This is a genomic window from Streptomyces sp. NPDC050549 (assembly GCF_040655035.1).
GTDB lineage: Bacteria > Actinomycetota > Actinomycetes > Streptomycetales > Streptomycetaceae > Streptomyces.
The window spans coordinates 1-57671 of record NZ_JBFAJD010000036.1 but is presented as its reverse complement, the minus strand read 5'-3'; the positions used below and the strand labels follow the sequence as shown (position 1 = coordinate 57671).

The following is a 57671-nucleotide window of genomic DNA, read 5'->3' as shown; positions in this document are numbered from 1 at the left end:
GCCGCCGGATCCGCGGGCTGGCGTGTGCCCTTCTGGGTCTACGCCGTGAGCCTGGCGCTCGCCCCGCTGATGGCCACCGTCCTGACCAACCCGCCGCCCCACACGGCCGCGGAGAAGACCTCCGCCGGAGTCGCACTCCAACATGGCTTCCCCTGGCGGCAGTTGGCGGGTATCTGCGCCCTCACCTTCTTCGGAGCGATGGTCTTCTACACCGTCCCGGTCGAGATGTCGTATCTGCTCGACGACCTGGGAGTGGAGAACTCCGGCGTGATCGGCCTGGCCACCGCGCTCGCGAGTGCCGCCACCGTGGGCGGTGCGGTCACCTTCGCCCGCCTCAAGCGCTCTCCCGACCCGATGCTGCCCGCCGTTCTCGCGGTCTGCGCGGCCGGCTTCGGGATGATGTTCCTGGCGGGGAACGCCCCGCTGCTGGTCCTCGGGGCCGTCGTCAACTGCGTGGGCACCGGCATGCTGCTGCCCGCCCTCCTGACCAGTGCCATGTCCCGGCTGGCGTTCGAGGACCGGGGCCGCGGCACGGGTTTGTGGATGACGGCCTTCTTCGGCGGCGAGTTCGTCTGCCCGCTCGTGCTGCTCGCCGGGGAGTCGGCGGTCGGCAGCCTCGCAGGTGCGGTCGGTGTGCTGGGGCTGTTCGCCGTCCTCGTCGCGGCAGGGCTGTGGGCGTCCCGGCGCCGGGCGGGCACGGTCGATCCCCGACCTCTGCCGGAGCAACTGGCCTGACCTCATACAGATACGGCAGAGCAACCGTCGCAGGGGCGCGGGGAACCGCGCGACCAGCCACGAGCAGGCCGCAGCCGCGTCCCCAACGGGTTGCGAATGGGCGGGTGCTTCTTGTTCGTGGACGCCCACCCGGCGGGGCCGGACATCGACGGGGCTCGACACCCCTTACGGCGCCGCTCGGCTACCGCTCCATGAGCGTCGCCCCGACCTCCCCGGCCTTCCGGCGGAGCCAGATGTGGGCGGCGTCCTGGGCGTGAACCGGGTGCCACCACATCGCTTCCTGCACGGGCACCGCTTCGAAGGGACAGGGCAGGACCCGTACCGCGGCCGAGTTGACCGCCCGGCGGGCGAGACGCTCCTGGATCATCGCGACCCTGCGGGTGCCCTCGACCATGTGGGGCAGCAACTGGAAGGTCTGCACCGAGACCTCCACCCGGGGGCTGATGCCGATCATGCTGAGCTGGCGGGCGGCCGGGGCGTCGTAGGGGCGCTGGTAGACGGCCCAGGGCAGGCGGGCGAGCTGGTCGAGGGTAAGTCCGTCGCCGACATCGGGGTGGTCGTCGGCGACCATGCACAGCCAGCGGTCCTGGTGGAGGTCGACGGCCGGGAAGCCGTCGATGATGCCGTGCGGCAGCAGCAGACCGTCGACTGTGCTCAGCACCGTGGCCGTGTTCTCCACCGCGGCGGGCGTCGAGTGCTGGAACGCGAGCCGGATGCCGGGCGCTTCCCGGTGCAGGGCGCGGGCGAGCGCGGAGCCGAACACTGCGGCGCCGTAGTCGGAGGCGAGCAGGGTGAACTCGCGGCTCTCGGCGGCCGGATCGAAGTCGGCCTGGCTGGCGAAGACCCGCTCCAGCAGGTCGCAGGCGGTGGCACTGCGCTCCCTCAGGGCCACTCCGAGCGGTGTCAGTTCGTAGGCGTTGCCGGTGCGGGCGAGCAGTTCGTCGTCGAAGTGGCGGCGCAGCCGGGACAGCGCGGCGCTCATCGCGGGCTGGCTGAGCCCGACGCGCTCGCCGGCCCGGGTGACGTTGCGCTCCTCCAGCAGCGCACGCAGCGCGAGGACCAGGTTGAGGTCGAGTCGGGACAGGTTCACCAGGCACCACCAATGCGAGACCTTTTCGAGCAGGAACCATCCACGTCATGGATGTGCCACATCCACAGGATCTATTTCCGTGATTGGTCGATCGAGGCCACAGTAGACCGCAACCCAGCAGGAGGAAATCTGATGGCAACGCTCACGCAACCTGCCGGCCCGTTCGCGCTCGGCACGTTCTCCGCCCAGGACCGTGACCCGTTTCCCGGCCTCCTGGCGAAGGAACGCGTACTTGACCTGAGCAGCACCCTGGACTGGGCACCGTCCAGCCTGCGCGACGTGGTGGAACGGTGGGAGGAAGCCCTCCCCGCCCTGCACTCCTTCGCGGACGACGACACCCTCGACTGGCGGCCCCTGGTGGAACTGCGGGTACACGCCCCGATCGAGCCCCGCCAGATCTTCCAGTCCGGCGCCAACTACCGGCAGCACGTGATCGACCTGGAGGTCGCCCATCGCTCCCCCGACGACCCACGCACGGTCGAGGAGGCGCGCGCGGAGATCGCCGCGGTCATGGACCACCGGGCCGCCGAGGACCTCCCGTACGTCTTCATCGGCCTGCCGAGCGCCGTCACAGGCCCGTACGACGATGTCGTCCTGCCCTCCTGGGCCCAACAGCCAGACTGGGAACTGGAGTTGGCAGCCGTCATCGCCAAGCCCGCCCACCGGGTGTCCGTGGAGGAAGCCCTCGACCACGTCGCGGGGTACACGATCGCCAACGACCTCACCGACCGCGCCACCGTCTTCCGCCGGGACATGAAGGCCATCGGCACCGACTGGCTGCGCAGCAAGAACGCTCCCGGTTTCACCCCGCTGGGCCCATGGCTCGTCCCGGCCGGGTCGGTCGCGGACCCCGGTGACCTGCGGGTCACTCTCAGGCTGAACGGCGAGACCATGCAGGACGAGTCCACCAAGGACATGCTGTTCGGCGTGGCGCGACTGGTGTCGTACGTCTCCCAGAGCGCTCAACTCCTCCCGGGGGACCTGGTGTTGACCGGCAGCCCGGCAGGCAATGGCATCCACTGGGGTCGGCTGCTGCGCGACGGCGACGTCATGGAGGGGTCCATCACCGGCCTGGGCGTGCAGCGCACCCGTTGTGTGGCGGAGGTGCCGGCGTGAGCCCGGACCGCCACGACCCGGAGAGCGCTATCGCCGAGGCCGCCAAGTCGTACTCGAACTGGGGGCGTTGGGGCGATGACGACGTGCTCGGCACCCTCAACTTCCTCGACGGGGCCAAGCGCCGAGAGGGGGCCGCACTGGTCCGCCGGGGCGTGAGCTTCTCGCTCTCGCAGTCCTTCGACATGGACGGCCCACAGAAGGGCTGGCGCCGGCGCACCAACCCGGTGCACACCATGCTCGACACCGGCACCGACGCCGCCCTAGGCAACCAGGGCTTCCCGCACGGCATCGGCGGCGCCGACGACGTGATCACGATGCCGTTGCAGTGCTCCACACAGTGGGACGGGCTCGGGCACATCTTCGACCACGGCAAGGCGTGGAACGGCCGGGCGGCCGAGAAGGTCGTCACCTCCGACGGCGACCTCGTCACCGGGATCGAGCACATGGCGCCCTACGTCGCCGGGCGCGGGGTCCTCCTGGACGTGGGCCAAGTCATCGGCGTCGACGGCGAGTTGACCGACGGGTTCGCGATCACGGAGGAACATCTGACCGCGACCACCGAAGCCCACGGCGTGAGTGTCGGCCGCGGTGACATCGTGCTCGTCCGCACCGGACGGCTCGCCCGCGCCCGTCGGGAAGGCTGGGGCGAGTACGCGGGCGGACCCGCACCCGGGCTGTCGTTCACCACCGCCGGCTGGCTGCACTCCACCGAGATCGCCGCGATCGCCACCGACACCTGGGGCTTCGAGGTACGGCCCAACGAGTTCGACCACGCCTTCCAGCCGCTGCACCAGGTCGCCATCCCCAACATCGGCCTGCTGATCGGCGAGATGTGGGATCTCGACGCGCTCGCCGCCGACTGCGCCTCCGACGGTCTCTACGAGTTCTGGCTGACCGCCGCTCCTCTCCCCATCACCGGAGCGGTCGGCTCCCCCGTGAACCCCATCGCCGTCAAGTAACCCATTCCGCATCGCCGTCAGGTGACCCGTTCAGCCGCCGGATGCGCCCTTCCCCAGCAAGCGGCGTATCCGGCCCGCACCCCCGTCCCCACTCCTGGCCCGCACTCTCCTGCGGGCGAGCCGCAATCCCGCCGCCCGAAGCCGCGCGGCCCAACCCGGGAGGTATCCCCCGACATGGCTGACAGCCCCACCCTCCCCCGGCCTCCGGCTGGAAAGGCGCCCACCGTCCTGGTCATCGGCGGGGGCGCGTCAGGAAACGCCATCACCATCCTGCTGCGCCGCGCCGGCATCGACGTGGACCTGATCGAGGCCAGGCCCGACTGGAACGCCACCACCGGCTCGGGCATCACCCTCCAGGGCAACGCCCTGCGCGTCCTGCGCGAACTCGGCGTGTGGGAACAGGTGGAAGCGTCCGGGTACGCCTTCGGCTCGCTGGGCGTGACCGCCCCCGACGGCACCGTCCTGTTCGTGGCCGAGGACATCCAGACCGGCGGGAAGGACCTGCCCGCCACCCTCGGCATGCAGCGCCCCCAACTCCAGCAGATCCTCATCGAGGCGGTCCGCGCCTCCGGCGCCGGCATTCGCCTGGGAACCACCGCCGAGATCCTCGGCCAGGACGCCGACGGCGTCTCCGTACGCCTCAGCGACGGCACGACCGGCCGCTACGCCCTCGTGATCGCCGCCGACGGCGTGAACTCGACCACTCGCACCGCGATCGGTGTCACCGACAAACCCGAACCGACCGGCATGGCCATCTGGCGCATCGCCACCCCACGGCCCGCGAGCGTGACCCGCACCGACCTCGCCTACGGGGGCCCCGCCTACATCGCCGGCTACTGCCCCACCAGCGAGAACACCATCTACGCCTACCTCGTCGAGGCGTGCCGCGACCGCGCCGCCGTCGATCCGGCCGCGTACGCCGACGAGATGCGCCGCCTGGCACAGGGCTACGGCGGTGCCTGGCCCGAGATCACCGCGCACATCACCGACCCGAAGAAGGTCAACTACACCTGGTTCGAGCGCCTGCTGGTCGAGGGCTCCTGGCACCGGGGCCGGGTGGTGCTGATCGGCGACGCCGCCCACTGCTGCCCGCCCACCATGGCCCAGGGCGCGGCCATGTCGTTGGAGGACGCCCTCGTCCTCGCCGAGCTGCTCGGCAGTGGACAGGACTGGGGCGACGAGCTGTTCCAGGCGTACTACGACCGCCGTATTCCTCGGGTGCGCACCGTCGTCGAGGCATCCGTGCAGATCGGCCAGTGGCAGCTGGACGGCGTGCGTGATGCCGACATGCCCGGGCTGATCGGCCGCACCCTGACCCCCCTCGAGGAGCGCCCGTGACCGCCACCGCATCCTCCGCACCGACGATCGACGTGCACGCCCACCTCCTGCTCCCGGAGGTCGAGGAGACCGTCGCCGGTCGTCCCGGCCTCGCCGAGGCCCGCACCCTCGACGCCCGACGCAACGGCCCGGCCGCCCTGGCCGTGAACGGCCCGATGGTCGGCACGCGCGTACCGAAGCTGACAGACGCCGCCGTGCGCCTCGCGGCCATGGACGCGCAGGGCGTGGACATCCAGCTGGTCAGCCCGTCCCCGTCGCACTACCACTTCTGGGCCGAGCCCCAACTGGCTTCAACGGTCTGCCGGTTGGCCAACGAGGGCACGGCCGCGCACTGCGCGAAGGCACCCGACCGGCTGCACGGTCTGGGCCTGGTACCGCTCCAACACCCGAGCCTCGCGGTCGAGTTGCTCGACCACGCACTGGAACAGGGACTGAAAGGGGTGGAGATCTCCTCGCACGCACCCGGCCGCGAACTGTCGGATACGGCGTACGAACCCCTCTGGTCGCGGGCCGAGGAGACGGGAGCCATCCTCTTTCTGCACCCCTTCGGGTGCACGCTCGACGAGCGCCTGGACCAGTGGTATCTGTCCAACACCGTCGGCCAGCCCACCGAGAACGCCGTCGCCCTCTCCCATCTGATCTTCTCCGGTGTCCTGGACCGCCATCCGGGCCTGAGGCTGATCGCGGCGCACGGCGGCGGATACCTCCCCACCCACATCGGCCGCTCCGACCACGCCTGGCGGGCCCGCCCCGACACGCACGGCTGCGCACGGGAGCCGAGCAGCTATCTGCGGCAGCTCTACTACGACTCGCTCGTACACGACCCTTACGTACTGAGGGAGTTGGTCCGAGCCGCGGGCGCCGACCGGGTCCTGCTCGGCTCCGACTTCCCCTTCGACATGGGCACGGAAGACCCGCTGGCCGCACTGCGCGCGGCGGATCTGAGCGACCACGACTTCCACTCCGTCCGCGGCGCGAACGCCGCCGCCCTGCTCAACCTCGTCTGAGGAGACCTCCATGAACAACCGTCTGCTCACCCACCTCCGGCACGTCGACCTCGCCGTGCCCGACTACGACAAGCAGCTCGACTTCTACGCCGGTGTCTGGGGTCTGACCCAGGTGGCCGAGGACTCCGGCATCTCCTTCCTGGCCGCGGAAGGCTCTCCCGAGCAGTACGTCGTACGGCTGCGCAAGGCCGACGAGAAGCGTCTCGACCTGGTTTCCTACGGCGCCGCCTCAGCGGCCGACGTGGACACGCTGGCCGAGCAACTCCTCGCCGGTGGCGTCCAGTTGATTTCGCAGCCGGGCAAGGTGGACACCCCGGGCGGTGGTTACGGCTTCCGCTTCTTCGACGTGGACGGCCGCACGGTCGAGGTCTCGGCCGACGTGGCGGTCCGGCAGCACCGCAGGATCGAGGAGAAGGAGTCGATCCCGGTCAAGCTGTCGCACGTCGTCCTCAACTCGCCGGACCTGGACAGGACGCGCGCCTGGTACGAGCAGCACCTCGGCTTCCGCCTCTCCGACACACTCGGCCATCCCCACATCGGCGACGTGATGCACTTCATGCGTATCAGCAACCAGCACCACTCCATGGCCATCGCCAAGGGTCCGCACACCTCCCTGCACCACGTCTCCTTCGAGATGCGCGGTATCGACGAGTACATGCGCGGCTCCGGCCGGGTGATGCGGGCCGGCTTCCAGAAGATCTGGGGCCCGGGCCGGCACATGGCGGGCGACAACACCTTCACCTACTTCCTCGACCCGCACGGCAACACCGTCGAGTACACGACGGAGTTGGAGGAACTGGACGAGGACACCTGGCACCCTCACGTCTACGACTTCTCCCGGCCCGAGGTCACCGACCAGTGGGGCACCGCCAACCCCATGAATGAACTGGTCACCAAGGAGTCCTTCAACGACCCCGATCACGGCGTGTTCGTCGCCCCGCCGGTCTGATCCTTCTCCGGAGCGAGGCTCACCATGCGATTCGCCACGTACGAACACAGAGACCGGCGCCAGGTGGCCGTCGTCGATCAGGACGGCGCGCTCCACCCGCTGCCCGGTGTCAGCTCACTGACCGGCCTGCTCACCGAGGCAGGCGGTCTGCCCGAACTGCTGGACGCGGCCTCCGCGTTGCTCCACGTCCCGGCCGGCCCGCACGTCTCCGACGTACGGCTGCTGCCGCCGCTCCAGCCGCCCACCGTGCGGGACTTCGTCACCTTCGAGGAGCATGTCGAAGGCGTACGACGGTCCGTGGACGGAGCCGCCGGGGTGCCCGAGCAGTGGTACGCGGCCCCCACGTTCTACTTCACCAACCCCTATGCGGTGTACGGCCCGCACGACGACATCCCCGTACCCCCGGGTTCGAGCGTGCTCGACTTCGAACTCGAAGTCGCCGCCGTCATCGGCAGGGAGGGCCGCGACCTCACCCCCGAGCAGGCCCGCGACCACATCGTCGGCTACACCGTCTTCAACGACTGGTCCGCCCGCGACCTGCAGTCCGCCGAGATGAAGGTCGGCCTCGGCCCGTGCAAGGGCAAGGACACCGCCACCACGCTCGGCCCGTATCTGGTCACCGCCGACGAGTTGGAGAAGTACCGCGACGCGGACGGCTTCCTGCGCCTCGCACTGACCGCCGAGATCAACGGCCAAGTGGTCGGCAAGGACCTTCTCTCCAACATGAGTTGGACCTTCGAGGAGATGGTGGCCTACGCCTCACGGGGCACCGTCGTCCGCCCGGGCGACGTCCTCGGTTCCGGGACCTGCGGAAACGGCGGCTGTCTCGCCGAGCTGTGGGGGGTACGGGGCGAGCAGGACCCGGCCCCGCTCAAGGCCGGCGACACGGTGACGCTCACCGTGGAGGGCATCGGGTCCGTCTCCAACACCGTGGTGAGCGGTGTGGATCCCGTGCCGGTCGCCGCTGCTCGGCGCCGCTCCCGGGAGCGGCCGTGACCAAGCGCCTTGTGGGCAAGGTCGTCGTGGTCACGGGCGCGGCCGGCGGCCAGGGGGCCGCGGAGGCCGAGGCGCTGACCCGCGAAGGCGCCCAGGTGATCGCCACTGACGTGAGCGAGGCACCCGGCTGCCGCCGCCTCGACGTCAGCAGCGAGAGGGCGTGGGCCGAACTCGCGGCCGAGATCAGGGAGTCGTACGGCCGGGTGCACGGTCTGGTCAACAACGCGGGCATCACCTGGCGGGCCCGGATCGACGACGTACACCCCGCGGACATGGCCCGAGTCCACGCTGTCAACGTGACGGGTCCGCTCCTGGGCATCCAGCACCTGACACCGCTGATGGGCCCGGGAGCGTCGATCGTGAACGTCGGTTCGTCGGCGGCGTTGACCGCCCACTATCCCGTCGCGTACACGAGCAGCAAGTGGGCGCTGCGGGGTCTGTCGAGGACGGCCGCCATGGAACTCGGGCCACGCGGGATCCGCGTCAACACCGTCCACCCCGGCTTCATCGACACCATGATGACGGCCTCCGCAGCCCCCGCGTTCCGTGAGGCGAACCTCCGCGAGACACCGCTCGGCCGCACCGGGACCGTCGACGACATCACCCCGCTCGTGGTCTTCCTGCTGTCCGACGACGCGTCCTTCATCACCGGAGCGGAGATCCCGGTCGACGGCGGCCTCACCTCGCACGGCGGCGCCAAGTCGATCTCGGACGCGCTGCGTGCGGACGCCTGAACCAGCAACAACGCACAGCAGAAAGGCCCTTCTTCCATGGACAAGGTCCGCGCAAGCGCCGCGGCGGCGGTCGCCGACATCCCCGACGGCGCCTCACTGGCTGTCGGCGGCTTCGGTCTCAGCGGCATCCCCGGCGTACTCATCCAGGCCCTGCACGCGCAGGGCGCGACCGGCCTGCGGATCGTGTCGAACAACTGCGGAGTCGACGGGCGCGGGCTGGGGGTCCTGCTGTCGGCGCGCCGGATCGCCCGTGTGACGGGCAGCTACGTGGGCGAGAACAAGGAGTTCGCCCGCCAGTACCTGTGCGGCGAACTGGAGGTGGAGCTGGTGCCCCAGGGCACCCTGGCCGAACGGCTGCGCGCCGGTGGCGCGGGCATCCCCGCCTTCTACACCCCCGCAGGCGTGGGCACCCAGGTCGCCCGCGGCGGGCTGCCCTGGCGCCATGCCGCCGACGGCACGGTCGCCCTGGCCTCCCCGCCCAAGGAGACCCGCGACTTCGCCGGCCGTGCGTACGTCCTGGAGCACGGGATCACCACCGACTTCGCCCTCGTGCGGGCCTGGCGCGGCGACCGCCACGGCAACCTCGTCTTCCGCAGGTCGGCCGCCAACTTCAACCCGCTCGCCGCCACGGCCGGACGCGTGACGGTGGCCGAGGTCGAACAGCTCGTGGAACCGGGCGAGTTGAGCCCCGACGAAGTACACCTGCCGGGCATCTTCGTCCAGCGGATCGTGCCCCTCACTCCGGCCCAGGCCGCCGACAAGCACGTGGAGAAGAGGACGGTTCGCGCATGAGCACGCCCACGGGCTGGACCCGCGACCAGATGGCCGCCCGCGCCGCCGCCGAGCTCGTCGACGGTTCCTACGTCAATCTCGGCATCGGCCTGCCCACACTCGTCCCCGGTCACCTCCTACCGCGCGTGCACGTGGTCCTGCACTCGGAGAACGGCATCCTGGGCACCGGCCCGTACCCGCACGCGAACGAGGTCGACCCGGACCTCATCAACGCGGGCAAGGAGACGGTCACCGTCCTGCCCGGCGCCTCCTTCTTCGACTCGGCCCTCTCCTTCGGCATGATCCGGGGCGGCCACATCGACACCGCCGTGCTCGGCGCCATGCAGGTGTCCGCCGTCGGCGACCTGGCGAACTGGATGATCCCCGGCAAGGTGGTCAAGGGCATGGGCGGCGCGATGGATCTCGTCCACGGCGCCCGCCGGGTCGTCGTCCTGATGGAACACACCGCCAAGGACGGCACCCCGAAGATCGTCAAGGAATGCGCCCTCCCGCTCACCGGCGAGCGGTGCGTGCACCGGATCATCACGGACCTCGGCGTCCTCGACGTCACACCGGAGGGCCTCGCACTCGTGGAATGCGCGCCGGGCGTGACCTCGGAGGACGTCGCCGACCGCACGGACGCGCCCGTGATCCGCAGAGCATGAGCCGTGACCCCGTCGGGCGGCCAGGGGCCTCGGTCCCTGGCCGCCCGATGTTTCCGTCCACTGCCGACGTCCCTACGACAAGGACATGACTTTCCGGTAGGCGTACACCGCGGTCGCCGCGACCGCCACGTGCATCAGGAGCGGCACCAGCCACCGCACCAGTGCCTCGGGGTCCTTCGAGACCTTGCGTACGGCGGCCCGGCCGACGGCATCCCCACCACCCCGGCGACGGGCCTGGTTGTGGAGACATCGGAGGTCCAGTCGGTGCAGCCGACGTGCAGAGGGATCGCTCAGCCGGCTCGTGCTCTATTTCCGCTGGTCCACTGAGCGGAACAGTGCACGACAGGAGGAGTCCCAAGGATCACTCTTCAACCAGCAGTCCGACGTGGACCCCGGTCATGTCCGCGCGAACGAGTTCCGTTGATGAACCAGATATTGGGGGACAAATGGAGCAAGGGACGGCCGATCTGCAGCCGCGCGGCGTCCGGTTCACAATTTTGGGCCCGCTTTCCGTTACCGGCGGGGGCGGGCATGGACCGGTCCCACTCGGACCCCCCAAACAGCGCATGCTTCTTGCCGTCCTGCTGTGCCGTCCCAATGGCTTGGTGCCCGTCGAGCTGATGATGGATGCGCTGTGGGACGGCGGACCGCCGAAGACCGCACGGAAGAACGTCCATGTGTACATTTCGGCGCTGCGCAAGCTCCTGGAAGACGTTGGAGCGGGCGGGCGGCTGGTCCGCCGGGGAAGCGGTTATCTGCTGCTGGTCGGCGACGGGGAGTTGGATGCGCTGCGGTTCCGCAGCCTCGCCCGTGCCGGAAGGGAGGCGTCAGGCCACGGCGCGCTCGCTTCTGCGGCCAGGCTGCTGAAGGAGGCGCTGAAACTGTGGAGGGGGCCGTCGCTGCCGGAACTGCGCAACTCGCGGACGATATCAGCCGAGGCGGAACGTCTCGGCACCCGTTTTCTACAGGTATATGAGGAATGGGCGGAGGTTGAGCTGCAGCTGGGCAACGCCAAGGAGGTCGCCGAGACCATCGATGATCTGGTGGAACTGCATCCACAGCGCGAACGCCTACGGGCCGCTCATATGAATGCCCTGTTCCACCTGGGGCGGCAGACGGAGGCTTTCGCCGTATACGAGGAGTACCGGCAATTCCTGGCAGCTGAGTTCGGTCTGGGCCCCAGCCCGGTACTCGAAGCCCAGTATCGCTCGATGCTGGCCTGAGTCCGGTCCGGACCGGACGGATCAGGTCGCCGCCGCTGCGGCCAGGGTCGGCGCTTGACGTCCCGTGAGCATGCGCAGTGTCCGACCGCGTCCGGTGCCGGTGAGGTCGAAGGGGACGAGCATGATCTCGTCGACGTCCAGAGTTTTCGCGACCCGCTCGATGCCCTCCATCACCGTGGACCGGCCGCCGTGGACCACCTGCTGGTCCTCCAGGACCTTGCGGGTGAGGAACTCCTCCCTGGCCTTGTCCGGGGACTCGCCCAGCGCGGTCCACGTGCGGCGCCGCACGGCGTTGCACGCGGTGTGCAGAGCCAGTTGCTCGGCCTCGTCGTCACTCCCCGCGCACAGTACGTTCAGCGAGGCGATGACGTAGGGCCGGGCACCTCGCGGGCCGGGGTCGAAGGTCGCACGGTAGCGCTTCACCGCCGCCGGGCGGCACTTGGACTGGCCCAGGTGGAGCCCGTAGACGAACGGCAGCGACCGCTCGGCCGCCGTTCGGGCGCCGTTCTCGCTGGTCCCCAGGACATACACCTGCGCCGGCGAGGCGATCCGTGGAGACAGGTGCAGGGTCGGGCGCTCCGGCTCGATCGGCGTCTGCGCCCGGGTGGGCGGGTCCAGGAAGCCCATCAGCTCGTCGATCAGGGCGGGGAACTCGAGCGCCGCCCTGGCGTCACGCCTGAGCGCCGCCTCGAGTAACTTGCCATGGGCCCCGGTGCCGCCCGAGGAGCGGCCTACGCCCAGGTCGATTCGGCCGGGGTGCAGTGCGCCCAGCGTGGCGAACTGCTCGGCCACAGCGTAGGGAGCATAGTTGGGCAGCATTACCCCGCCTGCACCCACCCGGATGCGCTCGGTGCAGGCGGCGATGTGCGCGATGAGTACCGCTGGTGCACTGCTGACGGCGTCGAGCGAGGCGTGGTGTTCTGCGACCCAGAAGCGGTGGAACTCGCATTCCTCAGCAGTCTGGGCGACGCCAACCACCTCCCGGATTGCCTGTTCGGCAGGCATCTGCCTGTCCGTTGCACCCAGTTCGAGCACGGACTGCAAGACGGCGGGACGGGCGCTGCCGTCGCCAACGGGCATCTGTGGCGTGATCACGAGGGGCTCCTGGCCGGTGCTGGTGTGCTTGTCTGCGGCGGCTTGGGCAGGGCGACGGGGACGGCTGCCAGCAGGGCGAACGCCATCGCGAAGGCGGCGGCGGTCGTCGGTAGTGACAGCCGGGCCAGCAGCAGCCCGGCAGCCAGCGGCCCGCAGGGCTGGACGATCTGAGCGACCAAGCCGCTCGCGGTGATGACCCGGCCGTAGATCTCCTCCGGCACGGCGACCGCCATGATCGTGCCGAACGTCGCCGAAATCACCGGGATGAGCAGGCACAGCGCGCAGAACCCGGCGACGAACGCGATGGTGCTCCCGCTGGTCCAGGCGACGGCCAGCAGCACGGACCCGGTGGCGGGACCCGCGACAAGGGTCACTTTCAGGGAAACGTGTCGCTGGACGTACGGGGTGAGCAGGGAGCCGGCCAGTCCGGCCACCGCTGCCGCGCTCATGGCCGTTCCCACCGCGACCGCGCTGTCGGGTCTGCTGCCCACGCCGAGGATCAGGGCGAACGTGAGGGCGGAGAAGGCCAGGTTCAGCCCGGCGCCGTACAGCACGCACCAGCGCATGAACCGGTCTCCCGCCAGGTACCGCCACCCTGCGGTGAACCCCGTCAGGAACCGCTCAGCGACCGGCTGCGCACCCGCTGCTTCCGCGTCCCTGCCGCCGGGCGCCCCGTCGGGGCCCAGGCCACGGCGCGGCGCGCGGACCGCCACGGCCACGCACAGCGCGGAGACGCCGAAGGTCAGCGCGTCCACCGCGAGCGGCACGGAGGGTTCGAGCGCCAGAAGCAGCCCGGCCGCCGCCGGCGCGGCGATGTCTGCGCCGTACGCCCGCGCCTGGTTCAGCGACAGCGCCGCACCCAACTGCTCGGTCGGCACGATCCGTCGGATCACCTTGCCCTGGGCCGGGCGGAACACTTCCAGTGCCACGACCGACACGACCACCGCCACCAGAGCCAGCGCGATCGGCAAAGGCCGTAGGAGCACGTACACCGCCAGCGACCCGACGGCGACCAGCCGGGCCAGGTCGGACCCGAGCATCAGCGCACGCTGGTCGCAGCGGTCGCTCAGGTAGCCGGCCGGCAGCCGTGCCACCAGCCCGACGGCCAGGGAGACCGTGCCGACGGTTGCGGCGACCGTGGTGGAGTTGCCCGCCGCAAGCAGCACCAGCGGCAGCACGATGTACGTCATCGAGGAGCCGAAGTCCGACAACGCCTGGCCGATCCAGAGCAGTTGGAAGCCCCGGTTACGGCTGAGCCGTTGCGCGGCGGCTGTGATCGGGGGGACGGTGGCGGTCATCCACGGCTCCCGGAAGCCGTCGGTGACTCTTTCAGCAGGTCGTCCAGCAGGAAGTTCGTGTTGGTGCGCGCCCCGGGGCGCGCCCTGCGGAACCGGTCCAGGAAGAGCGCGACACCGGCCGAGCCGCTCGCCAGGTCGCAGCACTCCCGTACCGACTGCTCGCCGGGGAACACCACACCCTCCGGCCGCCGCACCGTACTGCACAGCACTGCCTCGGCTGCCCGCTGCGCGTCGCCCAGGAGCTCCGGGTCGCCCAGGAACTCGTAGGCGTCCAAGAGGGTGTTGCCGATACCGCTGATCCCGTGGAACAGCTGGGGAAACGTCGTGTACTTGCGCCGCACGTCCGGCAGTAGTTCATCGATGTGCTTCCGCAGGCTTCCGTCCCCGGTCACGTAGTGGTACCGCAGCAGGGTGGTCAAGATGCCCGCGGTGCCCTCGTCCCAGTACTGGCGCAGTACCGGGGACGGTTTGTCGTCGGTGCGTGCGACGGCCGGGAAGGACAGCCGTCCTGTGGGTGAGTACTCGCCGCAGGCCAGATCGAACTCCAGCCCCGCGCGGCCCAGTTCCAGCACATGCACGTCACCGGTGGCCGCGTGCAGGGCCAGCAGGAACATGGCCACGCCGGACGCGCCCTCTCCGTAGCCGACGGGGACGTGCTTGCCGGAGCCGGTCCAGTGGGCCCGCACGCCCTCATGCCGCGCGCTCCGCGCGAAGTGCTCGCCGATCTCGCGGGCGCGGTCCAGGAACTCCGTGCGGCCGGTGTCGCGCCACAGCCGAAGGCAGGCCATGCCATGCCCGGCCGACCCGGTCAGCACGCCCGGCTCCGCGTACAGCAGCCGATGCCCCGCGGCGTCGCGCAGCACCCGGGCCGCCACCTCACGATGGCCCATCGCCGACAGCACCCAGGCGACACCTGCTGAACCGTAGTAAAGGCCCGGTGGCAGCGCCTCATGACCTGTCGGCTTGCGCAGCGCCCAGGTGAGAAAGGTGTCCGGCACCTCGCCACCCACGGTGTGGAGTGCGTACAGGCAGCCGTAGGCACCGTGCGCGACGGACAGCGGGTTGGTCTCGAAGACCAGCGGGTCCGCTGGGAAGAGCCGGTCCTCCCGCTGCAGATCGGCAGTACCGTGCAGAAACTTCACCACGCCGTCCAGGGTGGTCTCGATCCGCCGTCTCAGGTCGGCCGCTGACTCCGGTTCGGGTGTCACCGGGTGTGCCAGCGGCGGGGGCTGCCGCCAGGCGGTGGTGAAGGGCAGGTCGGTGAGACGCCGGCGCAGCGCAACCGGGTCGGGCAGCGGCGCGTTCTCGTCGTACAGGTCCCGGATCAGTGCGACCAGTTCTCCCGGCAGAGCCAGATCGGCTGCTACCTCGTCGAGGAGCCGCAGCGGGATGTCGTGGTCGACCAGGTCGTTCGAGTGGCAGGCCAGGACACAGCACAGCAGCAGCCCGCCCAGCGCGTAGTAGTCGGTGCGCCGGTCGCCGCGCCCGGCGGCCATCGCCCGCCGGGTGACCGCACCCGGGGTGCTGAGCCCCGCGCCGCCGTCGGTCCCCTCGTGGAAGGCGGATTCCAGATCGATTACGCGGATCCGGTCGTCCGCGGTGACCATGATGTTGGTCATCGACAGGTCGCCCAGTACGATGCCGCGCTCATGGCAGGCCGCGATCGCGTCCGCGATCTGCACCCACAGCAGACGGAACCGGTCGTAGTAGTCGGCCAGCCGGGCCGGGGTCAGGTCCAGGCCGTACAGGGGGTTGTGGGCGATGCTCAGGTGGCCCAGATGGCTGCCGTCGATGTGGTCCTCGGCGATGAACGCGTGCTCCCACTGCTCGAAGAACGCGATGGGGCGCACGAACAGACCGGTGTCGGCCAGTTCGGTCAGTAGCTGGTACTCATGGCGCAGCAGGTCCACCGCGTCGATGCCTCTGGGGCCCACCTCGACATGCGGCCGGGCCTCGCGCAGCACCACGTCCGCGCCGGTCTCTGTGTCCACGCCGCGGTAGATGCCGCCGCGGTTGCTGAACGCCAGCGCACTCCCGACCTTGAACCGGCCGGCCAGCAACCCCTTGCCCGCGCTCCCACCCCCCGCGGCTCCATCCTCGCCCGTTTCTGTTCCCCGGTCCGCACCCGCATACGGATCCTGCGCCCAGTCCGGGACGAGCCAGTAGGGGGTGCGCACATCCGGGACCAGCGAGCCGTCGGGGGCCTGGATCATCAGATCCCGCAGGCCCAGCGGCTTGAGCTCGAAGCGGCTGACGAACCCGCCGTAGCGGTAGGACACCACCCGCGACCCGGGACAGCGCCGGTCGGTGAGGACATAGGGTCCGTCCAGCCCCGCCAAGGCCTGGGTCAGCGCTGCCGCGATGGCGCGGAACTGCGTGTCGTCGTCCGGGTAGACGGTGATGAACTTCCCACTCGATGCACGGGGGAAGGACTTTCCGTTGGCCTCACCCACTGCCGGAGGGTCCATCAGGAACTTAAAGCGCACCCCTGCATCCCGCATTACCGGCAATGCCCGCCGTAAGGTCTCGGTGCTTTTGCGTGAGGTCGACGAGACGTGCAGCTTCCAGCCCTGGCCGACTACAGGCGCGCCCGGCGGTTCGGCGATGATCCAGTAGCCACGACGCCAGGTGTGCCAGTCGTCCGGCAGCGCCGCCCGGTATTCGCGCATGTGCTCGCTGCTCGGCATGCGCCGGCTGAAGTTCTCGAACCACCGCGGATGGTGACTCATGTAGGACAGCATTGTTTCCCACGGCCGCTGCATATCAGCCCGCCCCTTTTCGCGCTAGTGGTTGTGGTCCGGAACCTGTTGGCCCGAGGATCTGACGCTGCGAGCGGTCCCGGACGGGACGAGGGAGCTTTGTCCGATGCAGTCCGGGACCGCAAGCGCTGAGTCGGTGTCAGCAGCTCAAGAGGTAGCAGGAGCTGCAACTGTCGACGATGACGCTGGTCTGGCTGTCGTCCTCAAGGTCGAGGCTCTGCAGCGACAGCACGAAATCCGCGTCGGTGAATCCGGTTTGCTCAGTCATGGGATCCCCACTTCCGATCGAAGGTGAATTCTTTCGCCACGACGACGCCCGATAAACTCCCTGGCGGGTTCGGAAACTCCGCCCGGCGATTAAACGGGATTCGCTGACATCCTCGATACTGGGCAGGCCCGCTTCGAAATCGGTATGCCAATGGTATGGATTCAGTACTTTCCCAGGTCCGGAGCCGCGGACCTCGGTGCCATCAGCCTCGATCGTTCATGAGTCCCCGTCAGCTTGCTGATGGGTACTTTGTGTCTGGGGTTGGGGCAGGTTGAGGTCCCGGCTCGCGCGTCGGGTGGGCGCCGGGTTCCACTTCGCCGGTGCGGTCGTGGGGGTTGTCGGGATGGTGGAAGTGGCTGTTCAGCCAGGGTTCGGCAGGATGTGGAGCCTGGCGATCGCGTGGGTGGTGACGTCGGGCCAGGGCCATCGGGCGGGCAGGTGGAGCCAGTGGCGGTGGCCGGTGTTCACGAGCTGGGCGGCTGCGGAGAACAGCCGCAGGCGAAGCCGTTTGGGTTCCCAGCGGCGGGTGGTGCCGGTCAGGGCGAGCATGGGCATCCAGGCGAGGAGGTCGAGTGCGAGCGAGACGATCTCCAGCCAGATCCGGTTCTGTGCGGTGTCGTGCAGGGGCAGGTTGCGCAGTCCGGTTGCGGGTTGACCCTGATTCATCCCGCGCCAGAGCACTGCGTACGGCAGGAGCCGGCCTTGTCGTCGGCGACCTGGACGATCCGACGTCGCTCCGGAAGGCGATGAAGGGCGTACATGGCGTGTTCCTCGTGCTGACCATGATGGTCGGCCCCCGGATCAGCCCCGAGGGCGTGGTGGCCGAAGAACGGCGGGGAAAGGCAGTGGCGGATCCTGCCCGGGAGTTGCGCATCGAGCGCCTGGTCTACAGCTCCCTGCAATGGCGTGGACGCTCACTCCGGAATCCCTTACCACGAAAGCAAGCAGCGGATCGAGGAACGCCTCCCCCAGGCCACCGGCGACTGGCGCTCCTGGGAGTCCGCGAACGGCGCGAAGGCGATGCGGGGCGGCCCCGGGAGCTTCATGTTCGTACCCGCCGAATGCCCTCACGCATTCTCGAACCCCGGCGCCGAACCCGCCCGGATGCTCTTCCTCGTGTCCCCGGCCGGGCACGCGACCTGCCTCCAGGAACTCACCGACCTTCTGAGCGCCTCGGAGCCGCCGGACCAAGCCGAGATCGCGGCCCTACGGCTCCGCCACGACATCCACCAGCTCACTCCGCTCACCTCCCCGGCGCAGGCTGAGGCTGCACGGCGCACCAGACGTCAGCGCGGGTGAACCGTTCGGGAGCCGCAGGTTTCTCCCATGGCCGACGGAGGTCCGGAAAGGCCCCGGGTGACGGCGTACGCCCCTGAGGAGTCCGGTCGTTTCACCAAGATCTCGGTACCCGGCGGAACGGGTACGGCACATCGAACCCGGATACACGCGCAGACGCTACTGGCGCGGAGGTCGGCGCGTACCGAGTGCTGCGGCTCCGCTCCCGTCCGGGGGGATACGGGAACCCGCGGAGTGGAGATGCACATGGGCGCGGCCGGACCGCAGGAAGCACGTGTGCGCGACGGAGATGCGTTCACCCGTGGCTGCCGCCGGTGCCCCGTCAGCGGCCTCACCAGGACGCCCGGGACGGAGCGGCCAGCCTCCGCAGCCGCCCGGCTCGTAGGCTGGCTTCCGTGGAAGCACACAAGCGCACCGGCCTCGTCTCCTCGCCCGCCCCACCTCTGCGGGTGTTCATCCTGGATGACCACGAGGTGGTACGCCGAGGCGTGCGCGACCTCTTGGAGGCCGAGCCGGACATCGTCGTGGCCGGGGAGGCGGCGAGTGCCAGGGAGGCGCTCGCCCGGGTGCCCGCGGTCCGCCCGCATGTCGCGGTGCTGGACGTGCGGCTCGGCGAGGGCGGCGACGGGGACCACGCGGGAGTCGAGGTGTGCCGGGAGCTGCGGGCCCGCATGCCTGGACTGCCCTGTCTGATGCTGACCTCGTTCGACGATGACGAGGCGTTGTTCGACGCCATCATGGCGGGCGCGGCCGGCTATGTGCTCAAGCGGATCGACGGTTCCGACCTGGTGGCCGCCGTCCGCACGGTGGCGGGCGGGCAGTCCATGCTGGATCCCCGGGCCGCCGCGCGGGTGATGGCGCGGCTGCGCGACCCCCGGCCGGAACCCGAAGCCCCGTACGTCTCACCGGAGTTGGAGCGGCTTTCACCGCGCGAGCAGGAGATCCTGGAGCTGGTCGGCGAGGGGCTGACGAATCGTCAGATCGCCGAGCGGCTGTTCCTCGCGGAGAAGACGATCAAGAACCGGGTGTCGTCCATCCTGGCCAAGCTGGGCGTGGGCCGCCGCATCCAGGCGGCGATGCTCGCCGGGAAGCTGAAGGAGCAGCGAGGGCCCGAGCGGTAGCCCGGCGCTCCGTCAGTCGGCGGGCAACGGCACCCGCCACACGAGCCGGGTCCCGCCCCGTGCCGGGGACTCGACGGTCAGCGTCCCGCCGTACTGCACAGCTCGGGAGCGCAGGTTCGCCAGTCCGCCAGTGTGCTGGGCGGCGCCCATCCCGACCCCGTCGTCCATTACCGCGAGGGTGAGGACATCCCCGGCCGCCGGTACGGTCAGGACGACGTCCGCGCGGTGGGCGCGTGCGTGCCGGGCGGTATTGCTGAGGGCTTCGGCGGTCACCGCCAGGACGTGTTCGGCCACCTCGGCGGGGACGGTGGAGTCCACCGGTCCGTCGATCCGGAGAACCGGGCTGAAGCCGAGCGACTGGGCGGCCAGCCGAACGGTTTCAGGCATCCGGCGGCGCAGCCCAGGACCGCCCCGGTCGTCCCCCGCCGAGCGCAGCTCGAAGATGGTGGAGCGGATGATCTGGACGGTGGTGTCCAGGTCCTCCACCGCCCGGGAGACCCGCTCGGCGGCGTCGGGGCTCTCAATCATGCGGGTGGCGCTCTGCAACGTCATGCCGGTGGCGAACAGCCGCTGGATCGCCAGGTCGTGCAGGTCGCGGGCAATGCGATCGCGTTCATGCAGCACGGCCAGTTCCTCGGACTCGGCGCGGCGCCGGGCCAGTTCCAGGGCGATTGCGGCCTGGTCGGCGAACCGGGAGACCAGTGCCACCTCGGTGTCGTCGAAGGCGGGGCGGCCCACGCGCCGGCTGAGACGCAGGGCGCCGCAGACCGAGGCGTCCAGCGGCAGGGGGACGGACACCATCGGGCCGTACCCCTTCGGACCGCCGCCCTCGCCGCCGAGCGCATGCCCCCGCGGGTCGCCACCGGCGTCCGCGGTGGCCGCGGGCTCACCGGCAGGGGCGGCCGGGCGGGTCGGCGACCCGGGTGCGGGAAGAACCGCTCCTTCGACGTGCTCGGCGTCATGGCCGCACGCCACCTCCACCGTGAGCCGGGCACCGTCCGCCTCCACCGGGAGCAGTACGGCGGTCAGGTCGGCGTCGGCCACCTCACACGCCCTACGGGCGATCAGGCGGAGCACCTCGCGGGCGGCGGTTCCGGCCAACAGGGCTCGGGTGATCTCACTGAGTGCCTCCAGCCAGCGTTCCCGGCGGCGGCTGTCGTGGTACAGGCGGGCGTTGTCGACGGCGACCCCGGCCGCGTTGGCAAGCGTCGCCAGCACGGCCTCGTCCTCGGCGTCGAAGCCCGCGCCTCCGCGCTTCTCGGTCAGGTACAGGTTGCCGAAAACCTCGCCACGGACACGGACCGGCACCCCCAGGAACGTCCGCATGGGCGGATGGTGCTCGGGAAAGCCGAAACTGGCCGGGTGGCGGGTCAGATCCGTGAGACGCAGGGCAACCGGATTGCGGATCAGCTCACCGAGGATGCCGCGCCCACAGGGGGCCTGGCCGATACGGGCCGCGAGGTCGTCGGCCATGCCGACCGGCAGGAACTGAGACAGTCGCTGCCCGTCACCGATCACGCCGAGGGCGCCGTACTCGGCGTCGGTGAGGGTGACCGCCGCATCCACGATGCTGCCGAGGACCTGGGGCAGCTCCAGGCCGCGGCCGATGTTCGTGACGGCGTCGAGAAGGCTGCGCATCCGGTCCGGCACGTCGAGTCGCCGCTGTGGCGGCGCGGAGTTCGAGGGTGGCAATTCGGGCATTCCTGGCGCTCCTGAACCGGTCGGTGCTCAGCAGCGTACGACCGCTGCGCGGGGTGAGGAGCGACCGGCCGCTCAACGGTGCGAAGAGGGGACGTTGGACCCTATGCGCGGTCCCCCGCAGGGGCCGTTCGACCCTATCCGGACCCCGTACCCCACCGACGATCATGTGGCAGCGGCTGGGAAGGGCCGGGTCCGTTCCCGCACTCCTGGTGCTTCCCGGCCCGTCGACGACATGAACAGCAGGGGAGGACGCCGTCCGGTGGACGAGATGCAGCAGGTGAGGACAGCGCGGCCGCGTGCCGTGGTCGCCGTGGCGGACGAGGTGTCCGGACCTGCGGTGCGGCCCGGGGCCCGGTCGTCGTGGACGGACTGGCTGACGACCACCGACCACAAGAAGATCGGCACGCTGTACCTGGTCACCGCGTTCGTGTTCTTCGTCGTGGGCGGTGTGACGGCGTTGCTCATGCGGGCCGAACTCGCCCGGCCGGGCCTGGAGATCATGTCGCAGGAGCAGTTCAACCAGGCGTTCACGATGCACGGCTCGATCATGCTGCTGATGTTCGCGATGCCCCTGTTCACGGGTTTCGCCAACTGGATCATGCCGCTGCAGATCGGCGCCCCTGATGTCGCCTTTCCCCGGCTGAACATGCTCGCCTACTGGCTCTTCCTGTTCGGCTCCTCCATCGCGGCCTTCGGCTTCCTCACCCCGGGCGGGGCCGCGGACTTCGGCTGGTTCCTCTACGCCCCCCTGTCGGACGCCGTGCACTCGCCAGGCCTGGGCGCAGATCTGTGGATCATGGGCGTCGCGCTGTCCGGCTTCGGCTCGATCCTGGGCGCCGTCAACTTCATCACCACGATCATCTGCATGCGCGCACCGGGCATGACGATGTTCCGCATGCCGATCTTCGTGTGGAACGTTCTGCTGACCGCGGTACTGGTCCTGATCATCTTTCCGGTCCTGGCGGCCGCGCTGTTCGCGCTGGAGGCGGACCGGAAATTCGGGGCACACGTCTTCGACGCCGCCAACGGCGGGGCACTGCTGTGGCAGCACCTCTTCTGGTTCTTCGGCCATCCAGAGGTGTATGTGCTCGCGCTGCCGTTCTTCGGCATCGTCTCCGAGGTCGTCCCGGTCTTCTCCCGCAAGCCGATGTTCGGCTACATGGGTCTGATCGGCGCCACCATCGCGATCGCCGGCCTGTCCGTGACCGTGTGGGCCCACCACATGTACGTCACCGGCGGAGTCCTCCTCCCGTTCTTCTCCTTCATGACGTTCCTCATCGCCGTACCCACGGGCGTGAAGTTCTTCAACTGGATCGGAACGATGTGGAAGGGGTCCCTGTCCTTCGAGACCCCGATGCTCTGGGCCACCGGCTTCCTCATCACGTTCCTCTTCGGCGGCCTGACCGGCGTGATCCTGGCCTCGCCGCCGATGGACTTCCACCTCTCCGATTCGTACTTCGTCGTGGCCCACTTCCACTACACCGTCTTCGGTACGGTCGTGTACGCGATGTTCGCGGGCTTCCACTTCTGGTGGCCGAAGATGACCGGCAAGATGCTCGACGAGCGCCTCGGCAAGATCACCTTCTGGACGCTCACCATCGGCTTCCACACCACGTTCCTGGTCCAGCACTGGCTGGGCGCCGAGGGCATGCCCCGACGCTACGCCGACTATCTGGCCGCGGACGGCTTCACCGCCCTGAACACGGTCTCGACGATCGGTTCGTTCCTGCTGGGCCTGTCGATCCTGCCGTTCTTCTACAACGTGTGGAAGACCGCCAAGTACGGAAGGAAGGTCGAGACCGACGACCCGTGGGGCTACGGCCGCTCCCTGGAGTGGGCGACCTCCTGCCCGCCGCCGCGCCACAACTTCGTGTCCCTGCCGCGGATCCGGTCCGAGTCCCCGGCGTTCGACCTGCACCATCCGGAGATCGTCGCGCTCGAGACGGCGGAGTAGGCCGTGGCCCAGCACGTCCTGGCCCTGGGCGCCGCGCTGGTGACCGCGTCCGGCTGCGTCTGGTACCTCCCGGCCCTCGCCGACCTGCGCGCGGGCACCGACCGTCCGGTCTCCCGCCGTACCGCGGCGGCGGCCTGCCTCACCGGCTGGACGACGCTTGCGTGCATCGCCGTCCTTCTCTTCGTCGGCATGATCTGGCAGACGGCATGCGTCGTGGCGACGGCGGGTGCGACCGTCACGGCTGCTCTGCGGATCCGTGCCGCCGCACAGCACCACCACGAGGTACGGGAGATCGTCCGTCACTGGGCGGCGCTGGACGCCGGCCTGCCCCAGCACGGCCGGAGACACGACCTCGCCCGGTACGTAGTCGCCGCCCTCCTCGCCTGCGGCCTGGTCTCCGCCGTGGTCACCGCGGCCATCGCGGTGACCACGGCGTCCGGCACCGGCGGGAGCTGGACGCTGGCCGCCGCCCCGGCAGTCGTCGGCCTGGCCCTCGCCACCGCGATCACATACATGCGCTCGGTCCGCCGTCGCACCACAGCCGCCCGAACGCGCCCCTTGCAGTAGGAAGATGCGGACTCCCCGGCAACGGACGGAGGCACCGGTCGGCGGGGGACTCGGCGACCTCCCGTCCGCACGCGGACAGGGGAACCTCACTCCTACGGAAGGGTGGGGTGAGCATGGACACGGAGACGAGCACGGCAAGCAGTACCCCAGGCTCGCAGATGGCCCGTGTCGCGCCCGCCCCGGCCGAACGGACCCGATCCCTGCTCGCCACAGCCCGATCCCGCAGCCGTGGCGGGCCGCCCGGTTCGAATCGGGCGGCCCGCGCGCCGGCGATGTCGGCCGACTCCCGCTGCACGACCTGCCGGAGGGAATCGCGTCGGCCGAGGTGGCCGCCCCTGTGACCACACGGGTTGACGGCCTCCACGCCGTCGCGGAACCGACCGACACCGCCCCGTCCCGCATCCGCTGGTGGGCAGGCTCACCACCGCCGACGGACTGGAGTTCGGCCCTCAACCCCGCCCGGGACGGTCCTGGACGAGAGCGGTCTCACCGACGACATCGCCTCCGAGGATCTGGCGCTCGCGGCCCCCACACCTCTCCCGCCCTTCGGGCGGGAGAGGTACCCGGCCGCGCACGAGGCGGGCAGGCTCGCACGCCTCGACACCGCACACCCCTGCGTCGTCGCACACTTGATCCGGCTGGTGGGCTCCCACCTGCGCCACGCTGCCGCATCCCCTCCTGCGGGGGCCGCTCCACATTGCAGGGGGTTCGCCCTGGTGCAGCCGCGACGTGCTTCGAGGCGGCAGTGACAGACGACAGACCCCCACGTGGTGCGGGTCGGAAACCGCCCGCTGCCCCTGCTGCCACGAGCGCGCAGCACGGTCGGCCTGAGCACACGCGAGATCAGAGCAGCGTCTGCCAGTAGTCCCAGAAGCGTGTGGCGATCAGCATCACGATGCTCAGGCACCAGGTGACCGGCACCACCCAGTGGAACTCCAGCACCCCGTCCACCACCGCGCGCGGCGCACGGACGGTCCCGTGCCGCAGGTTGTGCACGGTTGTGTACCAGAACAAGCCGATGGTCGCCGCCCAGGCCAGGCAGCACCACAGGCACAGCGCGCCGATCTCGTACAGCGCCTGGGGCATCAGCCACATGCAGAAGCCCGCGCCGAGCAACGTGCCGACGTTCAGCCCGAGCCAGAACCATCGGCGGAAGCGGGCCCCGGCCAGCAGCGCACATCCGACCGCGATGACCACCGGTCGGGCGAGCAGGCCCAGCAGCGGATTCGGGAAACCGAACACGGCCGCCTGGTTGCTCTTCATCACGTTCGTGCAGGACAGGATCGGGCCGAGGCTGCACGACGGCGAGAAGTTCGGGTCCCGCAACAGCTGGAACTTGTCGATCGTGATCACGATCGAGGCGAGGACGCCGAAAGCGCCGGAGACGATCAGCAGCCAGGCAAAGGCCCGGGAGGCACCGATCGCGCCCGCCGACGTGATCTCCCGTTCCCGTCCGGCCTTCCGAGCCCTGGCACCGAGGCGGGGCACGGTCGTGGTGGTACTGGTCATCGAGAGGTTCCCGCCTCGGTGGTGTTCCGGGTGGGCTGCGGCCCACGATGGTCGATGGGTGACCGCCCCCGCACGAACCACGACCGCGGTCGGGCTCCGGTACGCCGCGAATCGCCCCGCGGGCGGCCCCGTCCGGCCAGAGCACCTCGAGCCGCTCCCGCGAGATCGTCGAGCGGGAGGGGCTTTTCGAGGTCCATGCCCCCGTCGACCTCGGATGTCCGATACAGAGCCGCCACGTGGTCACGCTTTGCCCTTCCGACTGCGCCCAGCGCACGGATATGAGCAAAATCCGTAGAAGCAGTGCAGGTTTCGAGGGGGCAACATGGTGCAGCTGCGATTACTCGGCCCAGTCGAGATTGCCGTGACCGACGGGAGGGCGGACGCCGGTCCGCCGCAACGACGTACCGTGCTCGCCGCGTTGGCCGTAGACGCGGGGCGTCCGGTGGGGACCGACGTCCTGATCAGCCGGGTCTGGGGGCCCAACCCCCCGGAAGGTGCCCGGCGTTCGGTCCATGCACACATCGCCCGGATTCGTCATGTCTGTGCCCGGCTCGATGACGCGTCGGGCGAAGGACTGCGGCTCGGTCGCCGGTCGGACGGATACGTCCTGGAGGCCGACCGGCATCAGGTCGATGTGCACCACTTCCACCGCCTGCTCGGCCGGGCCCACGACGTCCGCGTGCCGGACACCGAACGGGTGTCTCTTCTCGGCGAGGCACTCGGTCTGTGGCGCGGCGAGCCGCTGAGTGGGCTGGACGGCCCATGGGTCGAACAGATGCGCCAGGCATGGCGGCGTGAACGGGTGGACGCGACCATCGAGTGGGCCCGGGGCCAGGCACGGCTCGGTGCTTCCGCTGCGACGATCGGCCCGTTGTCCGCGCTCCTTGACGATTTCCCCTTGGTCGAGCCGCTGGCCGAGGAACTGATGCGGGCCCTCCACGCCACCGGCCGGGACGCCGAGGCCCTGCTGTGCTTCGCCTCCATGCAACGGCGCCTGACGGAGGAACTCGGTACGGACCCCGGTGCGGCGCTGCGCAAAGTTCACCAGGCGATCCTGCGCGGGGACCTGCCCGCACCCGCCGCTCCTCCGCAACCTGCGCCGCCGAAACGTTCCAGGCCGCCGCGGGGAGCGCCCGCCCAACTGCCCGTCGCAGTACGCGGTTTCACCGGCCGACACGAGGAACTCGCGAGGCTGGACGGGTTCCTCGCGACTGCGCAGCCCCCGGCACCCGTGGTGATCTCAGCTGTGTCGGGCAGCGCGGGCGTGGGCAAGACCACGCTGGCAGTGCACTGGGCGCACCGGGTACGGGAGTTCTTTCCCGACGGTCAGCTCTATGTCAATCTTCGGGGCTTCGATCCTGGAGGAGCGGTCGGTGACCCGGCGGAGGCGGTGCGCGGATTTCTGGACGCCTTCGCTGTACCGCCTGCCCGGATCCCTCCGGGGCTGGAGGCCCAGGCGGCCCTCTACCGGAGTCTGCTGGCCGATCGGCAGATGCTGATCGTGCTCGACAACGCGCGGGATGCCGAGCAGGTCCGGCCGCTGCTGCCCGGTGCACCCGGCTGCCTGGTCGTGGTCACCAGCCGTAACCGGCTCACCAGCCTGGCCGCCGCCGAAGGCGCTCATCTGCTCGCCATAGACGTGCTGTCCCCGGACGAGTCCCGGTCCCTGCTGGCCGACCGTCTCGACGCCGATCGTCTCGCCGCCGAACCCGCCGCCGTCGCGGAGATCGTGGCCCGTTGCGCGGGCCTGCCGCTGGCTCTCGCCGTCCTTGCCGCTCGGGCCGCCACCGAGCCCCGCATCCCGCTCTCCACGCTCGCCGACGAACTGCGCGAGACCGGCAGCCGTCTGGACGCACTCGACGGCGGTGATCCGGCCACGCGGGTACGGGCCGTGTTCTCCTGGTCCTACGACGCCCTCACCCCCGGTGCCGCACGGCTCTACCGACAGCTCGGGCTGCATCCCGGTCCCGACATCTCGGCCCGGGCCGCCGCGAGCCTGGCCGCGGCGGCACCCACGCGGATTCGCATCCTGCTCGCCGAACTGACACGCACGCATCTGCTCACCGAACACCTGCCGGGCCGCTATTCCATGCACGACCTGCTCCGCGCCTACGCCGGCGAACTCGCCCGCACCGAAGACACTGAGACCGACCGCCACCAGGCCACGTACCGCGTACTCGACCACTACCTGCACACCGCGCTCCGGGCGCAATGCCTTCTCGGGCCACCCGCGGACCGGATTCTCCCCTCCCCCGCCAAGCCCGGCGTCGCCCCCGAGGAACCGGCCGACCGCGAGGAGGCCATGGCGTGGTTCACCGCCGAGCATCCGGTGCTGCTCGCCGCCCTCCAACAGGCAGTCCAGGACGGCTTCGACACCCACGTCTGGCAGCTCGCGGCGGCGCTGACGCCCTACCACCAACGGCAGGTGCTCTGGTCCGACTGGGCCGCAACCCACACAGCCGGGCTGGCAGCCGGCCGCCGGCTGGCCGACAGAGCGGCGGAGGCCTGCGCCCACCGCAACATAGGCAACGCCGAATCGGCCCTCGGCCGTCCCGCGGAAGCCCACGCCCATCTCGAACGCGCCGCGGACCTGTATCGGCTACTCGGAGAACCGTCAGGCACAGCGCACACCCATCTCGCACTGGGCAAAGTCTCGGCCCAACAGGGTCGCCACACCGAGGGACTGGAACACTCACGGCAGGCCGTGCAGGGATTCCACGCCGCCGGAGACCGTGCCTGGGAGGCACTGGCACTGAACAACGTCGGCTGGGACCACGCGGTGATGGGCGAATACCGGCATGCCATCACCTACTGCGAACAGGCTCTGACCCTGGTAAAAGACACCGGCCACGTCTCGGGGGAGGCTCACACCTGGGACACGCTCGGGTACGCCCACCACCACCTCGGTGAACACAGCGAGGCCGCCACCTGCTACGAAAGAGCCGCGGCGCTCTTCCACGACATCGGTGACCGCTACTACGAGGCGGACATCCTCGCCCACCTCGGCGACACCCACCACGCGGCCCGGAATCCCGAAGCCGCCCGCGAAGCCTGGACCCTGTCCCTGGCGCTCTTCGAGGAACTTGATCACCAGGATGCCGCGGTGTTGCGAGCCAGGCTCCAACACCATCTCGATCTGGATCCGTCAGACACGGTGCTGCCTGAACGTGGCTGACTGCTCATCATCAGGGGGCGGTACCGGGAATCCGCTTCGGAGAAGCAAGGCGAACGGATCCACATCACCTCCACGGTCGGTTACCGGGGCGCTGTGGGCGTACCGCGGTGGTCTTGACAGGGGCGACCGGATCGCGCGAGGCGATATTCCGGCGAACCGGGGTAGCCGCCAGACACCCAGCGGTTGGACGCTCACGCTTCAAGGAGAACGATGCTCTCACTCACGTCCCGGCGTCTGCGCGGCACCGCGCGTCGGGTCTTCGGCTGGCAACAGTTGCGTCCGGCCCAACTGACCGCGATGAAGGCCGTGATGAAGGGACGTGACGTACTCGCCGTCATGCCGACCGGCGCGGGCAAGTCCGCCGTGTACCAGGTGCCCGCGGTCCTGCTCGGCGGTCCGGTCGTGGTCGTCTCGCCGCTGATCGCGCTTCAGCGGGACCAGATGCAGAGCCTGCTCGGATCCGGCGCGCTGCGCACCGCGGCCATCAACTCCGCGCAGCGGCTGAGCGACAACAAGACGGCATGGGCCCGCATAAGTTCCTCCTCGGTCGACGTGATCTTCCTCGCTCCCGAGCAACTCGCCAAGCCGGACGTCACAGACCGGCTCGCCGCCGTCCGTCCCCGGCTGTTGGTGGTGGACGAAGCACACTGCGTGTCGTCCTGGGGGCACGACTTCCGGCCGGACTACCTGCGGCTGCGGCACGCGCGGGAGCGGCTCGGCAATCCGCCGGTGCTCGCCCTGACCGCGAACGCGGCGGCCCCGGTACGACGCGACATCGCCGAATGTCTGGGCATGAACGACCCGGTGGAGATCGTGGCCGGCTTCGACCGTCCCAACATCCACCTGGACGTGGCTGCCTTCCAGGACGCGGCCGCCAAGGAGCGGTTCGTCGTGGAGCGGGCGGCCGTCGAGGAGAAGCCGGGAATCCTGTACGCCGGGACGCGGAAGGCGGCGGACAGCTACGCGGAGCAGTTGAGCAGCCTCGGGCTGTCCGCCGCCAGCTACCACGCGGGCCTCTCCCCCACGGAACGCCGCCAAACCCAGGACCGGTTCAGCTCCGGCGAACTCGACGTGGTCGTGGCGACCTCGGCGTTCGGGATGGGCATCGACAAGGCGAACGTACGGTTCGTGCTGCACGCGTCCGTCCCCGGCTCGCTCGACGCCTACTACCAGGAGATCGGCCGGGCCGGCCGCGACGGCGCACCGGCCAGGGCGATCCTCGCCTACCGCCCGCAAGATCTGGGTCTGCAGCGCTTCTTCGCCGCCGGCGCTCCCGACGCCGACGCACTGCGCCGCGTCGCCGAACGCCTGCACAGCGACGCAGGCGCCGTGAGCACCACAGGGCTCCGAGCCGACTGCGAACTCGGCGCGACGCCACTGTCCGCCGTACTGAACCTGCTGGAGGAGGCCGGGGCCGTCCGTACCGGACGGGACGGCAGCCGTTTCACCGGCCCGCTCGGCAACTCCGCGGCGGACGACGTCGACGCCGCTGTGCAGAGCGCGCTCGCCGTCCACGCCACGCATCTCAAGCTCGAACAGTCCCGGGTCGACATGATGCGCGGCTACGCCGAGACGACCGACTGCCGACGGCGGTTCCTCCTCGGATACTTCGGCGACTCCGTCCCCGTCCCGTGCGCGGCCTGCGACAACTGCACGGGGGCGGTGGTCAAGCCTGTGACCGGGCTGAGGCGTGGGCGGTCCGGGGACGCCGGACATCCGAACAAGGCGGCCACACGGCGGCGCCGGTGGCCCCGGGCCGGTGCGCGCGCGGGTGCCTCCGCAGGTGCCGTCCGGGCGGCGGAAACGGCCGCACGCCCCACCGGGGACGAGCACGCCTACCTGCCGGGCGTCCGCGTGCACCATGACCAGTGGGGCCAGGGCGAGGTCATGAGCGAGGGCGACGGCAAGATCACCATCTTGTTCAAGTCGGTCGGCTATCGCACCCTGTCGCTGGCTGTGGTGACGGACAAGCAGTTGCTCATCGCGCTGCCCGACTCACCGCGCTGACGCTGGACCCGCACGTCCCGGACGTCAGGGACAGCCCGGCCCGACACCCACCGGAATCCGCCTCTCCCCCGGCCCTCCGCAACCGCTACGGCAGGACCGGAACAAACCGCCCGCGCCAGCCCCCGGACCGGCTTCAACCAGGCCGAACGAACAATCTTCCATCGGGTCACCGGGTACAACGAGGCACGTCTGCACTCCGCCCTCAAATCCTTACCGCCCGCCGAGCCGAACGCGACTTCCGGCGAAACCAGGAACGCACCGCCCACTCCACCCGACAAAAAATCACCGGACCTTACGAAAACCGGCGCCCCTCACCCTCCCAGGTACCCGCGGGACACCCTGGCCTGCCGGGCCCGACGGCTACGGCACAACTGCGAATACGTTCCCGCCTCCGTGAACGTGACGGACACGGGCATGGCGCCCGCCCGATCGGCTACCGCGCGGCGGGGGCGACCAGCACCGGCCCGATCATGCGACCGTCGACGGCTGTGATCCCTCCGTGAGGGGGGGGAGCCGCGGCGGCCACCACAGCCAACGCCACGGCAAACGCGGCGGCGAGTCCCCGGAGGAGCGGCCGGACCCCATCCTTAACGGCGGGGAGTTGCCGTGGACGTATGGCGACCCTGCCGAAGCAGCCGAGTTCCGCGGCTTCTTCGGCCTCGCGTGTGAGCCCGACGGGATCACGCGGGTGCGACAGAGTGCGTCAGCCGGGCGGCCGACACCATCGGCGACCAGCCGGTGAACGCCTCTCAGCTCGTGATGCTGTACGGAGGATCGCACGCCTCGAATCCGAATCGCCTCGGTGCTCCTGGCGGGCAGCCCTACCGCGCGCCACCGCCTCGTCGCCGCCCACGCAGGAGGATTGGCGACGGAACCGTTCCCGCCTATCGCGGCCCCGACGCTCCGGCCGGTCGATTCGGCCCAGCCTCGGCATTCCTGGCGGCGGCTGCCGCGACGGTTGCCAGGTCCTCGCCCGGGAAGCCGACGCGGCTCAGCACCGCCAGGGACTTGTTCGTCGCCAGGGTGCACAACGCCAGCTCAGCTGCCTCCCGTTCACCGGCCCCCGCCGCCACCAACGCCTGCTCCAGCATCGTCCGCAAACCGTCGATCATGGCGTGGACCATCGCCCGGCCCTCCGCGTCGAGCGCCGGGAACTGCGTCGCCGACACCGTGAGCAGGCAGCCGTCCGGGACCGTCGGGTCGGCGATGCGGTTCAGAGCGACCTGAAGGTAGGCGGCCACAACGGCGCCCGGGCTCGGGTGGGGGCCGGACAGCGCCTGCTCGTACAGCGGGTGGTAGGTCTGCGCGTACCGTTCCAGGCTCTTCCGGAAGAGGGCGCTCTTGTCGCCGAAGGTGCCGTAGAGCGAGCCCCGGCCCAGGCCCGTGCCCTCGGTCAGGCGATCGATCGAGGCCTCCGAATAACCCCAGCGCCAGAAGACGTGCATCGCACGTCGGAGCGCCTCGTCCACGTCGAACTGCTTGCGGCCTGCCATGGTCCGTCAGCCTACACATCTTGTAACGATCGTTCAAAGATGGGTAGGGTCGCCGGCATGACACGCTTGAGTTCGCTGCGACTGCCCGACGGATTCCTCGACGTCTTCACCAGCCGGCTCGTGGAGGTGAACGGACTGCGGCTGCACGCGGTCACCGGCGGGGACGGCCCGGCGCTGCTGCTGGTCGGCGGGTGGCCCCAGACCTGGTACGCCTGGCGGGAGGTGATGCCCGCGCTCGCCCGCCGGCACACCGTCGTCGCCGTCGACCCGCGCGGCGCCGGGCTCTCCGACAAACCCGACGACGGGTACGACGCCGGCACGCTCGCCGCCGATCTGGTCGCGCTGATGGCCGCGCTCGGGCACGACCGGTTCGACGTGGTCGGCCACGACATCGGCACATGGACCGGATACGCCCTCGCCGCCGATCACCCCGAGCGGGTGGGCCGGCTCGCCATCGTCGAAGCGGTGATCCCCGGTCTCACACCGTCCCCGCCGTTCTTCGGCCCGGCCGCGGCCAACCTGAAGCTCTGGCAGTTCGGCTTCAACCGGCTCACCGACCTCAACGAGGACCTGGTCCGGGGACGGGAACGGCTCTTCTTCGGCTGGCAGTTCGCCACCAAGGCCGCCACACCGACCGCGATCCCCGCGTACGCCGTCGACGTCTACGTCGACGCGATCACCGCGGATCCCCGCGCGCTGCGGGCGAGCTTCGCGTACTACCGGGCGCTGGACGAGACGATCGCCCAGAACGAGCAGCGCAGCAAGACCCGGCTGACGGTGCCGGTGCTCGCCGTCGGCGGCGCGCTGTGGAGCGGCGCGAGTGCCGCCCAGACGATGCGGCCGGCGGCCGACGACGTCACGGCCGTCGTCCTCGACGACTGCGGCCACTACCCGGCCGAGGAACAGCCGGCACGGTTTGCCGAGATCCTGGAGGACTTCCTCGCAGCCGACCGGTAACAGGCACGCCACACCGTCGAGCAGGCCCTCACCCACCACCAGCTCGAACGCCCCGCCGTCCGAGGGGAACGGCACTTCCAACTCGCGACGGCCTCGTCCCCCTGGCACGCAGCCTCATCACCCGGCGACACCTCGGTCTTGTCCAGGCCGAAGTGGCCGTAGTCATCCGGGCCGGGCCGGCAGGACGAACCACGAGCGGGGAACGGACAGCCGGCCGGCCTTCCGGACCACCACCACGGGCCGAAGACATGATGACGGGTCACGCCGAAAGTCTTCAACGGTGCGGGATACGCCGGGCCGTGACGGCTGTCGCGGGCCTCACCACGACGGATGGACGAGGCATCCCGACGGCGGAGAGCCGAGGGCCGAGGAGCGGATTCGGCGTGAGCAGGTCCGGCTGGCGACCGCTGATCCGATCGAGGCGGCACCGACCCGGGCGATGTCCGCGAAGCGGTTGAGGTCGCAGGCGACGCGGCACAGAGCGGCACGGGGCGGGGCGGGGCGGTGGAGACGATGATCTGATCAACGGCGGCCAGCAGCACGGCGAGGACCAGAGCGCTCATGGCCACGGTGACGCCGGGGCGCCCGTCGTGTTCGAGGGGAGTGCGCGACGCCGCTGCGGACTGGGGGCAAGAGCGGTGGACACGGCGGAGTACGTCTCCAGCCGTGGGCCGCGCGCCCACGGCCCCCTGTTCTACCGAGGCCAGAGGGTGACGGTCTTGTATTCGAGGTACGTGTTCAGACCGGCGAAGCCGTACTCGCGGCCCACGCCGCTGGCCCTGAAACCGCCGAACGGCCCGTCGGAACCGATGGGGGCACCGTTGATGGTGACAGTGCCAGTACGGATAGGACGGGCGACAGCCAGGGCATGCTGCTCACCGGCGGACCACACGCCGCCGGACAGACCGTACTCCGAGTCGTTGGCAATCCGCACGGCATCGTCCTCGTCCTCATAGGCGATGACGACCAGGACCGGGCCGAACATCTCCTCCCGGGCAATACGCATGGCGTTATCGACATCCACGAAGACGATCGGGATGACATGGCAACCCCGCTCCAGGCCGGCCGGCACCTGCGGGCCCCCAGTGACCAGACATGCTCCCTCCCTGATGCCGGTCCCGATGCAGTCGCGCACCCGCTGCTGCCGGTCACAGCAGATCATCGGACCGATGAAGGTGCCCGGGTCCCGCAGATCACCGACCTTCAGCGACCCGACAACCCGCCTGACAGCGTCGACGACCTCCTCACAACGCCCGCACGGAACACGGATACGGGTCTGCACGACACCCGCCTCACCGTTGCTGAGCAGGCACGAGAACGCCACCCCCGCGGCCGTGAACTCCACCAGGTCGGCGTCCGGCAGCACAATGGCGACACACGTACCGCCGAACTCCAGACTCACCCGCTTGAACTGTCAACCCGCGACGGAAGCGACCCGGCGCCCCACACCCGCCGAACCCGTGAACGCGACCCCGTCCACCTCCTAGCAGGACACCAGGCACTCACTGGTCCCACAGTCAGCCGACAGCACACACGCCTTCCACCAACCGCCGGTCGACCACCCCGTTGTCCCCGGTGTCGGCTACCACCCGCGGCACGTCAGTCGCTGCCTTCGACGATGCGGAAGTCGCGCTCGACGCCGTCTGAGAGGGCGACCAGCGCCTCCTGGTAGGCCGCACTCCCGTGCGCCGCGACGGCCTGCTCGAAGCTGTCGAACTCGACCAGGACGGTGCGCTCGGCGATTCCGGCGTCATACGCCACGACCCGACCGCCACGGACGATGGTCCGACCGCCCGCGGACTTGACGGCCGGAGCAGCCAGCTTGTTGTAGGCGGCCAGCTTCTCGGGGTCCGAGATGGTGCGGTACACGCTGACCCAGTAGCCCTTGGGCATGGAACCTCCAGTGTGAGGATGAGTGCATCTGGCTAACAGGACCTACGGGTTGGTCCCGGACGGGCGTCGGCGGGCGAGAGCGAGGCTTGTCAGCGTCGTGATGGCCATGGCGCCGATGCCGACCAGCGCCGCGGTGGTGTAGGCGCTGTCGTCGGGGAAGAGGTGACCGGGGCCGGTGCCCGCGGCGAGGATCAGGCCGCCGATGGCGCTGCCCAGGGAGTACCCGACGCTGCGCACGACGTAGTTGAAGCTCATGGCGCTCGACGTCTCGCTCTTGGGGGTGACGGCCAGGATGACGCCGGGCATCGCGGCCGAGAAGGCACCGACGCCGAAGCCGAGCACGCCCATCGCCGCGAACAGTTCGGCCAGGTCGGACCGGGCCGCCGCGAACAGGGCGAACCCGCCGCCGACCACGACGGCGCTGCCGGCCAGGAGCAGGGGGTCGGCGATGCGCGTTTGGACCCGCGGCGTGAGCTTGCCGGCGACGAACCCCAGCACCGAGAACGGTATGAGGACCAGCCCGGCGACGAAGGTCGTCAGCCCGAAGCCGTAGCCGGCGCCGTGCGGCGTCTGTGCGTACCGGGTGACGAGCGTGAGCAGGAGGTACATGCCGATCCCGCCGACGAACATCGCGAGGTTCGCCCCGGCGACCGCCGGATGACGCACCGCCCGCACATCGACCAGGGGAGTCGTGCTGCGCAGCTCGACGACGGCCCAGACGCAGAGCAGCACCACCGCGACGACGGCGAGGCCCGCCGCCACGGCGAGGTGCCGGCTCCACAGATTCCGTTCGCCGGCGAGGAACAGCACCAGCAGCAGCGCAGCTGCCAGGACGACCGCGCCTGCCACATCCACGTGGGCCAAGCGGCCTTCGGGGGCTTGGGGCACGGAGCGCCACGCGGCCAGGAGGGCGGCGGCGGTGACGAGCAGGCCGAGGCCGTAGGCGGCCCGTACCCCGCCGAGCTCGGCGAGCAGCGCGGCCAGCGGGTAGCCGACGCCGACCCCGATGATCGAGACCACCGAGATCAGGGCGATCACGGACGCGCTGCGCTCCTCGGGAAGGTGGTCCCGGGCCACGCCCATCATCAGCGCCGTCAGCCCGAGCCCGACGCCCTGGGCCGCCCTGCCGGCCAGCAGCCACGCGAACGGCAGCGGCAGCACGGTGAGCGCGCTGCCGGCGACGACGACCGCCAGCGTGGCGAGGATCGTGGCCCGCCGGTGCGGGCCGGCTCCGAGCCGACCCAGGACCGGCGTGGCGACGGCGCCGCTGAGCAGCGCGACGGTCAGCGTCCACTGCGCGCTGCCGAGCGAGACGTGGAACGAGGTCGCCACGCTGGTGATGAGCGGCGTCCCGAGGCTGGCGACCGCCGCCACGACCAGAGCGACGAACATCAGGGCGGGGACCAGCAGTTGCGCCTCGGAACGCGCCACCGGAAAGGCCTGCACCGCGCCCCCGCCGACCGGCTGCCCGGTCACCGCTTCGGCCCTTCGCGGTCCTGGCTTTCGAGCTCTGCCAGATGCTTCAGCGCCGGAAGGGCCGCCACCAGCGCCTCGACCTCGTCGCCGGTGAGCTCGCCGATCAACCGCGCGAACGCGTGGACGCCCGCCCGGCGCCGCGTGCGGACATAGGAGGCGCCGGCCTCGGTCAGGCACACCAGCGTGACCCGCTTGTCGAACCCGTCGCCCCGCCGCTCGACCAGGCCGGACTCCTCCAACACCCGGACCAGGGCGGTCATCGCGGGCTGGGTGACGCCCTCGACCGCGGCCAGATCGGTGATGCGCCGCGGGCCGGTCCGGTCCAGGGTGGCCAGAGTGGCGGCCGACGTCAGGCTGATGTCCCGGGGCAGGCGCCTCGCGGCCCTGGTGGCCAGGCCATAGAGGACTGCCCCGACGGCGGCGGACGCGCCGGGAGCGGTGTCTTGACGACTCACGCCCGAAGCATAGCTGTTTTATATTCATGGCCTATGGAAATGGTCGGCTGCTGCGGGCGCTCGCGGCGGTAGAAGCTTCAGGACTCCGTCCGACTCTGTGACGCGACGCGCGGCAGCCTCTAGCTCACCGATCCCCATCCGAAGGGTGAGCTCGTTGCCGATCGGGTCACGGGCGAAGGCAGGCAGTTGCCCCGGGCTGATCTGCTGGCCCGTCACGAAGCCGTGCATCATCGCCGTGTCGATCCTCAAGGGCGCCACGACCACGCGGCACAACGGTGTGTCCGCCAGGTCCACGCCGTTGTAGCCCCGCGGTTCGCGTCGGGCCCAGCCGCGCAGCGCTACGGAGCCGACATTGCCTCCGTGCACGATCCGGCACCGCGCTTCTCAGAGGCAACGCCCCGGGCGGGTTTTCCCGAGGCCTGGTCTGGTCTTCGGGCCATCTCCCGGACTCAACTGGCTGATACCGCTCTTCCCCGGGCCGCATGAACCACCCGGGCCGCATGAACCAGCTGATGGCACCGAGAACGAGGAACGATTCCTGGACCGCTCGCGGACGCGGTCGTCGCCGCGGTGGGGGACGATCGAAGAACGCTTCAGCCGACCCGAAGACCGACCGCCAGCGTCAGTTCAAGGACCCTGTGCGGCGATGCGAGATCCGGAAACAGTTCCCGCAACTGCGACATCCGGTACCGGACCGTCTGGGGATGGACGAACAACGCCGCCGCCACCTCGTCCCGCCTGCCCTGGTGCAGCAGCCACTCCCGCAGCGTCTCCTCCAGCCGCCGTGCGGTCGCGACAGGCAGGGTGCGCAACGGTGCGAGGGCTCGGGCACGCAGGTCTGCGAACGCTTCCGCATCGGCGCTCAGCACCAGCTCGGGCAGGTGGTCCTCGGTGTCGCGGATGTCGGAGGAGAGGGAGCGCGCGCGTGCGGCTCGTGCGTACGAGGCGGACGCGCGGGTCCATGGCCGGGCGGGGCCGACCACGGCGGCGCGGACGGTCAGCTGCCGCAGGAGATGTGATCGGTCGGCATCGGGTACGAGCAGCACACCGGTGGCATCGGGCAGATCGTCGAGGACGAGGGTGCTCGGGTCGAGCGCGCGGTAGGCAGGCCGGGTCTGGACGGCGGGCAGCAGGACCGCGGTCAGCGAAACCGGAGGCTGCCACCCGGCCCGTTGAGCAGAGGCCAGCAGCACGTCAGGGCTCGCGCCGGCGAGGAGGTCGCGGGCCAGGTGTTCCAGGTGGCGCTCCTGGTCCCTGCCCCGTGCGGCCAGTTCGTCGGCGTGGCCCGCGGCGCTCGCGGCGGAGAGCTCGTCGATGTAGGCGAAGGTCAGCTCGGCGAACTTGGCGACCTCGGCGGCGGGCAGACCTGCCGGTACGGCGCCCGCTGCCAGGCATCGCCAGGCCACGCGGGCGCCGACGCGGTAGGCGCTGAGCAGGGCGTCCATCGAACGGCCGTCGCGGACCTCGCCGCGGCCCAGGTCGTAGGCCGCGTCACCGCCGTCGCCGCCCGTGGCGTTCCCGCTCGCGAGGTCCAGATAGTGCCCCAGAGCGGTACGGACGGCTCGGCGGATGGTGCCGCCCATGGGGCCCGAAAGGGCGTTGGCGTAGGGAGGGACCTCGTCGATGATCGCCTGGACGACCTCGTCCGCGGTGCTCTTCAGCGCGGCCCGAAGTACGGTGACCGTCGTCTCATCCAGGGCCAGTTCGCTGACCCTCCGGATTGCATGGCTCATCTCTTTGTTCCCTGCGAACAATTCAGCCGACCAGATTTACGTCCTGCGGTCAGGACTTTACGCCTTGCGGCGCAGCAGGCTGGAGTCATGACGAGTACAGCCCTCCGCACCAGGGCGTGGAAACTGCTGGAGATGGTCACGACGCCGCTGCTGCCGTCGGACTACCTGGACCTGGTCAGCCCGCTGCGCGCGGGCGCCGACCTGCGTGGGCGCATCGAGGCCGTGCACCCCGAGACGGGCGACGCCGCGACCGTCGTGATCAGACCGGGACGGGGCTGGCGCGGCCACACGGCCGGTCAGTACGTGCGGGTCGGGGTCGACGTCGACGGGGTGCGCCTGTGGCGTGCCTACTCCGTCACCTCGCCGACGAACCGTCAGGACGGCCGCGTCACGATCACCGTGAAGGCTATCCCGGACGGCAAGGTCAGCAACCACCTGGTCCGCAGGGCGAAACCGGGCACGCTGATCCATCTCGACCACGCGACCGGCGATTTCGTGCTGCCGCAGGCCAAACCCGCCAAGGTGCTCTACCTGACGGCCGGCAGCGGCATCACGCCCGTGATGGGCATGCTGCGCGACACCGAGTTCGACGACGTCGTCATGGTCCACAGCGCGCCACAGCCGCAAGACGTGATCTTCCGCAACGAACTGCACGACCTGGTCGCCGACAAGAAGCTGCGGCTCACCGAGGTGCACACCGACACGGACGGCATGCTCGACATCGCCCGTCTCGCCGAACTCGTGCCCGACTGGGCCGAGCGCGAGACCTGGGCCTGCGGGCCCGCGGGCCTGCTCGACGCCGCCGAAAAGCACTGGGCCGAGCACGGTGTGCAAGAGCGCCTGCACACCGAACGCTTCCGCCCCGGCGTCGTCGTCACCGGCGACGGTGGCGAGGTCACGTTCAGCGCCACCGGCAAGACCGTGGACGCGGACGGCGCCACGCCATTGCTGGACATCGGCGAGGAGGCCGGCGTGCTCATGCCCTCCGGGTGCCGCATGGGCATCTGCTTCGGCTGCGTCACACCGCTCAAGGCGGGCGCCGTCCGCGACCTGCGCACCGGCGAGATCACCGAGGCCGAGCCGGGCGTCCTCATCCAGACCTGCGTGTCCGCCGCGGCGGGCCCCTGCGACATCGAACGGTAGGAGCACCTTGACCGCCACCGACCCCACCGCCCATCTGACCGCAGAGCAGATCGAGCAGCTCGGCCGCGAACTGGACGCGATCCGCGACGAGGTGATCGCCGGCCGCGGCGAGAAAGACGCCGCCTACATCCGCAAGGTCATCTCGGCGCAGCGCAAGCTCGAACTCGTAAGCCGCGGCGTGCTGCTGTTCTCGCTCTTCCCGCCCGCGTGGCTGATCGGCACCGCCGGCCTGTCCGTGGCGAAGATCATGGACAACATGGAGATCGGCCACAACATCCTGCACGGCCAGTGGGACTGGATGCGAGACCCGAAGATCCACTCCACCACCTGGGAGTGGGATCACGTCTCGCCGGCCGACCAGTGGAAGCACTCGCACAACGAGTTGCACCACACGTACACCAACGTGATCGGCAAGGACAACGACCTCGGCTACGGCATCATGCGCGTCGACGAGGACCAGAGGTGGCACCCGTTCCACCTCGGCCAGCCGCTGTGGAACTTCCTCAATGCCTGCTTCTTCGAGTACGGCATCGCGGCGTACGACCTGGAGCTCGGCAAGAACCTGAACAAGCGCCGCCGCAAGAACCCGGAGTTCCGCGCGCGGGCCGGCGCCGTGGGCCGCAAGATCCGCAAGCAGGTGCTCAAGGACTACGTGATCCACCCGCTGCTGTCGGGCCCGTCGTTCCTCCCCACGCTCGGCGCCACGTTCACCGCGAACCTGGTCCGCAACATCTGGACCCACTCGGTGATCATGTGCGGGCACTTCCCCGAGGGCGTGCAGGTCTTCGAGCGCCGGTCGATCAAGGGCGAGACGCGCGGCCAGTGGTACCTGCGCCAGATGATGGGCTCGGCGAACATCAGCGGCAGCAAGGCAATGCACTTCATGACCGGCAACCTCTCCCACCAGATCGAGCACCACCTGTTCCCGGACCTGCCGAGCAACCGGTACGCCGAGGTCGCGGTGAAGGTGCGCGCGCTGTTCGAAAAATACGAGCTGGAGTACGTCACCGGCCCGCTGCCCAAGCAGGTGTTCTCCGCGTGGCACAAGGTCTTCCGGCTCTCGCTGCCCAACAAGAAGCAGCCCGAGGTCAAGACGCCGGACCGCGAACAGGAGCTCGTCGCGGCCTGATTCCCGGAAACGCCATCCGTGATCACGATCAACTTCAGCCGGGGCGCCCCGTCCCTGTCCATGCAGTCACCGTACGAAGCGAGAACAGCCGCGGGGAGCCCCGCCGCTGAGTTCCTGCTCAGCTGCGAGGAGACCTGTCCGCATCGCGGGCCCGGCGGAGCGCCTCCAACGGGTACGGGGTCTGCCTGCTCTCACTCTGGAGCTTCCGTAGAAGTCCGTCATCACTGTCGCGCCCAGGCGCGCGCCCTCGACGTCGCGGCAGAGACCGACGCCATGTGGAGCGTGCCTGGTCAGCTCTCCGCGCGAGGCGGCCTCGTCCGCCGACATCGTCATCATCTGCCTGACCGACGACACGGCAGTGGGCGAGGTCTACGACGGGCCCGACGGCATCCTCGCCGGGCTACGCCCGGGAACAACCGTCCTGGAGACCAGCACCATCGCCCCACAGACGGCACAGGCCCTCGCACCCCGGGTTCTCGAACACGGCGCCGTTCTCCCTGGCACTCGGGTGTCCGGCTGCGCCGAACTCGCCACCCGCGGCGAACTCACCTTCCTGGTCGGCGGCCCCAAGGAAGCACTCGACCATGTGCGTCCCGTCAGGAACGTCCTGGCCACCCGCATCCTTGCCTTCGGGGAATCGGGCGCCGGCAGCATCATGAAACTGGCGATCAACTCAATGCTGCTGTCGCTGGCAACAGCACTCGCCGAAGCGCTCGGCCTCGCAGAACGCGCCAGAATCGACCGGGCCTACGCCTACGACGCCTTCACCCAGAGCCCCGCCGCAGCCCCTTTCATGCTGTACAACCGTGACACCTTCGTACGACCACGTGAGGCGGCCGTACACATGACGCTGTCGCTGGTCGCCAAGGATCTGGACCTGATCGACGCCCTGGCAGCATCCGTGGCGTCTCCGTACTGGCCGAACTCCTGCGCCACGCCGCAACAGCCCAAGCAGGACAGCCGCCGGAGCGGCGGACCCGACCGTCCGGTTCTCCGTAACGCGCTGAACGCAATCACCAGGACGCCGGCACGCTCGTCCGGCAGACTGCCGGCTCCTCCCCCTCCACTCCTGCGCAAAGTCCCTCCTGCCAGGGGGTGTTACCGCCGCAGTCCGTGCTGCCGGCCCCGCAAACGCGCATGCCGCGTAGCCAGGGCGACGCGGACCGGGGCGGACAGCCCGCCGGCCGGGCACACAGGGAAACCCCGTCGCCGCGACGCCGGCCGGGCATCAGGCAAATGCCGCACGTGCAGATCCGCATTCCGCGTCGGCCACGCCCGGGACAATCCTTTCGCGTCCACCCGAGGCTTCCCGACCCGCCGTTCGTCAACCTCGGGCTGTACGCCCAATAGAGCCCGGCCTTGCACGAAAAGCGCTCCGGCCTGGGCGGGACACACCTCGCACGGTCCATCGCGTTGCACACTACGCGGAAGGAGCGGACCGGTGGCCGCACCTGGGCGCGGGCGGGCGCTTGCCCCGGCGCGGCGTGAGCCGGTTCGGCGGACGGCGGCGGTCAGCTGCGAGACGCCTCCGGTCCCGGGTTGCCGTAGTAGGCGTTTGGGCCGTGTTTGCGGGTGTAGTGGCGGGCGAGGAGGTGTGGGGGTGGTGGGGCGGTCGGGGACAGGGCCAGGGTCTGGATGGCCATCTCGGCGACGGCTTCGCAGATGATCGCGTGTTCCAGGGACTTTCGGGCCGTCGCGCCCCAGGTGAAGGGGCCGTGGTTGGCGACGAGGGCGGCCGGGACCTCGACGGCCCTGCGGTCGTCGCTCTCCAGCAGGTCGACGACCACGCGGCCGGTGTTGTACTCGTAGTCTTTCGCGCACTGGTCGGGGGTGAGGTCGGGGGTGCAGGGGACGGGTCCGTTGAAGGTGTCTGCGTGGGTGGTGCCCAGGACGGGGATGTCGCGGCGGGCCTGGGCGAAGGCGACGGCGTGGGTGGAGTGGGTGTGGGTGATGCCGCCGATGGAGGGGAAGGCGAGGTAGAGGCAGCGGTGGGTCTCGGTGTCGGTGGAGGGGCGCAGGTCGCCGCCGACGACCTTGCCGTCGGACAGCCGCACGGTGACCAGGTCGTCGAGGACAAGGCCGTCGTAGGGCACCCCGGAGGGCTTGATGACGAACACGCCGGCCTCGCGGTCGACGCCGCTCACGTTGCCCCAGGTCAACGTGGCCAGCCCGGCCTGGGGGATGGTCAGGTTGGCGTCCAGTACCTCGTGCCGCAGGCCGTCACGGACTCGCGCGGTCATCGGTGCTCTCCTTGCGGATCGGTCAGGATCACGGGGATCAGAGGGGTCACGGGGGTCACGGGGGGTCATCGGGGTCATGGGGGGTCAGAGGGCCTGGGCGAGCCGGTGGTAGGCGGCGTTCCAGCGGATCTCCTTGGCGAGGTGCCCGGTGTGGGTGGTCTCGTCGATGGTGAGCAGTTCGACGCCGGTCATCGCCGCGTAGTCGGTGAGGGTCTCGGTGTCGACGGCGGAGCTGAGGACGGTGTGGTGGGGGGCGCCGGCGAGCAGCCAGCTCTCGGCGGATTCGGCGAGTGAGGGGCGGGGTTTCCACACGGCGCGGGCGACCGGGAGGCGGTGCAGGGGTTCGCTGGGGGTGACGACGTCGACGGTGTTGGCGGTGAGGCGGAAGCGGTCGCCGAGGTCGGAGAGGCCGACGACCAGGGCGGGGCCGGGGGCCGCGTTGAAGACGAGGCGGACGGGGTCCTCGCGGCCGCCGATGGACAGGGGGTGGATCTCGCAGCTGGGGAGGTCGGCGGCGATCGAGGGGCAGACCTCGAGCATGTGGGCGCCGAGGATGCGGGGGGTGCCGGGGCCGAGGTGGTAGGTGTAGTCCTCCATGAAGGAGGTGCCGCCGGGTTTGCCGGTGCCCATGACCTTCATCGTGCGCAGCAGCGCGGAGGTCTTCCAGTCGCCCTCGCCGCCGAAGCCGTAGCCGTCGGCCATCAGACGCTGGACGGCGAGACCGGGCAGCTGGCGCAGTCCGCCCAGGTCCTCGAAGTTGGTGGTGAAGGCGGTGAAGCCGCCCTCGGTGAGGAAGCTACGCAGGCCGATCTCCTGGCGGGCCGCGTAGAGGAGGGAGTCGTGGCGGATGCCGCCGGGGCGCAGGGCCGGGACCACGTCGTACACCTCGACGTACTCGGCGGCCAGTCGGGTCGTCTCCTCGTCGGTGACCTGGTCGACGACGGCCACCAGGTCGTTGACCGCGTAGGTGTTCACCGAGTACCCGAACCGGAGCTGGGCCTCGACCTTGTCGCCCTCGGTCACGGCGACGTCGCGCATGTTGTCGCCGAAGCGGGCCAGGCGCAGGGTGCGCGAGGCGTGGCGGCCGACGGCGGCCCTGGCCCAGGCCGCGACGCGGTGGACGACCCTGGGGTCGGTGGCGTGCCCGGCGACGATCTTGCGGTCGATGCCGAGGCGGGACTCGATGTGGGCGAACTCCCGGTCGCCGTGGGCGGCCTGGTTGAGGTTCATGAAGTCCATGTCGATGCTGGGCCAGGGCAGCGACAGGTTGTACTGGGTGTGCAGGTGCAGCAACGGCCGGTCAAGGGCGGACAGACCGGCGATCCACATCTTGGCCGGCGAGAACGTGTGCATCCACACGATCACGCCCACACAGGCGTCGGAGGCGCTCGCCTCCTGGCACACCCGGCGGATCGCGTCGGCGTCGGTGAGGACCGGCTTCCACACGATCCTGACCGGGATCTTCCCCGGGCCGGAGAGGATCTCGGCGATACTTTGGGACTGCTCGGCGACCTGGTGCAGGATGTCGTCGCCGTACAGGCCCTGACTGCCGGTGAGAAACCAGATCTCCTGGTCCGGGTAGGGGCTGGTGTCGGTGTCCATGAGGGTTCCTTCAGAGTGTTGGGCGGTTGGGACGCGGCTTATGGGGTCTGCCGTTGATGACTCGGAGGGAATAGCCGCCGGGTCTCAGGGGCTGGCGACTGGCACCACTGGGTGGTGGCACTCGACGTTGATGGCGCGACGCAGTTCTCGACGAATGTCGTCAACGCCGGGATGCAGGTCTGCCACGGTCATCGAGATTCCTTTCAAAGGGAGTTGACCGCCGGGCAAGGGGGTGCCGCTCAGGCGGAGGCCTCGGCGCGCAGGCGGCGCAGACGGTGCATGACCTCGTTGGCACCGCGGCCGAAGTAGTCGTGCAGCAGCCGGTATTCGGCATACAGCCGGTCATAGGCCGCCGCGCGTTCCGGGTCGGGCCGGTAGACGGCCGGCCGGGCCTTGCCCATCGCCTGGGCGGCGGCACGGATGTCGGGGTACAGACCGGCGGCGACCGCCGCGTGCATCGCCGCACCGAGCGCGGGCCCCTGCGCCGAGTCGATGACACCGAGGGGGCGGCGCGTGACGTCGGCGTAGATCTGCATGAGCAGCGGATTCTTCATCAACCCGCCCGCGACGATCAGTTCCCGCACCGGCACCCCGGCCGTCTCGAACGCCTCGATGATGGTGCGGGTACCGAAGGCGGTGGCCTCCAGCAGCGCGCGGTAGACGTCCTCCGGCCGGGTCGACAGCGTCAGGCCCACCACGACACCGCTGAGATCGTGGTCGACCAGAACCGACCGGTTGCCGCTCTGCCAGTCCAGCGCGACCAGCCCGTGCTCCCCCACCCGCTGTTCGGCCGCCAGGGCTGTGAGGTGCTCGTGCGGATCACGGCCGAGCGCGGCAGCCTGTTCGGCGTACGAGGCGGGGAAGGCGGTGCGCACGAACCAGCCGAAGATGTCCCCCACCCCGCTCTGCCCGGCCTCATACCCCCACAGCCCCGGCAGGATGCCGCCGTCGACGACCCCGCACATGCCCGGTACTTCGGCCCACCGGTCGCTGCTCATCACATGACAGGTGGAGGTGCCCATGATGGCGACCATCCGGCCCGGCTCCACGGCAGTCGCCGCGGGGGCGGTCACATGCGCGTCGACGTTCCCCACGCACACGGCGATGCCCTCGGGCAGACCCGTCCACGCCGCCGCCTCGGCCGTCAACCCGCCTGCCCGCTCCCCGAGTTGGCCGACCGGCTGGTCCAGCTTGTCGATGACGAAACCCGCGAAGTCGGGGTTGAGGGCGGCCAGATAGCCGGCGGAGGGGTAACTCCCGTCCTGCAGTTGCCCCTTGTACCCGGCGGTGCACGCGTTGCGGACATAAGAGCCGGACAGGCGCCACACGATCCAGTCCGCGGCCTCGATCCACCGCTCGGTCACCTCGTAGAGCTCGGGATCCTCTTCGAGGAGTTGCAGGGCCTTGGCGAACTCCCACTCCGAGGAGATCTTCCCTCCGTACCGCCGCAGCCAGGGCTCCTTGCGCACCTCGGCCAGCGCCGTGATCCGGTCCGCCTGGGCCTGCGCGGCATGGTGGCGCCACAACTTGACGTAGGCATGCGGACGGCCCACGAACTGGGACAGTTCGCACAGCGGCGTACCGTCGGCCAGGACCGGCAGGACCGTACACGCGGTGAAGTCCGTACCGATCCCCACGACCTGCTCCGGCCGCACCCCCGAACGCGCCAGCGCCTCCGGGACGGCGATACGCAGCACGTCGATGTAATCCGCGGGCACCTGAAGCGCCCAGTCGGGCGGCAGCAGGGTGCCGTCGGGAAGCTGCCGGTCCAGGACCGCATGAGCATACGGGTGCTCGGCGGAGGCCAGCTCGGCACCATCGGCGACCCGCACCACCACCGCCCGCCCCGACAGCGTCCCGTAATCGACTCCGATGACACAGGGTTCCGGGTTCCCTGCCGTCCGGTCTCCGGCATTCACCATCAGTCTCCTTTCAAGGATGTTCGATATCACGATCGCTGTCCGACTCTTCGAAGATGCCGCCGCGGCGGCATCCACGCAGAGATCGGCGAAGTCGATCGACGTACTAGCTACGGCTCTTGCCGAAGTAGCGGGCCCGTGCCCGGTCGAGCAGGATGGCGATGCCGAGGACCGCTCCCTGGACCACCTGCTGGTCGTACGGGCTGACCTTGAGCGCGAGCAGGCCGTTGGTGATGAACTCCAGCAGAATCGCGCCCGCCGCGATGCCGGCGATGCGGCCCTCGCCGCCGGAGAGCGACATGCCGCCGACCACCGCTGCGGCGATCGCGGTCAGTTCCCAACCGGCGCCGACCGACGGGTCGGCCACGTTCATCCGGCCGATCACCATGATGCCGACCACACCGGCCAGTGCAGCGCTGGCCACGTAGGTGGAGGTGATCCGTCGGGCGGTTGGGATACCGGCCAGCCGGGCTGCCTCCTTGTTGCCGCCGACCGCGTAGATCTGCCGGCCCACGTAGGTGCGCTCCAGCACGAACCAGGCGATGACGGCCGCGCCGACGAAGAACAGTGCGGGGACCGGCACTTCGCCGATGTAGTACTGACTCAGGTTGCTGAACAGCGGCGAGAGATTGTTGATGGGCGAGCCGCTGGTGATCGCGAGCGCCATGCCCTGCGCCACGGTGTAGGTGACCAGGGTGATCACGAAGGGCGGCACGTTCAGGCGGGTGACCATGATGCCGTGCCAGAGACCGACCCCACCGCAGATCACCAGCGTGAACAGGATCGCGAGGGGCGCGGGCATGCCCTCGTTCACGTTCATCCACGCGGCCAGGATCCCGGCCAGACCTGCCAGCGCGCCCACCGAGAGATCGATGCCACCGGTCAGGATGACCAGCGACTCGCCGATCGCCAGGATGCCGACCTGCGACAGGTCGCGGCCCATCACCTGGAGGTTGCCCACCGCGGTGTACGTCTCCGCGTTGGCCGCGATCCCGACGAACACGAGCACGCAGGCGATGATCACGCCGGCCTCCGGGGAGGCGGCGAGTTTGCGGGCGAGGCTCGACAGGGCCGGGCGGGAGCGCGGCGCGGCCTCTTCGGGTGCGAGCGTGCTCTGCGCGCTCATGCTGTGGCTCCGTTCGTCAGTTGTTCCTGGTCCGGCGTTTCCGGGTCGAGCGGGGACGTTCCGGCCGCGGCCGTCATGATCCGTTCCTTGGTGGCGTCGGCCCGGTCGATGACCGTGGCCACCCGGCCGTGGTTCATCACCGCGATGCGGTGGCAGATCCACAGCAGCTCCTCCAGTTCGGAGGAGGCGACCACCAGCGCCATGCCCTGCTCCGCCGCCCGGTCGATCAGCTTGTAGATCTCCGCCTTCGCGCCCACGTCCACGCCGCGGGTCGGCTCGTCGAGCAGCAGCAGGCGCGGCTCGGCGGCGAACGCCCGGCCGAAGATGGCGCGTTGCTGGTTGCCGCCGGAGAGCGAACCGATCGGCTGCTCCACGGACTGCATCCGCACGTTGACGTTCTCGGTGATCTTCCGTGCCTCGGCGCGCTCGCGGCCGGGCCCGAGCAGGCCACGGGTGCTGATCCGCTTGAGCACCGAGACGACGACGTTGGACCGGATCGACGCGAACAGGACCAGCGACTGTTCCTTGCGGTCCTCGGGGATCAGGGCGATCCCGGCCGCCACACCGTCACCCGCGCCACGCGGCCGGTAGGACTCGCCGCCCAGCCGCATCCGGCCGCCCGTCGAGGGCTGCGCGCCCGCGATCGTGTGGACCAGGCGGCTGCGGCCCGAGCCCATCAGCCCGGCCACGCCCAGGATCTCGCCTTCGCGCACCTCCAGGTCGACGGGGCCGAGACCGTCCGCGGTCAGTCCCTCGACCTGCAGCAGGACCGGGCTCGTCGCCGGCGGCGCCTTCGGCTCGCCCTGTGCGACCTCGCCGCCGACCATCTCCCGGATCAGCCGTTCCTCGGTGGCCTCGGCCGGTTCGAGGTCGGCGACCAGCCTGCCGTTGCGCAGGACCAGGACGCGGTCGCTGATCTCCCGCACCTCGTCCAGACGGTGCCCGATGAACAGCACCGTGCCGCCGCGGTCGGCGAGTTGGCGGGCCAGGCCCAGCACCATCTCGGCCTCGACCGGCCCCAGCGAGGAGGTCGGTTCGTCCAGGATCAGCAGCTTGGGCTCGCGGCCCCAGGCCTTGGCGATCTCGATCATCTGCCGGGTCGGCACCGGAAGGGTGCGCACCTCCCGGCTCACCGGAATCGTCTCGGCGGACAGACCGATCTCCGCCAGCATCGCCTTCGCCTCGGCACGCTGCGCGGCGCCGTCGACCAGGACCCGGCGTTTCGACTTCCGCGGGCGGCGGCCCAGCAGCAGGTTCTCCGCCACCGAGAGCTGTCCGACCAGCGGGAACTCCTGGGAGACCATGGCAATACCGAGCTGTCCCGCGGCCTCGGTCGACCCGGCGGCGAGAGGCTCGCCGCCGACCAGGATCTCGCCGCCGTCCCGGTGGACGGACCCGGCCAGCGTGCCCATCAGCGTGGACTTTCCGGCGCCGTTCTCGCCGACCACGCCGATCACCTGGCCGGCGTACAGGTCGAGTTCAGGCAGGTCGAGGACGCGCACCGGTCCGTAGGACTTGTGCACCCCCCGCAGCCGCGCCGTGATCGCGCGGCCCGGGGCGTTCTCCGTGGCCGTCATGCTCAGCCGATCCCGAGCTGCGACTCGAGGGACTGGTACGCGCTCAGGTCGGACTTGGTGACCAGGCCCACGCCGGAGCTGAGGGTCGAACCGTCCTTCTCCAGGTAGGGCTTGACGAGCGCCATCGTCGCGGCCTTGCCCAGCACCTTCTCCGCGGCCAGGATGTACGCCCCGGTGTAGCCCTGCTGGTACGGCATCTGCACGACGGTGCCGGAGATGACGCCCGACTTGATGAACTTCAGTGTCTGGGCGTCGGAGTCGTCGGACACGATGTGCACCGAGGCGGTCTTGCCGGCTGAGGTCACCGCCTGGGCCAGCGCGGGACCGTCGTAGGAGTAGACGCCGTAGAGGCCGGTGACGTCGGGGTTGTTGGCGAGGATGGTCTCGGCGTCGGAGGTCGCGGTGCTGGCCTGGAGGTTGTCGTTGACCTTCTGGGCGACGGTGATCTTGGTGCCCTTGAGCGCGGCCTCGAAGCCTGCGATGCGCTGGGTGGCGTTCGACGCGGTGAGCGAGCCGACCAGGATGGCCACCTTGCCCTTGCCGCCGAGGACCTGCTTCATCGCGGTGCCGGCCTGGAAGCCGGCGGTGTAGTTCGGGGTGCCCAGGTAAAGGGAGGCGGCATCGGTGCCGGGCAGCGGTGAGTCGATCGCGAGGACTCCGATGCCCTTCTGGACGTCGGTGTGGATGGTGCCCGCGGCCGAGGTCGGGTCGATCGCCGAGATCGAGTAGCCGGTGACACCCTGCGAGCGCAAGGTCTCCAGCTCGGAGTTCTGTTCGGTCAACTTGCCGTTGGGCGGGGCGAAGTAGGTGCACTTGCTCTTCGATATGCCGAGGTCGGAGCAGCCCTTGAGGAAGCCGACCTGGCCGGCCTTCCAGTAGTCGGCGGCCACGTTCACGACCATCGCGATGTCGACCTTGGACAGGTCCTTCCCGGCCAGCGCGGACTTCAGTGCCGCGTCGAGCTTGGCGAGGTTCGTCTGGTTGAAGGTGACCGAGCCGGCCAACGCGACCGGGGCGGCGCTGGAGCTCGCCGAGTCCGAGCCGGAGGAGCCGGTGGCGTTCTTGGAGCAGCCGGCCGCGGCGAGCGAGATGAACACCACGGCTGCGGCGGCCACGGTGCGGGACCTTCTGGTACGGATCATGGTTGATCAGAGCCTTTCGGGGCGTGTCGGGGTGAAGAGAGCTCCCACGACCGGATGCGGTGTGGGCGGATCGGGAAACGACCGGGGCACTGACCTGCCGGCCCGCTCCGGCTGTTGGGCATGACGGTGCGTCGGAGGCGGGGGGGGATGGTCGGTGGCAGTCCGGCCAGGAAGTCCTGGGGAGCTAGAAGTCGGCTGCAGGAGTGTGAAGGCCGAACGTGGTGAACGCGGCGAGGGCGGCAGTCTACGGCCGCCTGACGGGCTGTCAGGTAGTGGGGACCATCGGGTCGGAGGACGGACCACTTGTCCGGTCCCGTGACCCAAGTGGACCGGGAACAGCGGTCGTTCGGCCTACGGCACTCACGTGCGACGGCGCCCGGGTGATCGGGGGCCCGCGGCAGGATGGTCGGCGGTCACGCTAACGGGAAGGGGCCCATCTCGTTTCCTCTTCTCTGGGCAGGCCGGTGGTGCGACCGAGGCGCCGGTCAGTGCCGGGGTCGGGTCGCCGACGTGCGCACCACAAGACTGGGTGGGATGACGATGTGAGGTCTCTCGTCGGCCGCCGGGAGCCCCGCATCCGGGTCACCGACGATCTCGATCAGAGCGCGCAGGGCACGCCGGCCGAGTTCGTCGAAGTCCTGACGGACGCTGGTCAGTGACGGGCCGAAATACTCGGTCTCCGGCATGTCGTCGAATCCGACGACGCTGATGTCCTCGGGCACCCGGCGGCAGGCCTGTTGCACAGCCCGCAGCAGGCCGAGGGCCATGTGGTCGTTGGCGCAGAACACCGCGGTGACTTCGGGGTCGGCTGCGATCCGTTGACCGACCTCGAATCCGGTACGGGCCGTCCAGTCGGCGCCGCCCAACGGTTCGACCGTCGGAGCACCCCGCTTTTCCAGGGTGTTGCGCCATCCGGTCTCGCGCTCCTGCGCGTCGAGCCAGGAACGCGGCCCGACCATGTGGTGCACGGTGCGATGGCCGAGGTCGAGCAGGTAGGAGGTGGCGAGTTCGGCACCCGCCTCGTTGTCCACGGCGACGGAGGCGAGCTTGGCGTGGGTGCCGCAGCCGACCGCGACCAGCGGCACGTCCGACGGCACGCTCGCCAGCGCTCCGACGGCCGAGGTCTGTGGCGCGATGACGATGATCCCCTCGACACCCTGGTCCCGAAGGCGGTCGACGGCGTCCAGCACCGAACGGCGATCGAGCGTGCCGACCGCGGCCACGGTGACGAAGTACTCGTGTTGCCTGGCCGCCTGCTCGATGCCGTAGAGCATGCAGGCCGGCCCGTACAGCGTGGTGTTGAAGCTGATCACACCCAGGGTGCGGGTGCGTCGGGTGGCCAGGTTGCGGGCGGCGGCGTTGGGGCGGTATCCGAGTTCACGGACTGCGGCGAGCACACGGTCACGGGTGGCGGACCGTACGTTCGGGTGGTCGTTGAGGACCCGTGAAACGGTCTGATGCGAGACACCCGCGATCCGGGCCACGTCCGCCATCACCGGTGCGCGTTCCCCGTCCATCCTCCGCCTCCTCACGTGCTGCCGTGTTTCCGATCGGTTGCTTCTCCGGCCGGAACCAGCCTGCCGTGGAGAATTGTTAGCGCACACATTCCGGAGGGGTCAAGGATCGCAACTGCTCGCTTTCGGATGTTTCGGACAGCGTTGTCACGCACCCTCGAACTGCCCTGAGCTGGCAGGTCGTTGCCGAAAAGGGCTCCGCTCCACCGTGACCGCAGACCATCCCCCACGAAATCCAGGGCATTCGTTTCCACACTCTTGACCGTCCGCCACTGTTGACCGCCCATTCATCCCCGCGTAAAAAAGGCGGAGTTGCGAGACCGGTCGATCACCGTCGACCGTACGAGGTCGGCACCTGCACAACGCCCCGGTTCCAGGCCGGGTCAGCCGTTCCGGCATGCAGTCATCACGCTCGGCAGCCGTGCCCGAACAGAGGAAGACACAGGTCGCCAACACCCCTGTCCCCATGGAGCCCGGATGAGTGACGGCATCCGGGAACCTCGATTGTTAGCGCTCACATTTTCCCGCCGAGCGGGACGGCGATGCCCCGTTCAGCGCCGACCCCATGTCCCGGCGGCAGCTCCCGGCATGCAGACCACCGCATACCGGACGTCCCCCCGCTCGCTGCGCAGGCGACGCCGGGCCCGAGAAGAACGTGACACGGAAGAGGTTCACAGTGATAGCAAGGCATCTGAGAGGGCTCCGGCTGAGGGTGGTCGGCGCGGTCCTCGCACTTGTCGCCGGCATCCTGGTCGGGGCCATCGGCACCGCGGGCACCGCCCAGGCGGCCTCGTCCCTGCCGTGTGACATCTACGCCTCCGCCGGCACCCCCTGCGCCGCGGCGCACAGCACCACGCGAGCCCTCTACGCCTCCTACGCCGGCGCTCTCTACCAGGTCAAGCGTGCCTCGGACTCCACCACCACCGACATCGGCGTCCTCAGCACCGGCGGCTATGCCAACGCGGCGGCACAGGACTCCTTCTGCTCCGGCACGACCTGCGTCATCACCAAGATCTACGACCAGAGCTCGCACCACAACGACCTCACCATCGAGGGCCCGGGCGGCAACGGCGGCCAGGACGTCGGTGCGATCGCCAACGCCCTGCCGGTCACGGTCGGCGGCCACGCGGCGTACGGCGTCTTCGTCTCCGCGGGAGTCGGTTACCGCGACAACAGCACTACGGGCATCGCCACCGGCAGCTCCCCCGAGGGCGCGTACATGGTGACCAGCGGCCACCACGTGAACAACCGGTGCTGCTTCGACTACGGCAATGCCGAGACGTCCGGCAACGACACCGGCAACGGCCACATGGACGCGATCAACTTCGGTACGGAGTGCTGGTTCTCCTGCACCGGCTCCGGTCCCTGGGTCGAGGCGGACCTGGAGAACGGACTGTTCTTCGGGGCGAACGGCGCCTACTCGGGCAACACCGGCATCTCCAGCGAGTACGTCACCGCCATGGAGAAGAACAACGGCACCTCGGCCTACGCGATCAAGGGCGGCAACGCCCAGTCGGGTTCACTGAGCACCTTCTACAACGGGGCCCTGCCCACCACCAGCGGATACAACCCGATGCACAAGGAAGGTGCCATCGTCCTGGGCACCGGTGGTGACAACAGCAACGGGTCCGACGGCTCCTTCTTCGAAGGCGTCATGACCTCCGGCTATCCGTCCGACGCCACCGACAACGCCGTACAGGCCAACGTCACCTCCGTCGGGTACACCACCCCGACCGCGAGCTTCCCGGTCACCGGCACCGCCTACCGCCTGACCAACACCAACTCCGGCAAGGTCCTGGACGCGGTGAACTGCGGTACGGCCAACGGCACTTCGATCGACCTCTGGTCCTCGCTCGGCAACACCTGCCAGCAGTGGAAGTTCGCGAGCGCGGGCAACGGCCACTACACGATCACCAATGTCAACAGTGGCACTGTCCTGGACGACAAGAACTGCGGGCAGAGCAACGGCACGGCCGTCCAGTTGTGGGCCTCGCTCGGCAACACCTGCCAGCAGTGGGACGTCACCAAGGTCGGCAGCCACTACACCATCTCCAACGTCAACACCGGCATGACGCTGGACGTCACGAACTGCGGAACGGCCAACGGCACCGTGGTGCGCCAGTGGCAGCAGCTCGACAACACCTGCCAGCAGTGGGACATCGCCTCCTGACCGGAGAACCGACCCGCCGATGGTCCGCCGGCCTCCCCGGCGGCGGACCATCGGCCCGTCCCGGCCGTCGATCCCAAGACGAGCACTCATCACCCGCCCCCACTCGTTCGGAACCCACCGCGGAAAGCCACTCACCGCTCCCCCTCACTGCGCCCCATACGCAGCTGTCCGATCGATCCGCCTCGCAAAGGAACTCCCGCATGCCCGCAGAAACCGGACTGCCCCGCAGAACCGTCCTCACAGCCCTCGGCGCCGCGTCCCTGGCCGGAACCTTCGCCGCCGCCGCTCCGGCACAGGCCGCCGGACGCTCCGGCACCGCGGCGGACACCACTGCCTCGGAGCTGCCCGCCGCAGCCGCGCACTGGACCTTCGACGAGGGCTCCGGATCCTCCGCCGCCGACTCGTCCGGCAACGCTCACACCGCCGCCCTCCAGGGCGCGGCCGCCTGGGACACCGGCAAGATCGGCGCCCACAGCCTGAGCCTCACCGCGGGCGGCAACGCCGCGGCCACCGGGCCCGCCCTCGACACCTCCAAGGCGTTCTCGGTGGCCGCCTGGGTGAACCTCGGTCAACTGGGCGGCTACCAGACCGCCGTCAGTATCGACGGCCAGGTCGTCAGCGCCTTCTACCTCGGGCTGCGCGACGACACCGGCACCTTCGCCTTCGCCCGGCTCGCCTCGGACGCCACACAGGGTGCCGCCGTCGCGGCAGCCGCCTCCGCGCCCACCACCGGCACCTGGACCCACCTCGTCGGAGTCAGCGACCCGTCGGCCGGTGTCACCCGCCTCTACGTCAACGGCGTGCTGGAGGGTGAGAGCGACTACACCGCGGGCTGGGCAGGCACCGGCGACACCGCCATCGGTCGCGCCCTCTACGGCGGCGGGCACGTCGACCAGTGGCACGGTCTGATCGACGACGTGTGGATGTTCCCGACCGCCCTCACCTCAGACCAGGTCGCGACGCTGGCCGGGGTTCCGGTGGAGTCCACGACACCGTTGTTGAGCGTGGACGTCGCCAACCCGGCGCACGCCGTGTCCCCCATCCTTCCCGGCCTGATGTTCGAGGACATCAACCACTCGGGCGAGGGCGGCATCTACGCCGAACTGGTGCAGAACCGCTCGATGATGGCCAGCGACACCTCGGCCGTCCACTGGTCCGCCGTCGGCCGGACAACCCTCGCGCTGGACACCACCACACCCCTCAACGAAGCCCTCAGCCGCTCCCTCAAGGTCGCACTGCCGAACGGCACCGGGGCCGGCAACCGGGCCGGAGTGGCCAACGACGGATTCTGGGGCATCCCCGTCCGCCCCCGAACCACGTACACCGCGCGGCTGTTCGCCAAGGCGTCGCACCGGATCGGCCCCCTCACCGTGGCCATCGAGTCGGCGGACGGCTCGACGGTGTACGCCTCCGCACGACTGCACCACGTCGGCACCGACTTCCCCGACCGCCCCTTCGAACTCACCCTGCGCACCGGTCCGCGCACTCCTGTGGCCGGCGACGCGAGGCTGACCGTGACCACCGACGACCCGTCCGCCGCAGGCGAGACCCTCTGGCTCCAGTACGTCTCCCTCTTCCCGCCCACCTTCAACAACCGCCCCAACGGCCTGCGCATCGACCTGATGGAGAAGCTGGTCGCCCTGAAGCCGAAGTTCCTGCGTTTCCCCGGCGGCAACTTCCTTGAGGGCAACACCATCGCCACACGCTTCAACTGGAAGAACACCATCGGTCCGGCCTGGGAGCGCCCCGGCCACATGGACGACGCCTGGGGCTACTGGTCCACGGACGGGCTCGGCCTCCTCGAATACCTGCACTGGGTCGAGGACATGCACGCCCAGCCGGTCCTCGCCGTCTTCGCCGGCTACACGCTGAAGGGCGAACACGTCACCGGCGACGCCCTCAAGCCGTACGTGCAGGACGCCCTCGACGAGATCGAGTACGTCACCGGTCCGGTCACCAGCACCTGGGGCGCGAAGCGCGCGGCCGACGGCCACCCGGAGCCGTTCTCGCTGGAGTTCGTGGAGATCGGCAACGAGGACTGGTTCGACTCCTCCGGGTCCTACAACGAGCGGTTCGCGGCCTTCTACGACGCGATCAAGGCGAAGTACCCGCACCTGAAGCTGATCGCCACGGCAACGGTCACGAGCCGCACGCCCGACCTGATCGACGAGCACTACTACCTCGCGCCGTCCGCCGCCCAGGCCGCGACCCACAAGTACGACAACCGGGACCGCGCCTCGACCAAGGTCTTCGTCGGGGAGTGGGCCGCCCAGGAGGGACGCCCCACGCCCGACCTCAACGCCGCGCTGGGCGACGCAGCATGGCTGGCCGGGCTGATCCGCAACTCCGACCAGGTCCTCATGGAGTGCTACGCCCCGCTCTTCTCCCACGTCAAGAACAACGTCTGGGCCACCAACCTGATCGCCTACGACAACCTCACCAGCTATGTGTCACCCAGCTACTGGGCACAGCAGATGCTGACAAGCAGGTTGGGCAGAACGGTACTGCCGGCCACCACACGTGCGTTGCCCGTCGTCGCCACGGTCGCCACCCGCGCGGGGAACCGTCTCTACCTGGCGGTCGTCAACTCCGGAACGGAGAAGGTGAACGTACCGGTCGAACTGAAGGGCCTGGCGAAGGGCGTGAAGAAGAACGCCACCGCCACGGTCCTGACCGGACCCTCGCGCACCGCCACCAACACACTGACCGACCCCACCACGCTGGTCCCCACAACGAGCACCGTCACCGGCGCGGCAGCAACCTTCACCAGCACCCTGCCGCCGCTCTCCGTCACGGTCCTGGAACTCGTCCTGACCTGACCTCCGTCCACCCACCCCGCGCGCGGGAGCGCGAGATCAACCAGCGTCCGCACCGGCCCGTCCGTGCACAGCAGCGCGTCGCACAACTCGAACAACGCGTCGCCCCGCGCGGTCAGACACGCCTACAGCTCCGACCGGAAGGGTGACGCTTCCGCGAACGCATCCCGCAGGAGGCCCTGACGCACCAAACTCACGACCACGGCCTTCGCGCTGATCCACTCTGCGACGGAGCGCAGGATCAGACGAAGGCCGCCTACACGTCCGCCGAACCGCGAAAATGTTGATCAGGTTCAAGCCGCGTTCGACGCCGAACGTTAGAAGATTTCCCAGTGAGCGGTTGTGACCGTCACGGGCTCCGGGAGGCCAAGTCCTTTCAGCCATCGAACGGCGACAGGCTGACAGCCATACCCGGAGTCCTCGGGCTCACCGATCCTACGAATGACCGGCGTGGGCCCGCGCCAGAACGGTAGGACAAGCCGAGAGGCGCGAGCTGTCGTCCTGCTGCTGGTCGCCTTCGGCGCCCCGGCACCGCACCCCGGCCCGCGTTGTGGGGCCGAGGTGCGGTGCCTCGTGCTGCTGTGGACGGTGAGTCGGCCGGGGAGTTGGCCGGGTGCCCGTGGCCGTCATGATCCGCATCGGCGACGGTGGGGCCGCTCCCCCTTCACGGCCCGACCGGGCGCTCGGCCCGTGCCGTTGCTCACCCTCTCCAGCGTCCGGACTCAGCGGCTGGCGAGCCACTTGCGGGACAGCACCTTCAAGCCGGGGCCGCCGCTGACGCCGGGGCCCTTCACGCCCTGTCCTCTGCAGCCGAGATACCCCGAGCAGCCCGCTCCGGACTAGATGATTGATTCCAAGGGGTAGCTGCGCGGACGGAGCGAGGGTGCCCATTCTCAGTGTGTGACGACCGAGATAGACACCCTCGCAACTGCACTGTACGTGCGGGCCGATGA

At 69.8% G+C, this 57671-nt stretch carries 41 protein-coding genes and 4 pseudogenes (1 of these 45 running past the window's edge); 24 read left to right on the top strand and 21 right to left on the bottom strand.

What is annotated here, in order from left to right:
- Positions 1-735, top strand: the 3' portion of a protein-coding gene (locus tag AB0I51_RS37170; protein ID WP_362982803.1) for an MFS transporter. The gene continues 534 nt to the left of window position 1, outside the view; the window shows 735 of its 1269 coding nt (coding positions 535-1269); its start codon lies off the left edge, out of view; its stop codon occupies positions 733-735.
- A 181-nt stretch (positions 736-916) separates the two neighbouring features.
- Here the strand turns inward: AB0I51_RS37170 and AB0I51_RS37165 are convergent, their stop codons facing one another.
- Positions 917-1825, bottom strand: coding sequence for a LysR family transcriptional regulator (locus AB0I51_RS37165; protein WP_362982802.1), 909 nt, complete (start codon positions 1823-1825; stop codon positions 917-919).
- A gap of 132 nt (positions 1826-1957) precedes the next feature.
- Here AB0I51_RS37165 and AB0I51_RS37160 point away from each other — a divergent pair, with 132 nt between their 5' ends.
- From AB0I51_RS37160 to AB0I51_RS37115, 10 genes are all read left to right on the top strand, one after another.
- Complete coding sequence (locus AB0I51_RS37160; protein WP_362982801.1) at positions 1958-2941, top strand: fumarylacetoacetate hydrolase family protein; 984 nt, start codon at positions 1958-1960, stop codon at positions 2939-2941.
- Entirely contained in the window at positions 2938-3900 is a 963-nt protein-coding gene (locus AB0I51_RS37155) for a cyclase family protein (protein ID WP_362982800.1), read from the top strand. Before AB0I51_RS37160 ends, AB0I51_RS37155 begins: the two co-directional genes overlap by 4 nt.
- 174 nt (positions 3901-4074) lie before the next feature.
- The gene (locus AB0I51_RS37150; RefSeq protein ID WP_362982799.1) at positions 4075-5238 is read left to right on the top strand and encodes an FAD-dependent oxidoreductase; all 1164 of its coding nucleotides are present in this window, start codon (positions 4075-4077) and stop codon (positions 5236-5238) included.
- The gene (locus AB0I51_RS37145; protein ID WP_362982798.1) at positions 5235-6245 is read left to right on the top strand and encodes an amidohydrolase family protein; all 1011 of its coding nucleotides are present in this window, start codon (positions 5235-5237) and stop codon (positions 6243-6245) included. The genes AB0I51_RS37150 and AB0I51_RS37145 overlap by 4 nt, the downstream gene beginning before the upstream one ends.
- A gap of 10 nt (positions 6246-6255) precedes the next feature.
- Positions 6256-7194: a VOC family protein gene (locus AB0I51_RS37140; protein WP_362982797.1), complete on the top strand. Its 939-nt coding sequence runs from the start codon at positions 6256-6258 to the stop codon at positions 7192-7194.
- A 24-nt stretch (positions 7195-7218) separates the two neighbouring features.
- Positions 7219-8190: a fumarylacetoacetate hydrolase family protein gene (locus tag AB0I51_RS37135; RefSeq protein ID WP_362982796.1), complete on the top strand. Its 972-nt coding sequence runs from the start codon at positions 7219-7221 to the stop codon at positions 8188-8190.
- A complete protein-coding gene (locus tag AB0I51_RS37130; protein WP_362982795.1) occupies positions 8187-8924 on the top strand; it encodes an SDR family oxidoreductase in 738 nt (245 codons plus the stop codon). The genes AB0I51_RS37135 and AB0I51_RS37130 overlap by 4 nt, the downstream gene beginning before the upstream one ends.
- A 36-nt stretch (positions 8925-8960) precedes the next feature.
- Positions 8961-9716, top strand: a complete 756-nt coding sequence (locus tag AB0I51_RS37125) for a CoA transferase subunit A (protein ID WP_362982794.1) — start codon at positions 8961-8963, stop codon at positions 9714-9716.
- A complete protein-coding gene (locus AB0I51_RS37120; RefSeq protein ID WP_362982793.1) occupies positions 9713-10360 on the top strand; it encodes a CoA transferase subunit B in 648 nt (215 codons plus the stop codon). Before AB0I51_RS37125 ends, AB0I51_RS37120 begins: the two co-directional genes overlap by 4 nt.
- 566 nt (positions 10361-10926) lie before the next feature.
- A complete protein-coding gene (locus tag AB0I51_RS37115) occupies positions 10927-11583 on the top strand; it encodes an AfsR/SARP family transcriptional regulator (protein WP_362982792.1) in 657 nt (218 codons plus the stop codon).
- A gap of 21 nt (positions 11584-11604) precedes the next feature.
- On the opposite strand, the gene AB0I51_RS37110 is transcribed toward AB0I51_RS37115, so the two are convergent.
- From AB0I51_RS37110 to AB0I51_RS37090, 5 genes and pseudogenes are all read right to left on the bottom strand, one after another.
- Positions 11605-12678, bottom strand: a complete 1074-nt coding sequence (locus tag AB0I51_RS37110; protein ID WP_362982791.1) for an MsnO8 family LLM class oxidoreductase — start codon at positions 12676-12678, stop codon at positions 11605-11607.
- Positions 12675-13976, bottom strand: coding sequence for an MFS transporter (locus AB0I51_RS37105; protein WP_362982790.1), 1302 nt, complete (start codon positions 13974-13976; stop codon positions 12675-12677). The genes AB0I51_RS37110 and AB0I51_RS37105 overlap by 4 nt, the downstream gene beginning before the upstream one ends.
- Positions 13973-16705: a class III lanthionine synthetase LanKC gene (lanKC, locus tag AB0I51_RS37100; protein ID WP_362982789.1), complete on the bottom strand. Its 2733-nt coding sequence runs from the start codon at positions 16703-16705 to the stop codon at positions 13973-13975. The genes AB0I51_RS37105 and lanKC overlap by 4 nt, the downstream gene beginning before the upstream one ends.
- A gap of 169 nt (positions 16706-16874) precedes the next feature.
- On the bottom strand, positions 16875-17003 hold the full coding sequence (locus AB0I51_RS37095; RefSeq protein ID WP_329347548.1) for a hypothetical protein: 129 nt from the start codon (positions 17001-17003) through the stop codon (positions 16875-16877).
- A gap of 360 nt (positions 17004-17363) precedes the next feature.
- A pseudogene (locus AB0I51_RS37090) lies at positions 17364-17648 on the bottom strand (transposase); the annotation flags it as partial.
- Between AB0I51_RS37090 and AB0I51_RS37085 the strand changes: the two are divergent.
- The 3 genes and pseudogenes from AB0I51_RS37085 to AB0I51_RS37075 all read left to right on the top strand — a co-directional run.
- Positions 17576-17881: pseudogene (locus AB0I51_RS37085) on the top strand (NmrA family NAD(P)-binding protein); the annotation flags it as partial. The pseudogenes AB0I51_RS37090 and AB0I51_RS37085 sit on opposite strands and share 73 nt — an antisense overlap.
- Positions 17882-17909: 28 nt before the next feature.
- The gene (locus AB0I51_RS37080; RefSeq protein WP_362982845.1) at positions 17910-18302 is read left to right on the top strand and encodes a hypothetical protein; all 393 of its coding nucleotides are present in this window, start codon (positions 17910-17912) and stop codon (positions 18300-18302) included.
- A 392-nt stretch (positions 18303-18694) separates the two neighbouring features.
- The gene (locus AB0I51_RS37075) at positions 18695-19420 is read left to right on the top strand and encodes a response regulator transcription factor (RefSeq protein WP_362982788.1); all 726 of its coding nucleotides are present in this window, start codon (positions 18695-18697) and stop codon (positions 19418-19420) included.
- A gap of 12 nt (positions 19421-19432) precedes the next feature.
- Here the strand turns inward: AB0I51_RS37075 and AB0I51_RS37070 are convergent, their stop codons facing one another.
- A complete protein-coding gene (locus AB0I51_RS37070; protein ID WP_362982841.1) occupies positions 19433-21058 on the bottom strand; it encodes a GAF domain-containing protein in 1626 nt (541 codons plus the stop codon).
- A gap of 331 nt (positions 21059-21389) precedes the next feature.
- Here AB0I51_RS37070 and ctaD point away from each other — a divergent pair, with 331 nt between their 5' ends.
- Together ctaD and AB0I51_RS37060 are read left to right on the top strand one after the other, a co-directional pair.
- Positions 21390-23075, top strand: coding sequence for a cytochrome c oxidase subunit I (gene ctaD / locus AB0I51_RS37065; protein WP_362982840.1), 1686 nt, complete (start codon positions 21390-21392; stop codon positions 23073-23075).
- A gap of 3 nt (positions 23076-23078) precedes the next feature.
- Positions 23079-23642 (top strand): hypothetical protein, encoded by a 564-nt coding sequence (locus tag AB0I51_RS37060; protein WP_362982787.1) that lies wholly within the window; start codon positions 23079-23081, stop codon positions 23640-23642.
- Between the two features lie 843 nt (positions 23643-24485).
- Here the strand turns inward: AB0I51_RS37060 and AB0I51_RS37055 are convergent.
- Positions 24486-25151 carry a vitamin K epoxide reductase family protein gene (locus tag AB0I51_RS37055; protein WP_362982786.1) on the bottom strand — a complete coding sequence of 222 codons (666 nt, stop codon included), beginning with the start codon at positions 25149-25151 and terminating at the stop codon, positions 24486-24488.
- A gap of 361 nt (positions 25152-25512) precedes the next feature.
- On the opposite strand from AB0I51_RS37055, the gene AB0I51_RS37050 reads away from it, so the two are divergent.
- A complete protein-coding gene (locus AB0I51_RS37050; RefSeq protein ID WP_362982785.1) occupies positions 25513-28326 on the top strand; it encodes a BTAD domain-containing putative transcriptional regulator in 2814 nt (937 codons plus the stop codon).
- Between the two features lie 210 nt (positions 28327-28536).
- Positions 28537-30333, top strand: a complete 1797-nt coding sequence (locus AB0I51_RS37045) for a RecQ family ATP-dependent DNA helicase (RefSeq protein ID WP_362982784.1) — start codon at positions 28537-28539, stop codon at positions 30331-30333.
- Positions 30334-31217: 884 nt separating this feature from the next.
- On the opposite strand, the gene AB0I51_RS37040 is transcribed toward AB0I51_RS37045, so the two are convergent.
- On the bottom strand, positions 31218-31826 hold the full coding sequence (locus tag AB0I51_RS37040) for a TetR/AcrR family transcriptional regulator (protein ID WP_362982783.1): 609 nt from the start codon (positions 31824-31826) through the stop codon (positions 31218-31220).
- Positions 31827-31883: 57 nt separating this feature from the next.
- Here AB0I51_RS37040 and AB0I51_RS37035 point away from each other — a divergent pair, with 57 nt between their 5' ends.
- The gene (locus AB0I51_RS37035; RefSeq protein WP_362982782.1) at positions 31884-32783 is read left to right on the top strand and encodes an alpha/beta hydrolase; all 900 of its coding nucleotides are present in this window, start codon (positions 31884-31886) and stop codon (positions 32781-32783) included.
- A gap of 694 nt (positions 32784-33477) precedes the next feature.
- Here the strand turns inward: AB0I51_RS37035 and AB0I51_RS37030 are convergent.
- The 5 genes and pseudogenes from AB0I51_RS37030 to AB0I51_RS37010 all read right to left on the bottom strand — a co-directional run.
- Positions 33478-34411: pseudogene (locus AB0I51_RS37030) on the bottom strand (aldehyde dehydrogenase family protein); the annotation flags it as partial.
- On the bottom strand, positions 34383-34676 hold the full coding sequence (locus AB0I51_RS37025; RefSeq protein WP_362982781.1) for a DUF1330 domain-containing protein: 294 nt from the start codon (positions 34674-34676) through the stop codon (positions 34383-34385). The gene AB0I51_RS37025 and the pseudogene AB0I51_RS37030, both read right to left, overlap by 29 nt.
- Positions 34677-34718: 42 nt before the next feature.
- Positions 34719-36152, bottom strand: a complete 1434-nt coding sequence (locus AB0I51_RS37020) for an MFS transporter (RefSeq protein WP_362982780.1) — start codon at positions 36150-36152, stop codon at positions 34719-34721.
- The gene (locus tag AB0I51_RS37015) at positions 36149-36511 is read right to left on the bottom strand and encodes a MarR family transcriptional regulator (protein ID WP_362982839.1); all 363 of its coding nucleotides are present in this window, start codon (positions 36509-36511) and stop codon (positions 36149-36151) included. The genes AB0I51_RS37020 and AB0I51_RS37015 overlap by 4 nt, the downstream gene beginning before the upstream one ends.
- Before the next feature lie 689 nt (positions 36512-37200).
- Positions 37201-38340, bottom strand: a complete 1140-nt coding sequence (locus AB0I51_RS37010) for a helix-turn-helix domain-containing protein (RefSeq protein WP_362982779.1) — start codon at positions 38338-38340, stop codon at positions 37201-37203.
- A gap of 87 nt (positions 38341-38427) precedes the next feature.
- Between AB0I51_RS37010 and AB0I51_RS37005 the strand changes: the two genes are divergently transcribed.
- The 3 genes and pseudogenes from AB0I51_RS37005 to AB0I51_RS36995 form a co-directional block, all read left to right on the top strand.
- Positions 38428-39483 carry a ferredoxin reductase gene (locus AB0I51_RS37005; protein ID WP_362982778.1) on the top strand — a complete coding sequence of 352 codons (1056 nt, stop codon included), beginning with the start codon at positions 38428-38430 and terminating at the stop codon, positions 39481-39483.
- A 7-nt stretch (positions 39484-39490) separates the two neighbouring features.
- Positions 39491-40612, top strand: coding sequence for an acyl-CoA desaturase (locus AB0I51_RS37000; RefSeq protein ID WP_362982777.1), 1122 nt, complete (start codon positions 39491-39493; stop codon positions 40610-40612).
- A gap of 220 nt (positions 40613-40832) precedes the next feature.
- Positions 40833-41468 (top strand): annotated as a pseudogene (locus AB0I51_RS36995) (NAD(P)-dependent oxidoreductase); the annotation flags it as partial.
- Positions 41469-42123: 655 nt separating this feature from the next.
- On the opposite strand, the gene araD reads toward AB0I51_RS36995, so the two are convergent.
- The 7 genes from araD to AB0I51_RS36960 form a co-directional block, all read right to left on the bottom strand.
- Positions 42124-42852: an L-ribulose-5-phosphate 4-epimerase AraD gene (gene araD, locus AB0I51_RS36990; protein ID WP_362982776.1), complete on the bottom strand. Its 729-nt coding sequence runs from the start codon at positions 42850-42852 to the stop codon at positions 42124-42126.
- A gap of 84 nt (positions 42853-42936) precedes the next feature.
- Positions 42937-44454 carry an L-arabinose isomerase gene (gene araA, locus AB0I51_RS36985; protein ID WP_362982775.1) on the bottom strand — a complete coding sequence of 506 codons (1518 nt, stop codon included), beginning with the start codon at positions 44452-44454 and terminating at the stop codon, positions 42937-42939.
- A gap of 239 nt (positions 44455-44693) precedes the next feature.
- The gene (gene araB, locus AB0I51_RS36980) at positions 44694-46376 is read right to left on the bottom strand and encodes a ribulokinase (protein ID WP_362982774.1); all 1683 of its coding nucleotides are present in this window, start codon (positions 46374-46376) and stop codon (positions 44694-44696) included.
- A 103-nt stretch (positions 46377-46479) separates the two neighbouring features.
- The gene (locus AB0I51_RS36975; RefSeq protein ID WP_362982773.1) at positions 46480-47499 is read right to left on the bottom strand and encodes an ABC transporter permease; all 1020 of its coding nucleotides are present in this window, start codon (positions 47497-47499) and stop codon (positions 46480-46482) included.
- Positions 47496-49076: a sugar ABC transporter ATP-binding protein gene (locus AB0I51_RS36970; RefSeq protein ID WP_362982772.1), complete on the bottom strand. Its 1581-nt coding sequence runs from the start codon at positions 49074-49076 to the stop codon at positions 47496-47498. Before AB0I51_RS36970 ends, AB0I51_RS36975 begins: the two co-directional genes overlap by 4 nt.
- A 2-nt stretch (positions 49077-49078) precedes the next feature.
- Positions 49079-50218, bottom strand: a complete 1140-nt coding sequence (locus AB0I51_RS36965; RefSeq protein ID WP_362982771.1) for a substrate-binding domain-containing protein — start codon at positions 50216-50218, stop codon at positions 49079-49081.
- Between the two features lie 485 nt (positions 50219-50703).
- Positions 50704-51735 carry a LacI family DNA-binding transcriptional regulator gene (locus tag AB0I51_RS36960; protein ID WP_362982770.1) on the bottom strand — a complete coding sequence of 344 codons (1032 nt, stop codon included), beginning with the start codon at positions 51733-51735 and terminating at the stop codon, positions 50704-50706.
- Positions 51736-52444: 709 nt separating this feature from the next.
- Between AB0I51_RS36960 and AB0I51_RS36955 the strand changes: the two genes are divergently transcribed.
- Both AB0I51_RS36955 and AB0I51_RS36950 read left to right on the top strand, forming a co-directional pair.
- Positions 52445-53902, top strand: a complete 1458-nt coding sequence (locus AB0I51_RS36955; RefSeq protein ID WP_362982769.1) for an arabinofuranosidase catalytic domain-containing protein — start codon at positions 52445-52447, stop codon at positions 53900-53902.
- Positions 53903-54102: 200 nt separating this feature from the next.
- A complete protein-coding gene (locus AB0I51_RS36950) occupies positions 54103-56721 on the top strand; it encodes a LamG-like jellyroll fold domain-containing protein (protein ID WP_362982768.1) in 2619 nt (872 codons plus the stop codon).
- The last annotated feature ends 950 nt before the right edge of the window (positions 56722-57671 follow it).

Bases quoted from the DNA above. Each gene is read 5' to 3' on its own strand.
- AB0I51_RS37160 (WP_362982801.1), top strand. From the start codon at position 1,958: ATGGCAACGCTCACGCAACCTGCCGGCCCGTTCGCGCTCGGCACGTTC.
- AB0I51_RS37150 (WP_362982799.1), top strand. From the start codon at position 4,075: ATGGCTGACAGCCCCACCCTCCCCCGGCCTCCGGCTGGAAAGGCGCCC.
- AB0I51_RS37140 (WP_362982797.1), top strand. From the start codon at position 6,256: ATGAACAACCGTCTGCTCACCCACCTCCGGCACGTCGACCTCGCCGTG.
- AB0I51_RS37135 (WP_362982796.1), top strand. From the start codon at position 7,219: ATGCGATTCGCCACGTACGAACACAGAGACCGGCGCCAGGTGGCCGTC.
- AB0I51_RS37125 (WP_362982794.1), top strand. From the start codon at position 8,961: ATGGACAAGGTCCGCGCAAGCGCCGCGGCGGCGGTCGCCGACATCCCC.
- AB0I51_RS37120 (WP_362982793.1), top strand. From the start codon at position 9,713: ATGAGCACGCCCACGGGCTGGACCCGCGACCAGATGGCCGCCCGCGCC.
- AB0I51_RS37115 (WP_362982792.1), top strand. From the start codon at position 10,927: ATGCTTCTTGCCGTCCTGCTGTGCCGTCCCAATGGCTTGGTGCCCGTC.
- AB0I51_RS37105 (WP_362982790.1), bottom strand. From the start codon at position 13,976: ATGACCGCCACCGTCCCCCCGATCACAGCCGCCGCGCAACGGCTCAGC.
- lanKC (WP_362982789.1), bottom strand. From the start codon at position 16,705: ATGAGTCACCATCCGCGGTGGTTCGAGAACTTCAGCCGGCGCATGCCG.
- AB0I51_RS37095 (WP_329347548.1), bottom strand. From the start codon at position 17,003: ATGACTGAGCAAACCGGATTCACCGACGCGGATTTCGTGCTGTCGCTG.
- AB0I51_RS37070 (WP_362982841.1), bottom strand. From the start codon at position 21,058: ATGCGCAGCCTTCTCGACGCCGTCACGAACATCGGCCGCGGCCTGGAG.
- ctaD (WP_362982840.1), top strand. From the start codon at position 21,390: ATGCAGCAGGTGAGGACAGCGCGGCCGCGTGCCGTGGTCGCCGTGGCG.
- AB0I51_RS37055 (WP_362982786.1), bottom strand. From the start codon at position 25,151: ATGACCAGTACCACCACGACCGTGCCCCGCCTCGGTGCCAGGGCTCGG.
- AB0I51_RS37045 (WP_362982784.1), top strand. From the start codon at position 28,537: ATGCTCTCACTCACGTCCCGGCGTCTGCGCGGCACCGCGCGTCGGGTC.
- AB0I51_RS37040 (WP_362982783.1), bottom strand. From the start codon at position 31,826: ATGGCAGGCCGCAAGCAGTTCGACGTGGACGAGGCGCTCCGACGTGCG.
- AB0I51_RS37035 (WP_362982782.1), top strand. From the start codon at position 31,884: ATGACACGCTTGAGTTCGCTGCGACTGCCCGACGGATTCCTCGACGTC.
- AB0I51_RS37025 (WP_362982781.1), bottom strand. From the start codon at position 34,676: ATGCCCAAGGGCTACTGGGTCAGCGTGTACCGCACCATCTCGGACCCC.
- AB0I51_RS37010 (WP_362982779.1), bottom strand. From the start codon at position 38,340: ATGAGCCATGCAATCCGGAGGGTCAGCGAACTGGCCCTGGATGAGACG.
- AB0I51_RS37005 (WP_362982778.1), top strand. From the start codon at position 38,428: ATGACGAGTACAGCCCTCCGCACCAGGGCGTGGAAACTGCTGGAGATG.
- araD (WP_362982776.1), bottom strand. From the start codon at position 42,852: ATGACCGCGCGAGTCCGTGACGGCCTGCGGCACGAGGTACTGGACGCC.
- araA (WP_362982775.1), bottom strand. From the start codon at position 44,454: ATGGACACCGACACCAGCCCCTACCCGGACCAGGAGATCTGGTTTCTC.
- araB (WP_362982774.1), bottom strand. From the start codon at position 46,376: ATGGTGAATGCCGGAGACCGGACGGCAGGGAACCCGGAACCCTGTGTC.
- AB0I51_RS36975 (WP_362982773.1), bottom strand. From the start codon at position 47,499: ATGAGCGCGCAGAGCACGCTCGCACCCGAAGAGGCCGCGCCGCGCTCC.
- AB0I51_RS36970 (WP_362982772.1), bottom strand. From the start codon at position 49,076: ATGACGGCCACGGAGAACGCCCCGGGCCGCGCGATCACGGCGCGGCTG.
- AB0I51_RS36965 (WP_362982771.1), bottom strand. From the start codon at position 50,218: ATGATCCGTACCAGAAGGTCCCGCACCGTGGCCGCCGCAGCCGTGGTG.
- AB0I51_RS36960 (WP_362982770.1), bottom strand. From the start codon at position 51,735: ATGGACGGGGAACGCGCACCGGTGATGGCGGACGTGGCCCGGATCGCG.
- AB0I51_RS36950 (WP_362982768.1), top strand. From the start codon at position 54,103: ATGCCCGCAGAAACCGGACTGCCCCGCAGAACCGTCCTCACAGCCCTC.